This window comes from Ancylobacter crimeensis, from assembly GCF_023016805.1.
GTDB lineage: Bacteria > Pseudomonadota > Alphaproteobacteria > Rhizobiales > Xanthobacteraceae > Ancylobacter > Ancylobacter crimeensis.
The window spans coordinates 113463-168860 of sequence record NZ_JALKCH010000010.1 but is presented as its reverse complement, the minus strand read 5'-3'; the positions used below and the strand labels follow the sequence as shown (position 1 = coordinate 168860).

General features: G+C 67.7%; 53 protein-coding genes and 1 other RNA gene (1 of these 54 cut by a window edge). 19 read left to right on the top strand and 35 right to left on the bottom strand.

Annotated features, from left to right (window positions below):
- Positions 1 to 16: 16 nt before the first annotated feature.
- Positions 17 to 1315: an FAD-binding oxidoreductase gene (locus tag MWN34_RS15695; protein WP_247030244.1), complete on the top strand. Its 1299-nt coding sequence runs from the start codon at positions 17 to 19 to the stop codon at positions 1313 to 1315.
- A gap of 88 nt (positions 1316 to 1403) precedes the next feature.
- On the opposite strand, the gene MWN34_RS15690 is transcribed toward MWN34_RS15695, so the two are convergent.
- The gene (locus MWN34_RS15690) at positions 1404 to 2117 is read right to left on the bottom strand and encodes a flagellar biosynthesis protein FlhF (protein WP_247030243.1); all 714 of its coding nucleotides are present in this window, start codon (positions 2115 to 2117) and stop codon (positions 1404 to 1406) included.
- Between the two features lie 136 nt (positions 2118 to 2253).
- Here MWN34_RS15690 and MWN34_RS15685 point away from each other — a divergent pair, with 136 nt between their 5' ends.
- The 6 genes from MWN34_RS15685 (at position 2254) to MWN34_RS15660 (ending at position 10506) form a co-directional block, all read left to right on the top strand.
- Positions 2254 to 3273 carry a GlxA family transcriptional regulator gene (locus MWN34_RS15685; protein WP_247030242.1) on the top strand — a complete coding sequence of 340 codons (1020 nt, stop codon included), beginning with the start codon at positions 2254 to 2256 and terminating at the stop codon, positions 3271 to 3273.
- Between the two features lie 264 nt (positions 3274 to 3537).
- Positions 3538 to 4326, top strand: coding sequence for a YoaK family protein (locus MWN34_RS15680; protein WP_247030241.1), 789 nt, complete (start codon positions 3538 to 3540; stop codon positions 4324 to 4326).
- 161 nt (positions 4327 to 4487) lie between these two features.
- A complete protein-coding gene (locus tag MWN34_RS15675) occupies positions 4488 to 6527 on the top strand; it encodes an oxidoreductase (RefSeq protein WP_247030240.1) in 2040 nt (679 codons plus the stop codon).
- Between the two features lie 78 nt (positions 6528 to 6605).
- Complete coding sequence (locus MWN34_RS15670; RefSeq protein ID WP_281503042.1) at positions 6606 to 8540, top strand: (Fe-S)-binding protein; 1935 nt, start codon at positions 6606 to 6608, stop codon at positions 8538 to 8540.
- Complete coding sequence (locus MWN34_RS15665) at positions 8537 to 9748, top strand: electron transfer flavoprotein subunit alpha/FixB family protein (protein ID WP_425532128.1); 1212 nt, start codon at positions 8537 to 8539, stop codon at positions 9746 to 9748. The genes MWN34_RS15670 and MWN34_RS15665 overlap by 4 nt, the downstream gene beginning before the upstream one ends.
- Positions 9745 to 10506 carry an electron transfer flavoprotein subunit beta gene (locus MWN34_RS15660; protein WP_247030239.1) on the top strand — a complete coding sequence of 254 codons (762 nt, stop codon included), beginning with the start codon at positions 9745 to 9747 and terminating at the stop codon, positions 10504 to 10506. The genes MWN34_RS15665 and MWN34_RS15660 overlap by 4 nt, the downstream gene beginning before the upstream one ends.
- 45 nt (positions 10507 to 10551) lie before the next feature.
- Here the strand turns inward: MWN34_RS15660 and betA are convergent, their stop codons facing one another.
- On the bottom strand, positions 10552 to 12219 hold the full coding sequence (gene betA / locus MWN34_RS15655; RefSeq protein WP_247030238.1) for a choline dehydrogenase: 1668 nt from the start codon (positions 12217 to 12219) through the stop codon (positions 10552 to 10554).
- A 16-nt stretch (positions 12220 to 12235) separates the two neighbouring features.
- Positions 12236 to 14371 (bottom strand): betaine-aldehyde dehydrogenase, encoded by a 2136-nt coding sequence (gene betB, locus MWN34_RS15650; RefSeq protein WP_247030237.1) that lies wholly within the window; start codon positions 14369 to 14371, stop codon positions 12236 to 12238.
- A gap of 424 nt (positions 14372 to 14795) precedes the next feature.
- Between betB and MWN34_RS15645 the strand changes: the two genes are divergently transcribed.
- The 3 genes from MWN34_RS15645 (at position 14796) to choV (ending at position 17912) form a co-directional block, all read left to right on the top strand.
- Positions 14796 to 15767, top strand: coding sequence for a choline ABC transporter substrate-binding protein (locus MWN34_RS15645; RefSeq protein WP_247030236.1), 972 nt, complete (start codon positions 14796 to 14798; stop codon positions 15765 to 15767).
- Positions 15768 to 15855: 88 nt separating this feature from the next.
- Positions 15856 to 16707, top strand: a complete 852-nt coding sequence (gene choW, locus MWN34_RS15640; protein WP_247030235.1) for a choline ABC transporter permease subunit — start codon at positions 15856 to 15858, stop codon at positions 16705 to 16707.
- 11 nt (positions 16708 to 16718) lie between these two features.
- Positions 16719 to 17912, top strand: coding sequence for a choline ABC transporter ATP-binding protein (gene choV, locus MWN34_RS15635; RefSeq protein WP_247030234.1), 1194 nt, complete (start codon positions 16719 to 16721; stop codon positions 17910 to 17912).
- 76 nt (positions 17913 to 17988) lie between these two features.
- On the opposite strand, the gene glmM is transcribed toward choV, so the two are convergent.
- Positions 17989 to 19332 carry a phosphoglucosamine mutase gene (glmM, locus tag MWN34_RS15630; RefSeq protein WP_247030233.1) on the bottom strand — a complete coding sequence of 448 codons (1344 nt, stop codon included), beginning with the start codon at positions 19330 to 19332 and terminating at the stop codon, positions 17989 to 17991.
- Positions 19333 to 19472: 140 nt separating this feature from the next.
- Here glmM and MWN34_RS15625 point away from each other — a divergent pair, with 140 nt between their 5' ends.
- Positions 19473 to 20624: an ROK family protein gene (locus tag MWN34_RS15625; protein ID WP_247030232.1), complete on the top strand. Its 1152-nt coding sequence runs from the start codon at positions 19473 to 19475 to the stop codon at positions 20622 to 20624.
- Positions 20625 to 20726: 102 nt separating this feature from the next.
- Here MWN34_RS15625 and ftsH read toward each other — a convergent pair whose 3' ends face one another.
- The 15 genes from ftsH to MWN34_RS15550 form a co-directional block, all read right to left on the bottom strand.
- Complete coding sequence (ftsH, locus tag MWN34_RS15620; RefSeq protein ID WP_247030284.1) at positions 20727 to 22643, bottom strand: ATP-dependent zinc metalloprotease FtsH; 1917 nt, start codon at positions 22641 to 22643, stop codon at positions 20727 to 20729.
- A gap of 144 nt (positions 22644 to 22787) precedes the next feature.
- Positions 22788 to 23798 carry a tRNA lysidine(34) synthetase TilS gene (tilS, locus tag MWN34_RS15615; protein WP_247030231.1) on the bottom strand — a complete coding sequence of 337 codons (1011 nt, stop codon included), beginning with the start codon at positions 23796 to 23798 and terminating at the stop codon, positions 22788 to 22790.
- Between the two features lie 46 nt (positions 23799 to 23844).
- A complete protein-coding gene (gene ybgF / locus MWN34_RS15610; protein ID WP_247030230.1) occupies positions 23845 to 24813 on the bottom strand; it encodes a tol-pal system protein YbgF in 969 nt (322 codons plus the stop codon).
- A gap of 185 nt (positions 24814 to 24998) precedes the next feature.
- On the bottom strand, positions 24999 to 25508 hold the full coding sequence (gene pal / locus MWN34_RS15605) for a peptidoglycan-associated lipoprotein Pal (protein ID WP_247030229.1): 510 nt from the start codon (positions 25506 to 25508) through the stop codon (positions 24999 to 25001).
- A 171-nt stretch (positions 25509 to 25679) separates the two neighbouring features.
- Positions 25680 to 27059, bottom strand: coding sequence for a Tol-Pal system beta propeller repeat protein TolB (gene tolB, locus MWN34_RS15600; protein ID WP_247030228.1), 1380 nt, complete (start codon positions 27057 to 27059; stop codon positions 25680 to 25682).
- A gap of 37 nt (positions 27060 to 27096) precedes the next feature.
- On the bottom strand, positions 27097 to 28116 hold the full coding sequence (locus MWN34_RS15595) for a TonB C-terminal domain-containing protein (RefSeq protein WP_247030227.1): 1020 nt from the start codon (positions 28114 to 28116) through the stop codon (positions 27097 to 27099).
- Positions 28117 to 28122: 6 nt separating this feature from the next.
- Entirely contained in the window at positions 28123 to 28575 is a 453-nt protein-coding gene (tolR, locus tag MWN34_RS15590) for a protein TolR (RefSeq protein WP_247030226.1), read from the bottom strand.
- A gap of 3 nt (positions 28576 to 28578) precedes the next feature.
- Positions 28579 to 29292: a protein TolQ gene (gene tolQ / locus MWN34_RS15585; RefSeq protein ID WP_247030225.1), complete on the bottom strand. Its 714-nt coding sequence runs from the start codon at positions 29290 to 29292 to the stop codon at positions 28579 to 28581.
- A 371-nt stretch (positions 29293 to 29663) separates the two neighbouring features.
- Positions 29664 to 30176 (bottom strand): tol-pal system-associated acyl-CoA thioesterase, encoded by a 513-nt coding sequence (gene ybgC, locus MWN34_RS15580; protein WP_425532127.1) that lies wholly within the window; start codon positions 30174 to 30176, stop codon positions 29664 to 29666.
- Positions 30177 to 30262: 86 nt separating this feature from the next.
- On the bottom strand, positions 30263 to 30685 hold the full coding sequence (locus MWN34_RS15575) for a DUF2852 domain-containing protein (RefSeq protein WP_247030224.1): 423 nt from the start codon (positions 30683 to 30685) through the stop codon (positions 30263 to 30265).
- Positions 30686 to 30823: 138 nt separating this feature from the next.
- Complete coding sequence (locus MWN34_RS15570) at positions 30824 to 31456, bottom strand: TetR/AcrR family transcriptional regulator (protein ID WP_247030223.1); 633 nt, start codon at positions 31454 to 31456, stop codon at positions 30824 to 30826.
- 42 nt (positions 31457 to 31498) lie between these two features.
- On the bottom strand, positions 31499 to 32536 hold the full coding sequence (ruvB, locus tag MWN34_RS15565; protein WP_247030282.1) for a Holliday junction branch migration DNA helicase RuvB: 1038 nt from the start codon (positions 32534 to 32536) through the stop codon (positions 31499 to 31501).
- A gap of 82 nt (positions 32537 to 32618) precedes the next feature.
- Positions 32619 to 33233, bottom strand: coding sequence for a Holliday junction branch migration protein RuvA (ruvA, locus tag MWN34_RS15560; protein ID WP_247030222.1), 615 nt, complete (start codon positions 33231 to 33233; stop codon positions 32619 to 32621).
- 9 nt (positions 33234 to 33242) lie between these two features.
- Positions 33243 to 33785: a crossover junction endodeoxyribonuclease RuvC gene (ruvC, locus tag MWN34_RS15555; RefSeq protein ID WP_247030221.1), complete on the bottom strand. Its 543-nt coding sequence runs from the start codon at positions 33783 to 33785 to the stop codon at positions 33243 to 33245.
- Positions 33786 to 33870: 85 nt separating this feature from the next.
- On the bottom strand, positions 33871 to 34884 hold the full coding sequence (locus tag MWN34_RS15550; protein ID WP_247030220.1) for a DMT family transporter: 1014 nt from the start codon (positions 34882 to 34884) through the stop codon (positions 33871 to 33873).
- A gap of 597 nt (positions 34885 to 35481) precedes the next feature.
- On the opposite strand from MWN34_RS15550, the gene MWN34_RS15545 reads away from it, so the two are divergent.
- A complete protein-coding gene (locus MWN34_RS15545) occupies positions 35482 to 36243 on the top strand; it encodes a sulfite exporter TauE/SafE family protein (RefSeq protein WP_247030219.1) in 762 nt (253 codons plus the stop codon).
- On the opposite strand, the gene MWN34_RS15540 is transcribed toward MWN34_RS15545, so the two are convergent.
- From MWN34_RS15540 to MWN34_RS15530, 3 genes are all read right to left on the bottom strand, one after another.
- Positions 36240 to 36632 carry a GFA family protein gene (locus tag MWN34_RS15540; protein ID WP_247030218.1) on the bottom strand — a complete coding sequence of 131 codons (393 nt, stop codon included), beginning with the start codon at positions 36630 to 36632 and terminating at the stop codon, positions 36240 to 36242. The genes MWN34_RS15545 and MWN34_RS15540 overlap by 4 nt on opposite strands.
- 113 nt (positions 36633 to 36745) lie before the next feature.
- A complete protein-coding gene (locus tag MWN34_RS15535) occupies positions 36746 to 37723 on the bottom strand; it encodes a glycosyltransferase family 8 protein (RefSeq protein ID WP_247030217.1) in 978 nt (325 codons plus the stop codon).
- A 256-nt stretch (positions 37724 to 37979) separates the two neighbouring features.
- A complete protein-coding gene (locus MWN34_RS15530) occupies positions 37980 to 38726 on the bottom strand; it encodes a YebC/PmpR family DNA-binding transcriptional regulator (protein WP_247030216.1) in 747 nt (248 codons plus the stop codon).
- Positions 38727 to 38967: 241 nt separating this feature from the next.
- Here MWN34_RS15530 and MWN34_RS15525 point away from each other — a divergent pair, with 241 nt between their 5' ends.
- Complete coding sequence (locus tag MWN34_RS15525) at positions 38968 to 39282, top strand: hypothetical protein (RefSeq protein ID WP_247030215.1); 315 nt, start codon at positions 38968 to 38970, stop codon at positions 39280 to 39282.
- An 89-nt stretch (positions 39283 to 39371) separates the two neighbouring features.
- Here MWN34_RS15525 and MWN34_RS15520 read toward each other — a convergent pair whose 3' ends face one another.
- The gene (locus tag MWN34_RS15520; protein ID WP_247030214.1) at positions 39372 to 39800 is read right to left on the bottom strand and encodes a hypothetical protein; all 429 of its coding nucleotides are present in this window, start codon (positions 39798 to 39800) and stop codon (positions 39372 to 39374) included.
- Between the two features lie 511 nt (positions 39801 to 40311).
- On the opposite strand from MWN34_RS15520, the gene ssrA reads away from it, so the two are divergent.
- Positions 40312 to 40675: a transfer-messenger RNA gene (gene ssrA / locus MWN34_RS15515) on the top strand.
- Between the two features lie 402 nt (positions 40676 to 41077).
- Here the strand turns inward: ssrA and MWN34_RS15510 are convergent.
- Positions 41078 to 42355 carry a DUF2254 domain-containing protein gene (locus tag MWN34_RS15510; protein WP_247030213.1) on the bottom strand — a complete coding sequence of 426 codons (1278 nt, stop codon included), beginning with the start codon at positions 42353 to 42355 and terminating at the stop codon, positions 41078 to 41080.
- A gap of 212 nt (positions 42356 to 42567) precedes the next feature.
- On the opposite strand from MWN34_RS15510, the gene MWN34_RS15505 reads away from it, so the two are divergent.
- The 3 genes from MWN34_RS15505 (at position 42568) to MWN34_RS15495 (ending at position 45305) form a co-directional block, all read left to right on the top strand.
- Positions 42568 to 43353, top strand: coding sequence for an SspB family protein (locus tag MWN34_RS15505; protein ID WP_425532126.1), 786 nt, complete (start codon positions 42568 to 42570; stop codon positions 43351 to 43353).
- 150 nt (positions 43354 to 43503) lie between these two features.
- Positions 43504 to 44784: a flavin monoamine oxidase family protein gene (locus MWN34_RS19715; protein ID WP_247030212.1), complete on the top strand. Its 1281-nt coding sequence runs from the start codon at positions 43504 to 43506 to the stop codon at positions 44782 to 44784.
- Entirely contained in the window at positions 44781 to 45305 is a 525-nt protein-coding gene (locus MWN34_RS15495) for a dihydrofolate reductase (RefSeq protein ID WP_247030211.1), read from the top strand. Before MWN34_RS19715 ends, MWN34_RS15495 begins: the two co-directional genes overlap by 4 nt.
- 12 nt (positions 45306 to 45317) lie before the next feature.
- Here the strand turns inward: MWN34_RS15495 and MWN34_RS15490 are convergent, their stop codons facing one another.
- The 7 genes from MWN34_RS15490 to MWN34_RS15460 all read right to left on the bottom strand — a co-directional run bounded on the left by MWN34_RS15490 (position 45318) and on the right by MWN34_RS15460 (position 50128).
- Positions 45318 to 45851 carry a tetratricopeptide repeat protein gene (locus tag MWN34_RS15490; RefSeq protein ID WP_247030210.1) on the bottom strand — a complete coding sequence of 178 codons (534 nt, stop codon included), beginning with the start codon at positions 45849 to 45851 and terminating at the stop codon, positions 45318 to 45320.
- Between the two features lie 339 nt (positions 45852 to 46190).
- Positions 46191 to 46316 carry a type B 50S ribosomal protein L36 gene (gene ykgO / locus MWN34_RS15485; RefSeq protein WP_013167868.1) on the bottom strand — a complete coding sequence of 42 codons (126 nt, stop codon included), beginning with the start codon at positions 46314 to 46316 and terminating at the stop codon, positions 46191 to 46193.
- Positions 46317 to 46429: 113 nt separating this feature from the next.
- Positions 46430 to 46873 carry a DUF4260 domain-containing protein gene (locus MWN34_RS15480; RefSeq protein ID WP_425532125.1) on the bottom strand — a complete coding sequence of 148 codons (444 nt, stop codon included), beginning with the start codon at positions 46871 to 46873 and terminating at the stop codon, positions 46430 to 46432.
- Entirely contained in the window at positions 46866 to 47387 is a 522-nt protein-coding gene (rnhA, locus tag MWN34_RS15475) for a ribonuclease HI (RefSeq protein WP_247030209.1), read from the bottom strand. The genes MWN34_RS15480 and rnhA overlap by 8 nt, the downstream gene beginning before the upstream one ends.
- Positions 47384 to 48349, bottom strand: a complete 966-nt coding sequence (locus MWN34_RS15470; protein WP_247030208.1) for a homoserine kinase — start codon at positions 48347 to 48349, stop codon at positions 47384 to 47386. Before MWN34_RS15470 ends, rnhA begins: the two co-directional genes overlap by 4 nt.
- Before the next feature lie 39 nt (positions 48350 to 48388).
- Positions 48389 to 49378 (bottom strand): 4-hydroxy-3-methylbut-2-enyl diphosphate reductase, encoded by a 990-nt coding sequence (ispH, locus tag MWN34_RS15465; protein ID WP_247030207.1) that lies wholly within the window; start codon positions 49376 to 49378, stop codon positions 48389 to 48391.
- Between the two features lie 123 nt (positions 49379 to 49501).
- Positions 49502 to 50128 carry a YceI family protein gene (locus tag MWN34_RS15460; RefSeq protein ID WP_247030206.1) on the bottom strand — a complete coding sequence of 209 codons (627 nt, stop codon included), beginning with the start codon at positions 50126 to 50128 and terminating at the stop codon, positions 49502 to 49504.
- 268 nt (positions 50129 to 50396) lie between these two features.
- Between MWN34_RS15460 and MWN34_RS15455 the strand changes: the two genes are divergently transcribed.
- Entirely contained in the window at positions 50397 to 51107 is a 711-nt protein-coding gene (locus MWN34_RS15455) for a DUF1013 domain-containing protein (RefSeq protein WP_247030205.1), read from the top strand.
- A 91-nt stretch (positions 51108 to 51198) separates the two neighbouring features.
- Here MWN34_RS15455 and MWN34_RS15450 read toward each other — a convergent pair whose 3' ends face one another.
- Both MWN34_RS15450 and MWN34_RS15445 read right to left on the bottom strand, forming a co-directional pair.
- Positions 51199 to 53133, bottom strand: coding sequence for a propionyl-CoA synthetase (locus tag MWN34_RS15450; protein ID WP_247030204.1), 1935 nt, complete (start codon positions 53131 to 53133; stop codon positions 51199 to 51201).
- 623 nt (positions 53134 to 53756) lie between these two features.
- On the bottom strand, positions 53757 to 53933 hold the full coding sequence (locus tag MWN34_RS15445; protein ID WP_247030203.1) for a YdcH family protein: 177 nt from the start codon (positions 53931 to 53933) through the stop codon (positions 53757 to 53759).
- A gap of 230 nt (positions 53934 to 54163) precedes the next feature.
- Between MWN34_RS15445 and MWN34_RS15440 the strand changes: the two genes are divergently transcribed.
- Entirely contained in the window at positions 54164 to 54370 is a 207-nt protein-coding gene (locus tag MWN34_RS15440) for a YdcH family protein (RefSeq protein ID WP_247030280.1), read from the top strand.
- A gap of 87 nt (positions 54371 to 54457) precedes the next feature.
- Here the strand turns inward: MWN34_RS15440 and MWN34_RS15435 are convergent, their stop codons facing one another.
- Positions 54458 to 54943 carry a peroxiredoxin gene (locus MWN34_RS15435; protein WP_247030202.1) on the bottom strand — a complete coding sequence of 162 codons (486 nt, stop codon included), beginning with the start codon at positions 54941 to 54943 and terminating at the stop codon, positions 54458 to 54460.
- Between the two features lie 139 nt (positions 54944 to 55082).
- Positions 55083 to 55398 carry the final stretch of a protein-disulfide reductase DsbD domain-containing protein gene (locus MWN34_RS15430; protein WP_247030201.1) on the bottom strand. 560 nt of this gene lie beyond the right edge of the window, so the window shows 316 of its 876 coding nt (coding positions 561-876); its start codon lies off the right edge, out of view; its stop codon occupies positions 55083 to 55085.

Genomic DNA, 55398 nt, shown 5'->3' with positions numbered 1-55398 from the left:
CGAGTGAGCGTTGCCCATGACGATCGCCCGCGAGACCGCCGACCGCCTGCTGGCACCGGCTCTTCCCGCCTGGAATCCCGATGCCGACGACGTGCTGGTGGTGCGGGCGATCCGCCAGGAAACCCACGACGTGAAGACCTTCGTGCTCGCCTCCCGCGAGCCGCGGCGCTTCCACTACCGGCCGGGCCAGTTCATCACGCTCGACGTCGAGATCGGCGGCGAGACGGTGAACCGCTGCTACACGCTCTCCTCCGCCCCGACCCGGCCCGACACCATCGCCATCACCGTGAAGCGCGTGCCCGGGGGCCCGGTGTCGAACGCGCTGCACGACACGCTGAAGGTGGGGTCCGAAATCCGCGCCGTCGGCCCGATGGGCGATTTCAGCTGCTTCGGCGAGGGCGAACCGCGTCCCGCGCCGGCAAAATACCTGTTCCTGTCCGGCGGCAGCGGCATCACGCCCCTGATGTCGATGGCCCGCACCTTCCACGACCTCGGCGAGCCGCGCGACATCGTCTTCGTGCACGCCGCCCGCTCGCCGGCCGACATCGTGTTCCGCACGGAACTGGAGCTGATGGCCCGCAACCAGCCGGAAAACTTCCGCCTGGTGCCGGTCTGCGAGGCCGGCAGCCCGGGCGAGCCGTGGAACGGCTTCGCCGGCCGCCTGTCGCTGCCCATGCTGAAGCTGATCGCGCCGGATCTGGCGAGCCGCGAGGTCTTCGTCTGCGGCCCCTCCCCCTTCATGGCGGCGGTGCGCGGGCTGCTGAAGGAAGCCGGCTTCGACATGACCCGGCACCATGAGGAAAGCTTCAGCTTCGAGGAAATGGCCGCCGCCGATCCCGAGGTCGCGACCGAGGTTGTTGCCGCCACCCTCGGCGAGGCAGTGAAGGCCGCCGCCGCGGAAGCCGCGGCGGAAGTCATCGCCGAGATCGTGGCGGAAGCCGCGGCACAGGCTCCGAGCGCAAATCCCCTAAGCGCAAATCCCCCGAGCGCGAATGCCTCGACTGCGACCGCGCCGAGCGTGGCGCCCCCGGCACCGGCAGCCGAGGCCGTACCCGTGTATCAGGTCACCTTCACCAAGTCCGGCAAGACCATCGAAGTGCCGGGCGATCGCTCCGTGCTCGACGTTGCCCGGCGGGCCGGTATCCGGTTGCCGTCATCCTGTTCCAAGGGGCTGTGCGGCACCTGCAAGTCGAAGATCATCTCCGGCACCGTCGAGATGAAGCATCAGGGGGGCATCCGCCAGCGCGAGATTGACGCCGGCATGGCTCTGCTGTGTTGCTCGAAGCCGACCAGCGACCTCGTGGTCGACCGCTGAGCGCCGATCGAGACGAAGAAGGCCGGTCACCTCATGGTGACCGACCTTTCTGGACTCATCGTCCACCTCATCGGACTCGAAATTGGACTCACTGGCCGACGGGAATCACCGTCTGCACTGCATCCTTCATCCGACCCCAGGCCTGCCGCGTGCCATCGACGGTGCCGTCGACCACCTGCTCGACCGAAGGCAGCGGCGGCAGGCCGAGGAAACCCTCCTCGCGCGGCGGAGCCGGCACGACGGGGGCCGGCGGCAGCGGCTCGGCATCGGCGAGCTGGACCGGCGGGGGAACCGGTGCGCGACGGAGCGCGACCGGCGCCCCGAGCGGGGGCGGCGGCACGGCACCGAGTTCCGACGGACGGGGCGGATTGGCGAGCTGCGGATCGCGGCTCTCGCCGAAACGGGCCACCGGGCTTTCGACGGCGACGCGGCGGGGCTTGCTCACGGTGGTGGCAGCCGCACTCTGCGCGACCTCCGCCGGACGCTCAGGCGGCAGCGGAGCGGCGATAGAAGCCATTGTATTTTCAGGCGTTTCCTTCACCTCGGCGATCGGCGCCGGAGCGGGGGCGGCGGCCTCGGTCGGGTTTACGACGGCAAGGCGGTCACCCTTCTGGGCGAAGACATACTGCGCTTCCGGCTCCGGCTGAAGCAGACGGGCGACATCCTTGCCCGGCGGCGGCGATACGGGCCGGGTCAGCGCATAGGTGCCGGCCACGAGCGCCGCGCAGAAGGCAAGCTGCAGCCCGGCTTCCGCGAGCCGGCGCGGCGTCGTAGGAATGCGGAGTGCCAACGCGAAGGTCATGGGGTCGATCTCCTCAGATGTCCCCATTGACCGTTGTGGACGTGGCGATTCTGCGGCGGCTTTCCTGCCCGGCTATGACGGAGTGCGGGCATTTGCATCGCCAATCCGCCATGCGGGAGCAACAGTCGGAAACCAGATGGCCAAGGACACCGACCTCTCAGCGCTGACCCGGATCGGCTTCCTCACCCTGCCGAACCACTCCCTGATCGCATGCGCGAATGCGCTGGAAGCGCTGCGCATGGCGAATTATGTAACGGAAACAGCTCTTTATTCCTGGTGCGTCACCACGCTGGACGGCCTGCCCGCCATTGCCAGCAACGGCCTGACCCTGCATCCCACCGTGCCGCTGGCCCAGGCCGGGCCGCTAGACCTGCTTCTGGTGTGCGGCGGCATCGACGTGCGCCATGCGTCCGGCGGCGCGCTCGAGGACGGGCTGCGCCGCCTTGCCCGCCGCGGCGTCGCGCTGGGTGCGCTGTGCACCGGCAGCTTCGTGCTGGCCGAGGCGGGGCTTCTGGATTTCCATCGCTGCGCCATACACTGGGAGAACCTGTCCGCGATCCGTGAAGAGTTTCCCGACATTGATTTCGTCGAGGACGCCTATGTCATCGACGGCGACCGGCTGACCTGCACCGGCGGCATTGCACCGCTCGACATGATGCTGGCGCTGATCGAGGCCCGCTGCGGGCGCGGCGTCGTCAGCCGGGTTTCGGAGCAGTTCAGCCTGGAGCGCGCGCCCTCCGAGGCGCGCAACCGGGCCGGCAGCGAGCGCAGCGCCCGCCCGGCCCGGCCCCGCCCCGCCTTGCCGGATCCAACGCTGGCCCGCGCGGTGCGGCTGATGGAAAACGCGATCGACGACCCGCCGGGCATCGCCGCCATCGCCGCCCGGCTCGACGTGTCGGCCCGCCAGTTGGAGCGCCTCTTCCGCCGCCATCTCGGGGCAACCCCGGCCGCCTACCAGATGGTGATCAGGCTCGAGCGGGCGCGCGAATTGCTCCGCTTGTCCAAGCTCAGCATCACCGCCGTGGGTCTTGCCTGTGGCTTCCAGTCGGCGGCGCATTTCTCGACCGCCTATGCCCGCCATTTCGGCCGCTCGCCGCGCCAGGAACGCAGCATGTCGCCGACCACGGCAGGCGGTCTCGCCCCGACGGGGGAATAAAAGCGCGCACATGTCTGCCATGCGCCTTGCAATGGTGCTTGCCGCGCCGCGCAACACGCGCGACACTTGTGATAACGCATTGCGTTTTCAGGATATATCCGGCACCGGCGAACACTCTCCGCCGCCCGGAAGGCGGAAGGCATGTCGGACGTCACCGCGCAAAAGTCGCAATCCGAAGCCATGGCTTCGGACGATGTTTCCCACGGTGCCGGCACCGGGCCTCGCCATGACCCGTCCGCTCCGCTCCCGGCACGCGGTTCCGCCATGAACGCGCATTCCCACGTCGACACCCGCAGCCTTGCGGATCGCTATTCCGACCTCTCCGCCCATATGCTGGGCGCCGAGCGCACCCCGCTCGCCGATGCCCGGCTCGGCCTGTGCATGACCTTCGTGGCCGGCGCCACCAATGCCGGTGGCCTGCTCGCGGTCGGGCAATACACCTCGCACATGTCCGGCATCGTCTCGGGCATGGCGGACAATCTGGTGGTGGGCGCCGGCGGACTGGTGATTGCCGGCTTCGGCGCCCTGCTGCCCTTTCTCGCCGGCGCGGCAACTTCCGCCATGATGGTGAATTGGGCGCGGCTGCACCGCGCCGGCCAGGAATACGCTCTGCCGCTGGCGCTGGAAGCCTTGCTTCTGCTGGCTTTCGGTGTGCTTGGCGGTCATGCGAAGGCCTCGGTGCTGGTCTTCGTGCCCGCGGTGGCAGTGCTCTGCTTCATCATGGGGTTGCAGAACGCGACCGTCACCAAGCTGTCGGGCGCCAAGATCCGCACCACCCACATGACCGGCATCGTGACCGACCTCGGCATCGAGCTCGGCAAACTGTTCTACATGAACCATGTGCGCCGGAAGAACGGCACGCAGCTTGTGTTCGCAGACCGCGAGAAGCTGAAGCTGCTGTCCTGCTTCGTCGTCTGCTTCTTCTTCGGCGGCGTGGTCGGCGCGCTCGGCTTCCATTATGTCGGTTTCGTCTTCTGCGTGCCGCTGGCGCTCATCGTTCTCGCCCTCGCTGGGCCTGCGCTGCGGCGCATGGCGTGGCACCCGAAGCCGTGAATCCCCAAGGCTTTGCGCCTTATTCGGCCGTGCGTCACCGTGCGGTCGCAAAGCTACTGGCGCGATGGCGCGTTTGTTCTGTCTCTAAACTCCGCGCGCACCCTATCGTGCCGCTTGAACATTCCCGGCATGGTTGCCCTCAGGAGCGCTAAGGCCCCGCCATGATCGCCAATGCCGACGCATTGCTGAAGCCCCTCACCATCAAGGGTCTCACCATCCGCAACCGCGTGATGTCGACCTCCCACGCTCCCGGCTACGGCAAGGACGGCAAGCCGCAGGAGCGCTACCAGCTCTATCACGCGGAAAAGGCCAAGGGCGGCATCGGCCTCACCATGTTCGGCGGCTCGTCGTCCGTGGCGCTGGACAGCCCGGCCGCGCCCTGGGCGCAGATCTCGGTCGCCGACGACAGCGTGATCCCGCATTTCCAGCGTTTCGCCGAACGGGTGCATGCCCACGGCGCCAAGCTGATGATTCAGCTCACCCATATGGGTCGGCGCACCAAGTGGGACACCGAGCACTGGTTCCCCACCATCTCCGCCTCGCCGCGCCGAGAGCCGGCCTCGCGCACCATTCCACGCGAGATGGACAGGAACGACATCCGCCGCGTGGTGAAGAGCTTCGCGGATGCGGTGCGCCGCTGCAAGGAAGGCGGGCTCGACGGCTGCGAGATTTCCGCCGCGCACGGCCATCTGGTGGACCAATTCTGGAGCCCGTCGGTCAACCAGCGCACCGACGAATATGGCGGAAGCCTCGAGAACCGGATGCGCTTCGGCATCGAGGTGCTGCAGGCGATGCGCGAGGCGGTCGGCGACGACTATGTCATCGGCATGCGGATGTCCGGCGATGAGATGATCGCCGACGGCCTCAGCCACGAGGATTGCGTCGAGATCGCCGCGACCTATGCCAAGGCCGGGCTGGTCGACTTCCTCAACGTGCTCGGCGGGCAGGCCCGCGACCACATCGCCCATGCCATCTCGCTGCCGAACATGTCCTTCCCGGTGGCGCCCTTCCTGTTCCTGCCCAGCGCGATCAAGCGCGAGGTCGAGGTGCCGATCTTCCACGCCCAGCGCGTCACCGACCTCGCCACCGGCGCCCGCGCGGTCGCCGAGGGTCATGTCGACATGATCGCCATGACCCGCGCCCACATCGCCGATCCGCATCTCGTGAAGAAGCTGATCGAAGGCCGCGAGGACGACATCCGCCAATGCGTCGGCGCAGGCTACTGCATCGACCGCATCTATGTCGGCGGCGACGCGCTGTGCATCCAGAACGCGGCCACCGGGCGCGAGGCCTTCATGCCCCACGTCATCGCCCCGGCGCAGGTGAAGCGCAAGGTGGTGGTGGTCGGTGCCGGTCCCGGCGGGCTGGAGGCGGCCCGCGTCTGCGCCGAGCGCGGCCATTCCGTGGTGCTGTTCGAGAAGAGCGACAAGGTCGGCGGCCAGATCAACGTCGCGGCAAAGGCGACCTGGCGCGAGGCCCTTTCCGGCATTCCGCGCTGGCTCTACGCGCAGGTGCAGAAGAAGGGCGTCGACATCCGCCTCAACACCGCCCCGACGCCGGACATGGTACTGGCCGAGGCGCCCGACGTCGTCATCATGGCGACCGGCGGCCAGCCGATCCAGGGTTACGCCAAGGGTTCCGAGCACGTCGTGACCACCACCGACGTGCTGACCGGCGCGGTCGAACCGACCGGCACGGTGCTGGTCTATGACGAGATCGGTGGTCACAACGCCTCCTCCACCGCCGAAGTGCTGGCCAAGAAGGGTTGCCTGGTCGAGGTCGCCACCCATGACCGGATGATCGCGGAAGAGGTCGGCACCACCAACCAGCCGATCCATCTGCGCGAACTCTACAAGCTCGGCGTGGTGATGAGCCCGAATATGGAGCTCATCGAGGTCTACCCGGAAGGCAACCGCCTGATCGCGGCGCTCCGCAACACCATGACCGAAGCCGAGGAAGAGCGCGTGGTCGATCGCGTGGTGGTCGATTACGGCGTGCTGCCGGTGACCGGCCTGTTCGAGGACCTGCGCACCGGATCGGTGAATGACGGCGCGACGGATCTCGACGCCATGGTGGCCGGGCAGACCCAGCCCGCCGTCGGCAAGGGCGGCTATGCGCTGTTCCGCATCGGCGACGCCTGGACCGGCCGCAACATCCACGCCGCGATCTACGATGCCCTGCGGCTGTGCAAGGACATCTGATCCGGCCGCGACGTGAGCCTGCCCTTTCCCCTCCCGGGAAAGGGCTCCTGAACCGGATGCCGAAGCCCTGAGCCCGCCATGAGCGCCCCCGCCGTGTCACTCGTTGCGATGCTGTACGTCCTCGCCGTCATCGCGGCGGTGATGATGGGCCGGCGCGTCTCGCTCTGGCGGGCCGGCCGCCCCATGCAGGTCGACTGGCTGAAGGGCATCCAAGCGCTGCCGAAGCGCTATCTGGTCGATGTGCACCATGTGGTCGGGCGCGATCCCTTCACCGCACGGATGCACGCCTTGACCGCCGGCGGCCTGCTCGCCGGCTCGGGCCTGCTGCTGCTGGCGCCCCTGGCCGGAGGATTTCGCCTCTATTGGGCACTGATCGCCCTGTTGTTCGCCGCCATGCTTGCGGGCGGCGCCATGGTGCGCAAACGCCGCACGCCGAAGCCAGCGCGGCTGTCCGGCGGACGGTTCAACATGCTGCCGCTGCTTCTGATCGGCTATGCCGCCGGCTGCTTCCTCGTTGCACTGGATGCAGCCTCCGGCGGCTGGCTCTGGCTGCTCGCCTGGCCCGGACTTTGGCTGGCGGCGGCCGGCGGCATGGGCTTGGTACTGCAACTCGACCGGGGGCCGATGCGCCATGCCTTCGCCGGGGCCCTGCACCTCGTCGCCCATCCCCGTCCCGGTCGTTTTGAGGGAAGGCGTGAGACCGCACTGGCACCGCTTGATCTCGAAGCGCCACGCCTTGGCGTCGAGACGCCCGCCGACTTCACCTGGAACCGGCTGCTCGGCTTTGATGCCTGCATCCAGTGCGGACGTTGCGAGGTCGCCTGCCCGGCCTTCGCCGCCGGCCAGCCGCTGAACCCGAAGAAGCTGATCCAGGACCTCGCCGCGACCATCGTGCCCGGCGGCACCAATGCCGCCTATGCCGGCAGCCCCTATCCCCACGCCCGCGCGGTCGCCGGTGTGGGCGGTCCGCAGCAGGCGATCATCGGCCGCGAGGCGATGATCCACCCGGACACGCTCTGGTCCTGCACGACCTGTCGCGCCTGCGTCGAGGAATGCCCGATGATGATCGAGCATGTGGACGCCATCATCTCCCTGCGCCGTCACGAGACACTGGAATGCGGCGCGGTGCCGGAGAAGGCAGCCCCGGCGCTGGCCGAGCTGCGCTATGCAGACGACGCGCAGGGCCGCCCGCTGGTGGCCCGCACCGATTTCGCCGCTGGCGTCCCCCTGCCGCTGATCTCCGCGCGTGGAGAGGCGGACATCCTGCTCTGGCTGGGCGAGGGCGCCTATGACATGCGCCATGGCCGCAGCCTGCGCGCGCTGCTCAAGCTCCTGCATCTGGCGAAGGTTGATTTCGCGGTGCTGGGGCCGGAGGAAAAGGACTGCGGCGACCTTGCCCGCCGGCTCGGCGACGAAGCGACGTTCCAGCGGCTGGCCGGCGACAACATCGCGACGCTGGCGCGCTACCGCTTCCGCCGCATCCTCACCGCCGATCCCCATGCGCTGCACACGCTGCGCAATGAATATCCGGCCTTTGGCGGACATTACGACGTGGTGCACCACGCCGCCTTGCTCGACGAACTGGTCGCCGCGGGACATCTGGCGCCCGGTGCGCTGGCGCTGGCGGACGTCACCTATCACGACCCCTGCTATCTCGGTCGCTACAATGGCGAAGTGGAAGCCCCGCGCCGGCTGCTCGATCGGTTGGGCCTCAACCGCGTGGAGATGGAACGGCACGGCAAGCGCTCCATGTGCTGCGGCGGTGGCGGCGGCGCGCCCTTGAGCGACATCGAGGGCGAGACCCGCATTCCCGACATCCGTATGGGGCAGGCCGCGGCCACGGGTGCCGGCATCGTCGCCGTGGCCTGCCCGCAATGCACCGCGATGCTGGAAGGCGTCACCGGTGAACGGCCGGAGGTGCGCGACATTTCCGAACTCGTGCTGATGGCGGTCGAGGCAGCGGCGAGCCCTGCCGACAACCGCGCCGCCCGTCAGCCGGAGCCGGTGGCATGAGCACCATGCGCCTGCGCCGGGATCCGCGCACCGAACGCGCCGCGCACCGCATCGACGGCACCGCCCGTCCGCGCTTCGACCTTGCTGCCGCCGCCGAGACGACCGGAGGTCGGCTGCGCCGCAATCCGCGCGCGGAAGTCGAGCGTATGCTGGTGGCCGGCACTTCTCGCCGCCGGCTCGACCGCTCGCAGCGTAGTGTCTCGACGCCCCTTCATATCGCGGCACCAGCCGAGACAGCGGCTGCGCCGCGGCTGATCGTCATCGAGGAGCCGGCTTTCCTCGTCGCCGTGGTACCCGATGCGCCCGGCGGCCGCCTGACCCCGCATGACCGCCAGATGATCGGCGCCGCGCGGCTGCTGGCGGAAAAGGGAGGCGCCGTGCTCGCACTGCTCGCCGAGCCCTGCGAGGAGATCGGCCCGGCCGGCGCCGACCGCGTGCTGTTGGTCGAAGCCAGCACGGGCTACGACCCCGAAGGCCGCTCCGCCAGTATCGCGATGGCGGTTGACGGGCTCGGCGTCCGCCATGCCCTGTTCCCTGAGAGCGTGGACGGCGGCGACATCGCCCGGCGCGTGGCGGCGGATCTCGGTGAAGCGCTGTTCGCCGGGGCGGAGAGCATCGCCGCTAATGCCGTGACCCGAGCCAGCCGGGGTCGGAGGGTCGAGCAGCGCCGCGCCCCGCCGCGCCTCATCTCGCTCGCCGCCGATGCAGCGCTGCCCTATGCCGGCGCTCCCCGCGAGGCGCGCGCGCTGCAGGACGACCCGATGCCGACTGTCCCCACGCGCCGCGCGATCCTGGCCGCGGAAATCATCCCCGCCGATCCCGCCCGCGTGCCGCTCGGCGAAGCCGGCTTCGTGGTGTCGGCGGGCAATGGCGTCACCGATTTCGATGGCTTCCGCGCTGTCGCTGCCGCTCTTGGCGCGACTCCGGGCGCAAGCCGCGTGGTCTGCGATGCCGGCCTCATGCCGCGCGCCGCGCAGGTGGGTGCGTCCGGCACAGTACTGGAAGCAACCTGCTATTTCGCGCTCGGCATTGCCGGCGCTCCCCAACATCTGCAGGGTATCGCCCGCTGCGAGCATGTGGTGGCGGTCAACACCGACCTGCACGCCGCGATGATCGAGCGGGCCGGTCTTGCCATCGTCGCCGACGCGCAGAAGGTGATGCCCGCGCTGCTCGCGGCGCTGGAATGTGAGACGGAGACGACCGCATGAAGGTCACCGTGCTGCTCTCGGCCGGTCTTCATCCGGTGTCCGGCCGTCCCTGCCCCGCCGCGGTCGAATTGCAGGCCATCCGCCTCGCCCACACGCTCGGGACGCCGGAGCTGACCGGCCTTCATGCCGGCCCGGCAGCGGATGCGGTGCGTGATGCGCTCGGACAGGGGCTGCCCCGGCTGCTCTGGCTGGAAACGGCAGTCGAGGATGATCCGCTCGCGGGCCTCGTCGCAGCGCTCGCCACAGATCGTCCCGACCTGATCCTCGCCGGTCGTCAGGCACAGGGTGCGGACGACAGCGGCCTGTTGCCCTATGCCCTCGCCAAGGCGCTCGGTCTGCCGATCATCGCCGATGCCGTCGCCATCGAGCCGGCGGGGGAAGGCGCGGTGCATGTGGTGCAGGCTTTGCCGCGCGGGGCGCGGCGCCGGGTCACGGTGCGTCTGCCGGCCGTGGTGACCGTGCATCCGGCAGCTCCCACCGCGCTGCCCTTCGCCTTTGCCGCCGCCCGGCGGGGAACCGTCGAACGTCGCGCCGGGCAGGCTGCGCTGCGGTCGGGCGCGGCGATCGACGAGCGGCCCTATCGCAAGCGTCCCAAGCTCATCGCCAAGGCCGCCGCCGGCGCCTCGGCGGCGGACCGCCTCAAGGCGGCGACGGAATCCGCCGCCGGGGGCGGACGCCTGCTGGTCGATCCGGCGCCCGATGAAGCCGCTCGGGAGATCATCGCGCATTTGCGCGAACTCGGCGTCCTGCGCCGCTGACACTCTCAGGCAAGAAAAAGGCGGCCTGCGCCGCCCTCTGCTGCCTCAGCGCTGCGCGACGCGCCAGTCCTCGGCCTGATAATAGGCCGCATTGGAGGCTGCCAGCATCGGCACGCCGCGAATATGATCGGACGCCTTCTCCGCCAGCATGATGGTCGGCGCGTTGAGATTGCCCGTCGTGACCCGCGGCATGATCGAGGAATCCACCACGCGCAGGCCCTCCACCCCGATCACCCGCGTCGAGGGATCGACGACCGCCATCGGATCGGACAGTGCTCCCATCTTGCAGGTGCAGGAGGGGTGATAGGCACTCTCCGCTTTGTGGGCGACGAAATCGTCGATCTGCTCGTCGCTCACCACATTCGGGCCCGGCTGGATCTCTCGGCCGCGATAGGGCTCGAGCGCCCTCTGGGCGAAGATCTCGCGGGTAAGCCGCACGCAGGCCCGCATCTCGATGCGGTCCTCCTCGTGGCTCATATAATTGAAGAAGACCCGCGGTTTGTCGCGATAATCGGCCGTGCGCAGCCGCACCCAGCCCCGGCTCCTGGAGCGCATTGGCCCGACATGGGCCTGGAAGCCGTGTTCGGAGGCCAGCCCCTGCCCGTCATAGGTCACGGCGAGCGGCAGGAAATGATACTGGATATCGGGATAGGGCACCCCGGGCCTGGAGCGGATGAAGCCGCAGGTCTCGAAATGGTTGGTCGCCCCGAGCCCGTCCTTGCGCATCATCCAGCGCAGGCCGATCCTGCCGCGGGCGAGCAGGCCCATCGAGGAATAGAGCGTGATCGGCTGGGTGCAGGCCTGCTGGAAATAGAATTCCAGATGATCCTGCAGGTTCTCGCCGACGCCGGGTCGGTCAGCCACCACTTCGATGCCGAAGGATCGCAGCTCTTCAGCCGGGCCGATGCCGGACAGCTTCAGGAGTTGCGGCGAGGCGATGGGGCCGGAAGAAACGATCACCTCGTGCCGGGCACGGGCTATATGCTGCGTTCCGCCCCGCTCATAGGCGACGCCCACCGCGCGGCGTCTCTCCATGATCACGCGCTCGGCGCGGGCGTGGGTCTCAACGGTGAGATTGGAGCGCTTGAGGGCCGGCTTGAGATAGGCGTTCGCCGCAGACCAGCGCACCCCGTCCTTCACCGTCATGTCCATCCGCCCAAACCCCTCCTGGGAATAGCCGTTGACATCGTCGGTCACCGGATAGCGCGCCTCGCGCGCCGCCTCGACGAAGGCCTGATAGAGCGGGTTTTCAAGCGGCCCATAGGTCGTCTTCAACGGACCGTCGGCGCCGCGATAGGCGTCCCCGCCATCGCGCCGCCCCTCGGCACGGCGGAAATAGGGCAGCACGTCGCGATACGCCCAACCCTGCGCGCCGAGGTCCTGCCAGCCATCGAAATCCAGCGGATTGCCGCGGATATAGACGAGGCCGTTGATCGAGGACGAGCCGCCGAGCACCTTGCCGCGTGGACAATGCATCCGGCGATCGGCGAGGCCGGGCTCCGGCTCGCTCTCATACATCCAGTTGTACTTCTCCATGTTCATGGGAATGGAGAGCGCGCTCGGCATCTGGATGAAGATGGACTTGTCGGAGCCGCCATATTCCAGCAGCAGGACGGTGCTCCTGCCATCCTCGGTCAGACGGTTCGCCAGCACGCAACCGGCCGAGCCGGCGCCGACGATGATGTAGTCGTAGCTGCGGGCATTCTCGGTCATCAGCGCGGCTCCCATCTCAATACGGCGCCTCGACCGGACCGAGATTCACATAGACGCTCTTGAGCTGGGTGTAGTGCTCGATCGCGGCCTTGCCGTTCTCCCGGCCGAGACCGGACTGCTTGTAGCCGCCGAAGGGCAGCTCGATCGGCGTGATGTTGTAGTGATTGATCCAGCAGGTGCCGGCCTGGAGCTGCGCGATGACCCGATGGGCGCGGGCGAGATCTTTCGTGAAAACGCCGGCAGCGAGGCCGAAGACCGTGTCATTGGCCCGCGCGATCACCTCCTCCTCGTCGGTGAAGGACAGCACGGTCATGACCGGCCCGAAGATCTCCTCGCGCACGATGCTCATGGCGTCAGAGCAGCCGTCGAACACGGTGGGGGCGACGAAGGCACCCTTTTCGAGCCCGTCGGCGGTCACGCGCTCGCCGCCGATCAGCACCTTCGCCCCCTCGTCCCGGCCCTTGCCGATATAGGAGAGCACCTTCTCCATATGCGCCCGCGAGATGAGGGTCCCGACCTGGGTCTCCGGATCGAGCGGATCACCCACCTTCATCTTCGCCACACGGACCTTGAGCTTTTCGAGGAAGGCCGCGCGCACGCTTTCATGGACGAAGACGCGCGTTCCGTTCGAGCAGACTTCGCCGGCCGAATAGAAATTGCCGAGCAGCGCACCGGAGACGGCGTCGTCGAGAGCGGCGTCCTCGAACACGATCAGCGGGGATTTCCCACCCAGTTCGAGGGTGACGTATTTCAGCGTGCCGGCGGCATCCGCCATCACCTTCTTGCCGGTGCCGACCTCGCCGGTGAGCGAGACCTTGGCGATGGCAGGATGGCGGGTGAGCAGGCGTCCGGTATCGGCAAAGCCCTGCACCACATTGAACACGCCGTCCGGCAAGCCGGCTTCCCTGAAGATCTCGGCGAGCGTCAGGGCGGTGAGCGGAGTGAGTTCGGCGGGCTTGAAGATCATGGCGTTGCCGCAGGCGAGCGCCGGGGCGCTCTTCCAGCAGGCGATCTGGAGCGGGTAGTTCCACGCCCCGATCCCGGCCACGATGCCGAGCGGCTCGCGGCGGGTATAGCCGAAGGCGGTGCTGCCGAGATCGACATGCTCGCCGGACAGGGTGGCTGCGATGCCGCCGTAATATTCGAGGCAGTCCGCGCCAGAGAGAACGTCGACCGCGATGGTTTCCTGGATCGGCTTGCCGGTGTCGAGCGTCTCCAGCCGTGCCAGTTCGTCGTTGCGGGCGCGCAGCAATTCGGCCGTCTTCTTCAGCACGCGGCCGCGCTCGGTGCCGGTCATTGCGGCCCAGACCTTCTGCCCTTTGCGGGCGGCGACGACCGCCGCCTCGACCTCGGCCTCGCCGGCGATCTCGATGCGCGCCAGCACCTCGCCGGTGGCGGGATTGACGGTCTCGAATGTCTCTGCGCTCACCGAAGGACAGAAGCGCCCGCCGATATGGTTGTGGTGAAGAGGCACGGTGTTCGACATGACAGCAGGTCCGGTCGTTGCGGGTGCGGCCGAGCGGGCAAGCTGCCCGTCGACGAAAGCCGTGGCGATGGCACGGGCGGTGACGGAATCCGTTTCCCCCGTCGCCGAAAGGGTGGACCGCAGCCAGAGGCCGTCGATCACGGCGGCCACGGCGATGGCGAGGTGCCGCGCCGGCTCCTGACCGACCAGCGGCGTGAGGCTGTGGGTAAGGTTGGAGAGCATGCGCGACTGGTAGATCTTCTGGACCCGGCGCAACTGCTCCGAATGCAGGACCTGCCCCCAGAAGGCGAGCCAGACGCTGCCGGACCGCTGGTCGAACTCCTCCGGCGCCAGATTGGCGTCGATCACCGCCTGCACACGCTCGCGTGGGGTGCGGGCGGCCGCGAGGCGGGAGGCGGCTCCGGCGCCGACCCGCCGGGCGAGATGGCGCAGCGTCGCTTCGAGAAGACCGTCCTTGTCACCGAAATAATGGGCAACGAGACCGGGCGAGACGCCGGCGCGGCGGGCGATCTGGGCGAGAGTGGAAGCGTTGAAGCCGACCTCGGCCAACGAATCGATCGTCGCATCGATCAGTTGACGCCGGCGCACGTCCTCTGGCTCGCGACGACGGATCTCATCCTCGCGCTGGGCACCGGCCTTCGACTCCACGCCGGCCATTGCCTCCATGCCAGCTCTTGCCTCCGCCCGAACAGGCATACGGACCTCGTCGTCGCTGCGTTAATTGAACAGCCAAATAATACACAAAGCGAACGCCGCGAAAAGCCCCGACAATAGAGCCGGACATGGTGGACGCATATATTCTGGTGCGATGTCGACCATATCCAAACTGGCGTATAAATGCGCATAAATATTGGGTTTCTGATTGAAAATTACGCGTGACAAACAGCATCGAGCGTTGTTGAATAACCGTTCAAAAGAAGCCCCAAAGTGGGCACGTGCGGCCTCGACGCTGACCCTGTAGGATGTCCTCGTCGGCAACCGGCCACACGCGAAATGTCGGTGCCAACCTGAACCGGACACCGACCGGCGCGATTTTGCGCGCCGGGTGCCGGCCATCGACCACGTCGCTCAATAACGGGAACAGCGAACGATGCGCAGCCTGAAATTCCTCGCGACCGCCGCCCTCGGCCTCGCGGTCTTTGCGGCCCCCTTCCTCCGGGACGCAGCGGTCTCGGGTGCCGAGGCGGCCGAACCCGCAGCGTGCAAGGCCGTCCGGTTCGCCGATGTCGGCTGGACCGATATCACCGCCACCACCGCCATCTCCTCCGCGATCCTTGAAGCGCTCGGCTACACCCCGAAGACGCAGGTACTTTCGGTCCCGGTGACCTACAAGTCGATGCAGACCAAGGACATCGACGTGTTCCTCGGCAACTGGATGCCGACCATGGAAGCCGACCGAAAGCCCTATGTGGAGGACAAGTCGGTCGAGGTCATCGGCCCCAATCTGGAAGGGGCAAAATACACCCTTGCCGTTCCTAAATACCTCTTCGATGAGGGCCTGAAGTCGTTTGCCGACATCGCGAAGTTCAAGGACAAGCTTGACGGCAAGATCTACGGGATCGAACCCGGCAATGACGGCAACCGCCTGATCCTGGACATGATCAAGGACGACAAGTTCGGGCTCAAGGGCTTCGAGCTCGTCGAATCGAGCGAGCAGGGCATGCTCGCCCAAGTGGACCGCGCCACCCGCCGCAAGGAGCCGATCGTGTTCCTCGGCTGGGCACCGCACCCGATGAACACCAAGTACAAGATCGACTACCTGTCGGGTGGCGACGACGTGTTCGGCCCGAACTATGGCGGCGCTACGGTCTATACCAACGCTCGCGCCGGCTATGTCACGGAATGCTCGAATGTCGGTCAGTTCATCAAGAACCTGAAGTTCGACATCGACGACGAGAACGTGACCATGGGCTACATCCTGTTCGACGGGATGGAGGCGCCCAAGGCCGCCGAGAAGTGGCTGAAGGACAACGCCAAGACCTGGGAACCCTGGCTGGCGGGCGTCACCACCTTCGACGGCAAGCCTGCGGTCGAGGCCGTGAAGAAGAGCCTGAAGCTCTGATATCGCCGCTCCGCGTCGCCTTCAGCGGCGCGGAGCCCTTCACCGACAGGCGCTTGTTCATCCTGCCGCCGGCGACGGGGAACGCCCGATGTATGACTGGATCACCGAGCACAAGATCCCACTCGGCTTGTGGCTCAAGAACTTCGTCGATCTCCTGACCGAACACGGGCAGAGCGTCTTCGATTTCATCTCCCTCGTGCTGGGCGGCCTCATTAACGGGCTGACCACCGGGCTGCTCTATATCCCTCCGCTACTGTTGATCGCCCTGTTCGGGCTCGGCGCGTGGCTGGTGCATCGGTCGATCGGCCTTGTCGTCTTTATCGTCGGCGCATTGCTGCTGGTCACCAATCTCGGCTACTGGCAGGCGACGATTGAGACACTTTCCCTTGTCATCTGCGCCACCATCGTCTGCGTGGTGATCGGCGTGCCGATCGGGATCGCGGCGGCGCACCGTCCCTGGCTCTACACCGCCATCCGGCCGGTCCTCGACCTGATGCAGACGATCCCGACCTTCGTCTACTTGATCCCGACGCTGGTGCTGTTCGGCCTCGGTGCGGTGCCGGGTCTGATCTCCACGGTGATCTTCTCCATCCCGGCGCCGATCCGCCTGACCCATCTCGGCATCTCCTCGGTTCCGCCAAACCTCTATGAAGCGGGCAAGGCGTTCGGTGCCACCAAGCGGCAGCTCCTATTCAAGATCGAGCTGCCCTACGCCCTGCCGACCATCATGGCCGGCATCACCCAGTGCATCATGCTCAGCCTCTCCATGGTGGTGATCGCCGCCCTGGTGGGCGCCGACGGGCTCGGCAAACCGGTGGTGCGCGCCCTCAATTCCGTGAACATCGCGATGGGCTTCGAAGCGGGCCTCGCCATCGTCGTGCTCGCCATCGTGCTTGACCGTGTCTGCAAGCGGCCGGAACGGCCGTCGCGCAAGAGCTGAGGGGGCCAGGCATGGCAGCCGTCGAGTTCCGCAATATCGATATCGTCTTCGGCCCGGAGCAGAAGCGGGCCCTTGCTTTGATCGACGCCGGCAAGACCCGCGAGGAGATTCTCTCGCAGACCGGCTCGGTTCTCGGCGCCGCCGGGGTGAGCCTCAAGGTTGAGCGCGGCCAGATCTGCGTCTTGATGGGTCTTTCCGGCTCCGGGAAATCCACAATCCTGCGCGCCATCAACCGGCTGAACGAGGTGGCGCGCGGTGAAGTTATCGTCGAGCATCGCGGCAAGCCGGTGGATGTCGCGCATTGCGACGAGAACACGCTGCGCGACATCCGCATGCACACCGTTTCCATGGTGTTCCAGCAGTTTGGTCTGCTGCCGTGGCGCACCGTGCGGGACAATGTCGGCTTCGGCCTCGAGCTGCGCGGCACGCCGGCCGAAGAGAAGAGCCGTATCGTCGACGAAAAGCTCGCCATGGTGGGGCTCACCAACTGGGCGGAAAAATATACCCACGAGCTGTCCGGCGGCATGCAGCAGCGCGTCGGCCTCGCCCGGGCCTTCGCGACCGATGCGGACATCCTGCTGATGGACGAGCCCTTCTCCGCGCTCGATCCGCTGATCCGCGACAAGCTGCAGGATGAGTTGCTGGACCTGCAGAAGCGCATCCACAAGACCATCGTCTTCGTGAGCCATGACCTCGACGAGGCGCTCAAGCTCGGCAACACCATCGCCATCATGGAAGGCGGCCGGATCGTGCAGGCCGGTACGGCGGAAGACATCCTGCTGCGTCCAGCCAATGCCTATGTCGCCGAATTCGTGAAACACATGAACCCGCTCAACGTGCTGCGCGGCACGGCGGTGATGCGCCCGGCGGGGAACTTGAAGCGCGAGGGCGATGCCGTGCTGCTCGACAAGCACGGGCGGGTGCGGGTCAAGGTGGACGGCGAAGACCGCCCGATCTCCCTCGATCTCGACGGCCGCTCCGGCCTGATCGCGACCGCCGATGGCGAGGCCGGTAGGATCGACGACAAGGACGCGGAGGCCGCCGACTGCATCGTCGCCCCGGTCGATCTGCGCCTGAAGGCGGCGATCGAGTTGAAGCGACACACCGACCTGCCGATTCTCCTGGTCGACAATCTCGGCCGCCTTGCCGGCCTGTGCGACGACGACGAGATCTATCGCGGCCTGCTGCGCCGGCTCGACGGCTGACGAGCGCCCGGGCCAGATACGAAAAAGGCGCCCGGCCGGAAGGTTCGGGCGCCCTTTTCTTGTGCGGCGTCACGCGTCAGGCCGCAGCCCGACCCACCGCCTCGACGACATCGTCGACCACCGCTTCGACCAGATCGCGATCGTCGCCCTCCCCCATCACGCGGATGACCGGCTCCGTTCCGGAAGGGCGGATGAGCAGCCGGCCATGGCTGTTCAGCTTGAGCTCGGCCGCGGCGATGGCCTTCTGCACGCTTTCGACCTCGAGCGGACGGCCGCTCTTGTAACGTACGTTCTTGAGGATCTGCGGCAGCGGATCGAAGCGGTGACAGACCTCGGAGACGGGACGACCCATCTTCTGCACCACGGCCAGAACCTGGAGAGCCGCCACGAGGCCGTCGCCGGTCGTCGAATAGTCGGACAGGATGATGTGGCCGGACTGCTCCCCGCCGACATTGTAGCCATGGGTGCGCATGTGCTCGAGCACATAGCGATCACCGACCGGGGTGCGCTCCAGCGAGAGGCCGAGCGAGGCGAAGTGCCGCTCGAGACCGAGATTGGACATGACGGTCGCCACCACGCCGTCGCGCGAGAGCCGGCCGTCATCCCTGAAGCTCTCGGCGACGACGGCCATGAGCTGATCGCCATCGACCAGATGGCCTTTCTCGTCGACGATCAGCACCCGGTCCGCATCGCCGTCGAGCGCGATACCAATATCCGCGCGCACCTCGCGCACCTTGGCGGCGAGGGCTTCCGGCGCGGTCGAGCCGACCTCGCGATTGATGTTGAAGCCATCCGGCTTGTCGCCGATCGCCACCACCTCGCAGCCGAGTTCCCACAGCGCTTCGGGCGCCACGCGATAGGCCGCGCCATGGGCGCAATCCACCACAACGCGGATGCCGTCGAAGGACTGGTTGCGCGGCAGCGTCCGCTTGGCGAATTCGATGTAGCGGGCATGCACGCTTTCGATGCGCTTGGCGCGGCCGATGGCGGCGGGCTTTGCCAGCTTCGATTCGAGATCGCCTTCCAGCAGCGCCTCGATCTCGCTTTCGATCGCATCGGACAGCTTGTAGCCGTCCGGGCCGAACAGCTTGATGCCGTTGTCGTCGAACGGATTGTGCGAGGCGGAGATCATCACCCCGATATCGGCGCGCATGGAGTGGGTCAGCATCGCCACGGCCGGCGTCGGCATCGGGCCGAGCAGCAATACGTCCATGCCCACCGAGGTGAAGCCGGCGACCAAGGCATTCTCGATCATGTAGCCGGACAGGCGCGTATCCTTTCCGATGACGACGCGATGACGGTGCTCGCCGCGCTGGAAAACCACACCCGCGGCCATGCCGACGCGAAGTGCCAGCTCAGGCGTGATCACGCCGTTTGCCCGCCCGCGAATGCCGTCCGTGCCGAAGAATTTGCGCGCCATGCTCGTCAACCTGTCGTTCGCCCGTTCGTCTTCTAGCGGGTTTCGCCGTTCCATTGTGTCACATCTGATGTGCCGGGATTAACGTTCGGTGACCGTCATCGCAAAGCACGGGCCTGCGCCGCGCAATACGTCGCCATGTCTTGGCGAAGACCCGCCGGAAACAAAGCGAAAGCGACATCGTTGTTCTCGAACGAACAGGGGATGGTCGTCAGATGTCAAAATCCAGAACAGCTCAGCAGGCCAGCGTGGCGCCTCTCGCAGGTCACGGTTCCACACGTCTGCCGGCTGTGGAGGTGGATGGTTACAACAGCCAATTGCGGGATGAAGAAGGCTTTGTCGGGGACAAGGCGCGGCGTGCCGCGTTTTTCGAAGGCCTCGACACCTGGAGGGAACTGGCCGCGCGGAAAGGAAAGGATCTGTTCGACGACACGCCCACCAGCGAACTCTCGAAACGCTCTCTCGACAAAACCTTCCTTGAAGGGAACGTCCGTGGCCAGGCGGTGATGCTGAGCGCGATCGAGGATTATGCGCAGCAGCTCGCCACTGTCGCCCGACGCCTGCTCCGCACCAAGGAATGGCGGGACACCCAGCGCATCGCCGTCGGCGGCGGCCTGCGCGCCAGCCGGTTTGCAGAGATCGCCATCGCCCGCACGGAGCTGCTGTTGCGCCAGGCCGGCACCGAGATCGAGCTGGCGCCGATACGCCACGACCCGGACGAGGCCGGTCTGATCGGCGCGGTGCATCTGGCTCCAAGCTGGATGTTCGGCGGGCATGACAGCATCGTGGCGGTCGATATCGGCGGCAGCAATATTCGCGCCGGCATCGTCGAGCTCAATGCCAAGAAGAAGCCGGACCTTTCCGCCGTAGCGGTAAACGCCTCTGAGCTCTGGCGTCATGCCGATGAGGAGGTCGATCGCGCCGCCGCAATCGAGCGCCTGGTAGACATGTTGAACGGTCTCATCGCCGGTGCGGAGAAGAGCGGGATGCAGCTGGCGCCGTTCATCGGCATTGGCTGCCCGGGGGCGATCGCGCCGGACGGCTCCATCGAGGAAGGCGCCCAGAATCTCCCGGGCAACTGGAGCAGCAGTCGCTTCAACCTGCCGGAAGCGCTGCGCGAAGCGATTCCGGCCATTCGTGGGGACGAGACCGTGGTGGTCATGCACAACGATGCCGTCGTGCAGGGACTGAGCCAGCGCCCCTTCATGGCGGATGTCGAGGGATGGGGAGTGCTCACCATCGGTACGGGGCTGGGTAACGCCCATTTCACGAATCGCGGCAAACTGGAGAGCTAGGCCCCCGGAGCCGAGCCCTGCAAAGCAACAGACGGAAGGTCTGGCCCGCAAACCAAAAGGCCCGCTCGGGAGCGGGCCTTTCCTTGTCAGGTCCTGCCGAGATCAGGCCTGCGGCTGGGGCTCCATGCCGGTATCCGGCCGCGGCCGATTCTTGCCGGCGGTCGGCACCACAGAGCCGCGCACATTGGCCGGCTCTATGGTGGTGTCCCGCACCGGGGGATGGCCGTCGAGCAGGTTGACGATTTCGTCACCGGACAACGTCTCGTATTCCAGAAGACCGCGTGCCAGCGCTTCGAGCTGGTGGCGCTGCTCGGTCAGTATGCGCGTCGCTTCCTCGTAACCCTCGTCGACCAGACGGCGAACCTCCTTGTCGATGGTCTGCGCCGTCGCCTCGGAGACGTTCTGCTGGCGCTGCATCGACATGCCGAGGAACACCTCGTCCTGGTTCTCGCCATAGGCCACCCGGCCGAGTTCATCCGAGAAACCCCAGCGGGTCACCATCATTCGGGCGAGACGGGTCGCCTGCTCGATGTCGGAGGCCGCACCAGAGGTCACCTTGTCGTGGCCGAACACCAGTTCCTCGGCAACGCGGCCACCCATCATGATGGCAAGGCGCGAGGTCATCTGCTCGTAGGACATACTGAGCTTGTCCCGTTCGGGCAGCTGCATGACCATGCCGAGTGCGCGGCCGCGCGGAATAATCGTCGCCTTGTGGACGGGATCGGTGGCCGGCACGTTGAGCGCCACGATGGCATGGCCGCCTTCGTGATAGGCGGTCAGCATCTTCTCGTCCTCGGTCATGACGAGCGAGCGGCGTTCCGCGCCCATCATCACCTTGTCCTTGGCATCCTCGAACTCGACCATCGTGACCATGCGCTTGTTACGCCGCGCGGCCATCAGGGCGGCCTCGTTGCAGAGATTCGCAAGGTCGGCGCCGGAGAAGCCGGGCGTGCCGCGGGCGATCACCTTGAGGTTCACGTCCGGCGCGACCGGAATCTTGCGGGCGTGAACCTTCAGAATCTGTTCGCGGCCGACGACATCCGGGTTGGGGACGATGACCTGGCGGTCGAAACGGCCGGGGCGCAGCAGGGCCGGATCCAGCACGTCGGGGCGGTTGGTCGCGGCGATGAGGATGATGCCCTCATTGGCCTCGAAGCCGTCCATCTCAACGAGAAGCTGGTTCAGGGTCTGCTCGCGCTCGTCATTGCCGCCGCCGAGGCCGGCGCCGCGATGACGGCCGACCGCGTCGATTTCGTCGATGAAGATGATGCAGGGCGCATTCTTCTTCGCCTGCTCGAACATGTCGCGCACGCGGCTGGCGCCGACGCCGACGAACATTTCGACGAAGTCCGAACCGGAAATGGTGAAGAACGGCACATTCGCCTCACCCGCAATCGCGCGGGCGAGCAGCGTCTTGCCGGTGCCGGGGGGGCCGACCAGCAGCACGCCGCGCGGGATGCGGCCACCGAGCCGCTGGAACTTCTGCGGGTCGCGCAGGAATTCCACGATCTCGGTGAGATCGCTCTTGGCCTCGTCGATGCCGGCCACGTCCTCAAAGGTCACACGCCCATGCGCTTCGGTGAGGAGCTTCGCCCGGCTCTTGCCGAAGCCCATAGCCTTGCCGCCCGCCCCCTGCATCTGCCGGGACAGGAAAATCCACACGCCGATGAGGGCGATGAAGGGCAGCCACGAGATCAGCAGGCTCACGAACCACGGGACATTGTCCTGCAGCGGCTTGGCCGTGATCGAGACGCCTTTGCCATAAAGGCGTTGCACCAGCGAAGGGTCGTTCGGAGCGTAGGTCTGGAAGGTGCGCCCGTCGCTGAAGGTGCCGGAAATCTCCGGACCCTGGATCAGCACGTCGCGCACGCGCCCCTGGTCGACCTCGTTCAGCAGCTGCGAAAAGCTGATGTCATTCGCCGCCTGACGCTGGCCCGGGTTCTGGAAGAGCGAGAACAGGGCCAAAAGCAGGAGGACGATGATCACCCACAGGGCGAAATTGCGGATATTGGCGTTCATCATTGTCCTTTCGGCGCCGGGATTCCCCGACGCGGGGGCCGCCGGTGCCGTGCCGATCCCCTCTCGTTCGGTAATTTAGGTCCAGCGCGGCGCCTTGCCAAGATGCGGGCCGGTGCGCGGCACATTCGTGGCACGGAAATCCCGTCACGTGGTCGGGAGCGGGAAGCGGCGGGCCGGTGCGGGCGCCACCATGAGGCTGTCTCTTTCCAGCCTCACCAGCGCTCCTGCGAGCGTGCGGCCGGCGGGCCCGCTCTGTCCCACACGGCTGGTGATCCACCGCATAAGAGCCTCCAGCTTGCCGAGTTCCGCCGGTCCTTCGTCGCCCACATGTTCGACCAGCCGGGCAAGAACGCGCAGGGCAATTTCTTCCGGCAGGTCGAGAAAGACATCGCGATCGACCCGCAGGGGAGCCCCTTCCGGCCAGGGTTGCGGGCAGATCTGCTCCAGCGCGTCCTCGGTCACCCGCTGCAGGGCGAGATCCGCGCGCCGCATGCGGGCGGCAAAGCGGGCGAGACCATCGGCGCTGAGGCCCTCCGCCGCGAGGGAGGGCAGCAATTCGGCGCGCAACCGGGCGCGGGCATAGCGCGGGTCGAAATTGGAAGGATCGCGGATAGCCTCTACGCCCGCCGCCTCGCAGGTCGCGACCAGCGCAGTCTTGGGCAGCGAGAGGAACGGCCGCAGCAAGGTGAAGGCGCCGATCTGCCGCTCCGGCGCCATGCCCGCCAGCCCGGCTATGCCGGAGCCGCGGATCAGGCGGAACAGCACGGTTTCGGCCTGGTCGTCGCTGGTATGGGCGGTCACCAGCGCGGTGGCACCGATACTGCCGGCATGGGAGGCGAGCAGGGCATAACGGGCGTTGCGCGCCGCCTCCTGAATGCCGGCGGTCGGATGCTCGCCGTCCCAGGTGAGAATGTCGTGCGGAATGCCGAGGCGTTCCGAGAGGTGAGCGACCATCTCCGCCTCCTCCCGCGCAGCGCGGCGCAGACCATGGTCGACGGTGGCGGCAAAAAGGTCCGGCCCGTCATCCAGTTCTTCACGCCACAGCCGTGCGAGCAGCAGCAGCGCTGTTGAGTCCGGTCCGCCGGAAACGGCCAGAAGCACCCTGTGGTGCTGGTTCAGCGACTGAAAAAGGCGGTGAAGGTCGATCTCTGCCATTGAGCGCCGGGACGGTGTGGCCGAAACATGCTGTCGGGACGGGCCGTCAGCAGCGGGCACGCTTCTGCTCCCGATCCACATTCTGCCGGACGCTGGCGGAAGCCTTGGGGTATTTGTTGCCGATCGCGTTGTAGGTCGCGCAAGCCGCGTCCTTCTCGCCGATGGCCTGCAACGACTGGCCCAGCCGCAGCATGGCGTCGGGCGCCTTCACGGCATTGGGATAATCGCTCGAAACCTTGAGGAAGCTCTGCGCCGCTTCCTTATACATCTGGCGCTGATAATCGGCTTCGCCCATCCAGTAATAGGCATCCGGCACCGCGCGGTCATTGGGATATTGCCGCACGAAGGTCTGGAAGGCCGAAGCGGCCTGCCCGTAATCCTGGCGCAGCACATAGCCATAGGCGAGGTCGTACAGTTCCTTGGGGCTGTTGCCCTGCGCGGGTGCAGCCGCCGGCTGCCCGCCGCCTGCGGGAGGTAAGGTGCCGGCATCGGCAGTGGCGCCTCCATCCATCGGCGCGGACTGCGGCGCGGCACCGAGCTGGCGGGGCGCACCCGGCGCGGCCGGCTGCGCATTCGGGTCGAAGGCATCCGAACGTCGGCCGGCAGCGGCAGGCGGAGGAGCGGCGGCAGGTGCCGCAGCGGGGCCCGGCGGACGGGCCGCCTGTGCGGGCGCCGCGCCCGGAGAAGCCGCCGGAGCGCCGCCGGTGCCGCCCATGCGGTAGTCGAATTCCTGCTGGAACCGCTTCAGTTGCTGGTCAAGCTGCTGGTTGTGGTACTGCAGCTCCTCAACCTGCCCGGTCAACTGGCGAAGCTGGTTCTCCAACCGCTCCACCCGGGTGGTCACGCCATCGTCGGGCGGAGGAGCCTGCTGCGGCTGCCCCTGGCCAACCGAACCCGGCGGCTTGAAGAGGTTGCCGAAAAAGTCGCCATTCTGCTGCGCGAAGGCCGGCGAGCCGGCGACGAAGAGGCTTCCCGCAAGGGAGGCGGCGAGCAGGAATGCGCGAGGGCGCGTCATGCGTAAGGTCATGATGTGCGGTGCTTGGGGCAGCGATCGGGACAGGCGAGTCATCGCCCGGATGAGCGATAACATAGGAAAGCGATCGGGACCAAAGTGTGGCTCGTCAGCCGCAGTCCACGCCTGTGCACATCGGAACTCCATGGCCGAACCACGCTTCGTGGCCGGCCATGGGTCACAAGGAATCACGAACCGGGATTGTTCAGCACCGTGACGGCGCGACGGTTCTGCGACCAGCAGGAGATGTCGTCGCACACCGCGACCGGCCGCTCCTTGCCGTAGGAAATGGTGCGCATGCGGCTTGCGTCGATGCCGCGGCTCACGAGATAGTCCTTCACGTTCTGAGCACGGCGGGCACCGAGCGCGATGTTGTACTCGCGGGTGCCGCGTTCGTCCGCGTGACCTTCGATGGTAAAGGTGTAGCGGTTGTACTGGCCCAGCCACTGGGCCTGCTTGTCGAGCGTGGCGCGGGCCTCGGGGGACAGGTCGGTCTGATCGGTGGTGAAGAAAACGCGGTCACCCACGGAAACCACGAACTCCTGCTGGCTGCCGGGAGGAGCCGAGCCGAGCTGACCCATGCCGCCTGCGCCCGCGCGCCCGTCCATAGGGTTCTTCGCACAGGCGGCCGCGAGCAGCGCGAGCCCGACGACGACAGCGGTGCGCGAACCGCCAACCATGCGCAGCAGACTGGTCATAACCGGAGACTCCTGAATTCCCTTGGACCGGTCGACCCCGGTCATAATCCCGTGTGTAAGTCATGCCGCGGCATGGTTGACGAAACCTTGCCGCGTTCGTTCGACTGTCGTCCTAAAACGGAAACCGTTTCTTATGGTTTCCAATTCGCTAACGCGATCGCGCGGATCCGCTCAGGAGCGCAGCGGCGACCAGGCCGGATCGGAGGCGTAGCTCGGCGTCGGCACGCGCTGTTCGTTGTAGCCGGTCACATCCACCGTATAGAGCTGCGACCCACCGCCCACGTCGCGGAAGAACATGATCACGCGGCCGTTCGGGGCGAAGGTCGGCCCTTCATTGTGGAAACCTTCGGTCAGGATGCGCTCGCCCGAGCCGTCGGTGCGCATGAGCCCGATGCCGAACTTGCCGCCCTCCTGCTTGGTGAAGGCGATGACGTCGCCGCGCGGCGACCACACCGGCGTCGAATAGGTGCCGTTGCCGAAGGAGATGCGGTGCGGATTGGAGCCGTCCGCCCCCATCACATAGATCTGCGAGGTGCCGCCACGATCGCTCTGGAAGGTGATCTGGCTGCCGTCCGGCGAGTAGCAGGGCGCGGTGTCGATGGCCGCCGTGTCAGTAAGCCGGGTCGTCGCCTTGGAACGCAGGTCCATCACGAAGATATTGGCATCGCCGCCCTGCTGCAGGCTCAGGATCACCTTCTGCCCGTCGGGGGCAAAGCGCGGCGAGAAGCTCATATTGGGGAAATTGCCAACCACTTCGCGCTGCCCGGTCTCGATGTTGAGCAGATAGACCCGCGGATCGCCGCGGCCATAGGACATGTAGGTGATTTCCTGGCTGGTCGGCGAGAAGCGCGGCGTCAGCACCAGATCGTCGCCACGGGTCAGGTAGGTTACGTTGGCGCCGTCCTGATCCATGATGGCGAGGCGCTTCACCCGCTTCTGCTTGGGCCCGGACTCGTCGACGAACACGATGCGGGTGTCGAAATAGCCCTTCTCGCCGGTCAGGCGCTCATAGATCGCGTCGGCGATGATGTGAGCCACCCGACGCCAGTTCTCCGGCTGGGTGAAATATTGCTGCCCGATCAGTTGCTGACCGGCGAACACGTCCCACAGACGGAACTCGGCTTTCACCCGCCCGTCGGGCTGGCGGGTCATGCGGCCAGTGACGAGCGCCTGCGAATTGATGACGCGCCAGTCTTGGAAGCGGGGTGAGGCGTCGGGATTGGTGATCTTCTCGACAAAGGCCGCCGGGTCGATGGGGGCAAACAGGCCGGAACGGCGCAGATCCGCGGAGATGATCTGGGTGACGCCCTTGCCCGCCTCGGCATCCTGCGCGCTGCCGCCGCCGACGAAATCGGTGATCGCGATTGGCAGCGGCTGCACGGTGCCCTGCGTCACGTCGAGGCGCAGCACCGCATTGGCGGGCCCCACGCCCGCAAGCCCCGTGCCTGCCAGCGCGCCCGCCCCGGCCAGAAGCGTGCGCCGGCTCAGCCGGGTACCAAGGGAAGAGGCCGCGGAGACGAACGGCGCGGTCGGGCGGATCAACTCAGTCATTTCCAAATCTCGGCATTCGCAATGGCGCCACGCTCGCTCAACCACGGAACATGTCGCGCGGATCGAACGTGATCTCGATGTCTTTCCAGGAATCGTATTTTGACGGCGACAGCATGTCGAAGGGCTGGCCGCGGAAGATGGCGCGGATCGCGCTTTCGCGCGCGCTCATGAAGAAGCTGCTGCCGCCCGACGTCATCACCTGGGGAGGCGCGGCCAGCGTGCCGTCCTGGTTGAGACGGATGCGCACGGTCACGATCAGTTCCTCGGGATTCGATGCACCGGCCGGGGGATTCCACAGCGACATCAGGCGGGCGCGCAGCGCGTCGATCTCGGTCTGCGAGAGACGGGCCGCACTGCCGGTCGTCGCGCCGAGTGCGGCGGTGTTATTGATCGTCGCCCCGATCGAAGCCTGCCGCGAGGGGGTGCGCTTGTCCAGCAAGGCCGCGATCTGGTTGCTGTCGAACTTGCGGTCCTGCTGCTGGTCGCGCGGCGGCGCCTGCACCACCGGCTTGGGCGGTGGCGGCTTCTTCGGCGGCGTGGGCGCAGGCTTCTCCGGCACCTGGGCAACCTTCTGCTCAGGCTTGGGATCTTCCTTCTTCGGCTCGGGCGGCTTGGTCTTCAGCGCGTCCTCGTCCGGCGGCTTAGGCGGCGTCGGGGCCGGCTTGGCCTCCGGGGGCTTGGGCTCCGGCTTGGGCGGCGCGGGCGGCGCCTCCACGACCTTCGGCTCCGGCGGCTTGGGTTCGGGTGGCTTCGGCGCGGGCGGAGGCGGAGGAGGCTCGTTCGCCGCCTTCACCTCCGGCTTGTCGCTGATCGGATCGTCCAGATTCTCTGCAGGCTTCGGCTCGGGGGCGACCTTCTCGACCACCTGCTTGGGCGTCTCCGCCTTCGCCGCATCCTTCTTGCCGGCCATCATCTGCGACAGCTCGTCATTGGAGACGATGTCGACGGGCATCGACTCCTGCATCGCGTCGAACGGTTTCGCCGACGAGAAGGAGAACAGCATGAAGGCGAGGATGCCCCCATGCAGCACGGTCGATGAGACGAGGCCCGCGCGCATATCCGCTCAGCTCCCCTGCTCGATGTCGGAAACGAGGGCTACGCGCTTGAAGCCGGCGCCGGACAGCCGGCCCATCACCTTCACCACCGTGCCATAGTTCACGGTCTTGTCAGCGCGGACGAAAATGCGCTCGTCATAGCCCGCCTTGGCGATGGCCTGCAGCTTGGGCACCAGCTCATTGGGGTCGATTTCGCTGTCGCCGAGGAAAGTCTTGCCCTCGGCGTTGATGGAGATGACCAGCGGCTCCTTGTCCTGGTCGACCGATTTCGCCTCGCTCTGCGGCAGATCGATCGGCACGCCGACCGTCAGCATCGGCGCCGCCACCATGAAGATGATGAGCAGCACGAGCATCACGTCGACCATGGGGGTGACGTTGATCTCGGCCATGACGGCCCCGCCGCCGCGCCGGCGCGAGCGGCGCGACTGCCAGCCCCCTCCTCCGGCTCCACCCATGCCCATGTGTCAGCCCCGTTCGTCGATCTGCCGCGACAGGATGGCGGAGAACTCGTCCGCAAAACCTTCCAGCCGCAACGCCTGGCGATTCACCTGGGACACGAACCTGTTATAGAAAATCGTCGCGGGGATGGCGGCGATAAGGCCGATTGCCGTCGCGAAAAGGGCCTCCGCGATGCCCGGCGCAACCACCGCGAGGCTGGTGTTCTTCGACGCCGCGATCGACTGGAACGAGGTCATGATGCCCCACACCGTGCCGAACAGGCCGATGAACGGGCCGGCGGAACCGACCGTCGCCAGAACCAGAAGGCGGCTTTCCAGCCGCTCGACCTCGCGGGCGATGGTCACGTCCATCACCTTGTCGAGCCGCTGGGTAAGGCCCGCGAAGGAGCGCGCGCCCCCTTCATAGGAGCGCTTCCATTCCCGCATCGCCGCCACGAAGATCGCCGCCATGGCGTGGTTCGGGTGCGAGGACAGCGAACGGTAGAGCTCCTCGAGGCTCTGCCCGGACCAGAACACCTGCTCGAAACGATCCATCTGTCGCTTCATGCGGCTGAATAGGATCGTCTTGTCGATGACGATCGCCCACACCCACACCGACGCGATGATAAGGCCCGCCATCACGCACTTGACGATGAAATGCGCCTGCAGGAACAGGCCGATAAGCGAAAGATCGGCACTCGGAGCGGCCATCGCCGTCTGGGCCACGTCGGCAGGATTCATCTGATCAAAACCTCGCACCAATACCGGCGCATCGCCCGGCTCGCGCCGACCCGAAAAACGTTACCAAGGCAATTCGACCAAGGAGTCCGCGGACCGGAGTCGGGTTCGCGGACCAAGGCCGGGTTCGTCGACCAAGGCTCGCCAAGCCCGGCGGGGCGACGGATCACCTGGGGACGCGACGCCACCGTCGAGGCCCGTACCCCAACGCAAGCCGTTGTTCGGCGTGGAATCCGACGAAACTTGGGCGTGGCGCGACCCGCGTTAACCCCACTTAAGCCAGATCAGGGTTAACACCGGGTTACGTTGCCGCATTGCAACACCTTTGGCGGCGGTGTTTCGCAGGGCAATTCGGTTTATGCGCGGCGAGGTCGTCAGTCCGGACGAGCGCCCTGTCGCGCAGCCTCTTCCTGCGTCGCCTTCATCGCGGCGCGCAAGGCATCCGGGATGCGGCGGGCGCGGCCCTGCGAGATGAAGGCGACCTTCACCTTTGCCTCGACCAGCAGTTCCTTATCCCTCATCACCTTCTGGTGCAGGGTGATGGAGGCGCCGGCGACCTCGGAAGGGCTGGTATGCACCTCAAGCACGTCGTCGAAACGGGCGGGGCGCAGATAGTCGATGCTCAGGGAGCGGACCACGAAGGCGAAGCCGGGCGCTTCCTCCAGCGCCTGCCCGAACAGCTCGCTCTGGTTCACGCCGATCAGGCGCAAATGGTCCGAGCGCCCGCGCTCCATGAATTTCAGATAGTTGGCGTGGTAAACGATGCCGGTGAAGTCGGTATCCTCGTAATAGACCCGAAGCGGCAGCACATGGCCGCCCGGCACGATGCGCCCGGCGAGCGACAGGTAGGGATCGGCGGCGGATAAGGTCGGGCGCATATCGGTCATGGCGCCCTCATAAACGACGCCGCGCCCCTTGTGAACAAAGGGCGCGGCGCAAATGAGCGGTAACGCTGGGGCATTGCCCCGGGCGATCAGTTGTCAGTGCCGTTCACAGGCTCGGGACGCTCCTGCGCCGGACGGTTGCGGCGCTCGGTCATGAACTGGTCGAACTCGGCCTTGTCCTTGGCCTGGCGCAGCCGGTCGAGGAAGGTGGCGAACTCGCGTTCCTCATCCTCGAGGCGGCGCAGCGTCTCCTCGCGATAGTCGTCGAAGGCGGCATTGCCGCTGGGGCGGAACCCACGGCGGAAATTCCCGCCGAAGGCGCTGCGGAAGGCGTCACGCCCCCGTTCCTGCCAGTCACTGAAATCGCGGCGGCTGCGGCAACCCATGCGTCCACTCCCTATCGAAAAAGCCAGGACCGCAAGGCCGAGGGGCCACCAGGCCATGAAGCCCAGCACCGTCAGCGCGATCCAGGCCGGCCTGCCATACGTGTCGAGCTTCTGAGCGAAGTCCATGGCTATCGTGTCCTGGTGAGGTCCAACGTGAATGTTAATCACATTTACATAGCTAGATGCGCGACGCCGATCTGTCAATGGCCACGCATGCCCGGCGGGAATCGCGGCATGATCACAGTCCGTTGAAGAAGGGCGACTTCAGCCGGTCGGCGCGCCCAAGCCCTTGAGATAGACGAGGAAAGCTGCCTCCAGCAGTTCCTCGGGAGGCATCGGCGTCTTGCGCCGCGCATTGTCGGCACGGCCGAAGAGCGACGCGACGCCGTGCGCCATCGCCCAGGTGTGCAGCGCCACCATCAGGGCCGGAGGGCGCGCCTCGCCCGGCATGGCGGCGACCACCGCCTCCGCGGCCTCGCGCAACGCGCCGAAGGCACGCTGGCTCGCCTGCTGGAGCGGCGCATTGCCCTCCATCCCGATGCCGCTCTCGAACATGGCGACATAGTCGGCAGGGTGGGTGCGGGCAAAGTCGAGATAGGCCCGGCCCATTCGCTCGAAGGCCTTGGCCGGGCTGGGCTTTCCATCATCCCAACCCGTCAGAAGAGCCGCGCCGAGACGGTCGAAGCCGGCGGCGGCAACGGTGGCGAGCAGGTCGTCGCGATCGCGGAAATGCCGATAGGGCGCGGCGGGGCTGACCCCGGCACGGCGCGCCGCCTCTGCGAAGGTGACGCCCGTGGGACCGCGCTCGGCAATCAGCTCCAGCGCCGCCTTCATCAGGGCTTCGCGCAGATTGCCGTGATGATAGGAGCGGGATTCGCCGCCTCTGGACCAGCTCATGTCTCGAGCCCTTACATCACTGCCGGCCGCGCGTCGACAACATCAGTCATCCCCTTGATCGAAAAGGGGCATTTGCGCGGTCGTGGTCGGCACCGCAAGTCCCAGGTGCTTGAAGGCATGCGCCGTCAACACGCGCCCCCTGGGAGTGCGCTGCACGAAACCCTGCTGCACCAGATAGGGCTCGATGATCTCCTCGATGGCGTCGCGCGGCTCCGACAGCGCCGCCGCGATGGTTTCGACGCCGACCGGGCCACCACCGTAATTCATTGCGATCATTGACAGATATCGCCGGTCCATCTGGTCGAGACCGGCCTGGTCGACCTCAAGATGGCGCAGCGCATGGTCCGCGGCCACCTGGTCGATGGCGCTGCGCCCTGCCACCAGCGCGAAATCCCGCACCCGACGCAGAAGGCGCCCGGCGATGCGCGGGGTGCCGCGGGCGCGGCGGGCGATCTCGCGGGCGCCGTCGGGTGTGATCGCGATGCCAAGAACCCGCGCACCGCGTGTAACGACCAAGGTCAGTTCGTCGACCGTATAGAAATTCAGCCGGATCGGAATGCCAAAACGGTCACGTAAAGGTGTCGTCAGCAATCCGGAGCGTGTCGTCGCGCCGACAAGCGTGAATTTCGAGAGAGAAATCTTTACCGAACGCGCCGCAGGCCCCTCTCCGATGATCAGATCCAGCTCGTAATCTTCCATCGCCGGGTAGAGAATTTCCTCCACCGCTGGATTGAGGCGGTGAATCTCGTCGATGAACAATACATCGCGCTCCTCCAGCCCGGTCAGAAGGGCCGCGAGGTCGCCGGCCTTGGCGATGACGGGACCGGAGGTGGAACGGAAACCGACCCCCAACTCCCGCGCAACGATTTGAGCCAGCGTGGTTTTTCCCAATCCGGGCGGCCCCACGAACAGCACGTGGTCGAGCGCCTCGCCGCGCGATTTCGCCGCTTTGATGAAGACGTCAAGATTGGCCCGCGCCTGCTCCTGGCCGACGAATTCGGCCAGCATCTGCGGGCGCAGCGAGGTCTCCGCCGTGTCCTCGTCCCGCCGCTCGGAAGTGATGAGCCGATCATTGCTCATGCCCCAATCCCCGCGGTCCGATGAGTGCAGTGTGGTGGGTAATGAGTCCAGCCACCCTTCAGGCACTTCGCGCAGGCCGGCCTCACCGTGCCAGCTCCTTCAGCCCGGCGCGGATCAGGCGGGCGGTGTCGGCATCCTCCCCCAATTCGCGCATCGCGGCAGCCACCGCGACGCTGGCCTGCAACTGGGCATAGCCGAGATTGACGAGGGCCGAGACGGCATCCGCCACCGGCGCCAGAGCGGACTTCGCCTCGATGGCGCCCGCGAGCCCCGCCACCGCCGGATCGACCGTCGCGAAGGCGGGTGCCTTGTCCTTCAGCTCGGTCACGATGCGCGCCGCCACACGGGGGCCCACCCCGTTCGCCCGCGCCACCATCGCCTTGTCGCCGACCGCCACCGCATTGGCGAGCTCCGCCGGCGACAGCACCGAGAGCACCGACAACGCCACCTTGGAACCGACCCCCTGCACGTGCTGGAGCAGGCCGAACCACTCCTTTTCCGTCGCGCTGGTGAAACCGTAGAGCCGGATCATGTCCTCGCGCACATAGGTTTCGATGAACAGCGTCGCCGCCTCGCCGGCGTTCAGCGTGCGCAACGTGCGCCCGGAGCAGTGCACCAGATAGCCGACGCCCTGCACGTCGAGGATGGCGTGGTCCTCGCCCGTGCTGTCGACGATGCCCTTCAGTTTGCCGATCATCGCATGTCCTCAGGCCCGGCCGGTCGCCACCGTGCCGCTGCGCGCGAGGGCGGCGGCGCGCAGCGCGGCGGGACCCCTATGCTGCGCATGGGTCACCGCGACCGCAAGCGCATCGGCGGCATCGTCGCTCTCCACCTTCGAGGTCGGCAGCAGCACCTTGATCATCATGCGGATCTGCGCCTTCTCGGCGCGGCCGGAGCCGACGACGGTCTTCTTCACCAGCAGCGCCGCATATTCCGCAACCGGGATCCCGGCCAGCGCCGGGGTAAGCATCACCACGCCGCGCGCCTGGCCGAGCTTCAGCGTCGAGGCGGGGTTCACGTTCACGAAGGTCTCCTCCACCGCCGCCTCGTCCGGGGCATAGCGGGAGATGACCTGGGCCAGCCCTTCATGCAGCAAAGCGAGGCGGGTGGCGAGGGGGGCATCTTCCGGCGGCAGCACGGCGCCGCAGGCGATGAAGCCCAGCCGCGAGCCAATGGCCTCGATCAGCCCCCACCCGGTGCGGCGGAGGCCCGGATCGAGGCCCAGAATGCGAATCGGTGCGGTCGCCATGCTTCGGCGTAGCCGAACAAAGGACGAACGGCTAGAGCCGTCCGCACTCACCGCTCCTTGGCCGGCGGTTATGGTGAACGTGCGGTTAAGAGCGCGCGACCTTGAGTCGACGCGTGCCGAGCGCCCCGCTCGCCAGCGCGACACCGATGCCGGAGGCCACCACGCCGATGATCGCCGGCACATCGGGATGCTCGCCCAGCACCGGAATGGCGATCACCGTCGCCAGCGCCGGCACAAGCCCGGTGAAGGCGGCGGCACGCGAGGAGCCGAGCTTTTCCAGCGCGGTCCCGAACCCCATCAGCGCGACGACGCCGGACAGCAGGCCCTGCATGAGAAGCTGGAACAGCACCTCCCCGCCATAACCCGCCTGCACCGCGTCGATCACGCCCGGCAGGCCGTAGGGCGTGAGGATAAGCGTCGACCACAGCCCCACCAGCCCCACCAGCTCGGTGACTTTCAGCCCGGTGCGGGGAAAGGCGAGCGTATAGCCGGCCCACATGGTGGCGCCGAGCAGGAGCAGCAGATGGCCGCGCCACGCGCCGTCGGCCGGCTCCATCAGGCCGCGCCCGCTCAGGGTGAGCACGCCGAGCGCGATGCAGGCGAAGCCGAGCGCGCGCATCGGGCCCAGCCGCTCGCGGAACCACACCACCGACACCAGCGCCACGATGAGCGGCATGGTGCCGGGCAGCAGCGGGCCGACATCGGCCGCCGGCACGAACCGCATCGCATTGCCGACCACGAGGAAGAAGAGGCCGCCGGCGCCGAAGAAACAGAACAGGAAGGGCACGAGGTTGCGCTTCGGCCAGAACCCGACCTTCAGCCAGAACGGCGCCAGCACCACGCCGGACACCACGAAGCGCAGCCAGCCCACCGCCGCCGGCGTCATGTGGCCATGCACCGCGTGGCGGGTGGACACGATCCAGCCGCCCCAGATGGTGACCGCGAGCAGCGCCCCGCCTATGCCGAGCAGGCGGTCGCGAAAGGCGGCACGCGCCGCGGCGAGAACGGCGGCATCCTGCGCGGCCGCCGTCTGCGCAGCGGCGGCACGCTGCGCGGCATCGTGGAGGCCGGCTTCGGTCGAGGAGGAACACAGGCTCATGAAGGCATCCCGGCTCGCGCGTTCGGGAAGTGCAGAACGACGCGCGACGCGCGCGCACTCTGGCGTCTTCGGGCCGGCACGACAAACAAGTCTTGGCGATGGATGAATGCGCGAACGCTGATGGATCGCCGGGGGGAGCACCCGGAGACGGCATCGCACCGGCACCTCGCGCCCGCCGCCCGCGTTCGAGGATGCGGGACGATGCCGGGCAATGGCCGGTCATCGAACCACCGCGGCGAACACGCAGACGTTCCTCAGTCCGCGAAAAGAGCTGGAGGCAGGGATGAATCTTGATATTCCGGGCGTCTGAGGCCAAAATCCGGGCTCTGGAATCGGCTTGCCCGGGCCTCCGGTCCTGCGGCCCGTTCTGCTGTTTGCCGGCGGCATGACAGCGGGCGTGGTTTCCTGCCCTTCCACGCCGGGCCGACGATTTGAGCGCTGCGTCGGCTCCATCAAACCGCCTCCCCTCCGGAGGCACCGACCGCCGCGATGGCTTCCGTTCGCCGCGCTCGATCCCCCTCCGTGCCGGGTCCATCCCCGCGGCTCCCACCTCGGCCCACCCCCTCCGACAGCGTTCCCTCCGACAGCGTTGCCTCCATGTCCCTTGACGTCATGCCGCTCGACTTCGCCCTCATCTGGGCCGCGACCGCCTCCCTCATCGCCGGCATCACCCGCGGCTTTTCCGGTTTCGGCGGCGCGCTGATCTTCGTGCCGCTGGTGAGCGCCGCCTTCGGGCCCGAGGTGGCGGTGCCGGCGCTGCTGATCGTCGATACCGCGATGACCGCGCCCATCGTGACCCGCGCGCTGCCGCGCTGCACCTGGGGCGAGGTCGCGCCGCTCGGCATCGGGGCGGTGCTGACCGTGCCGCTCGGGGTCGCGCTGCTGAAGCAGATGGACCCGACGACGCTGCGCTGGTGCCTGTCCGGGCTGGCGCTCGCGCTCCTGGCGCTGCTGGTGTCCGGCTGGCGGCATAGCGGTCAGGTGCGCTGGTGGGGCAGTCTCGTCGTCGGGGCGGCGGCGGGCGTGTTCGGCGGGGCGGCGCAGATGTCCGGACCGGTGGTGGTGGCCTACTGGCTCGGCAGCCGCCACAACGCGACGCAGGTTCGCCTGAACCTGTTCGGCTTCTTCTTCATCGCCACGCTGGCGAGCGCCCTCGCCTATGCGCTTGGCGGGCTGTTCACCTGGCAGGTCCTGAAGCTCTCGCTTCTGCTCGGCCCGCTCTATGCCGCCGGCCTGTGGCTCGGCTCACATGCCTTCGCGCGCGCCTCGGACCGGCACTACCGCATCGCCGCCTATGTGGTGATCGGCGCGGCGGCGTTCGGCTCCCTGCCGCTCTTCGACGCGCTGCTGAGACATTAATCCTCCGAACGCCCCTCGCCGGGGCGGTCCCGCTCGTAGCGATGCGCCAGCGCGAAAGGCGGCAGCCAGGATTCGCGGCGAATGGTCCAGAGCTCGTAAGTCGGGACCAGTTGGTCGGGGGCGTCCATCGTGCCGAGATAGAGCTCGACCTCATCCCCGCCACGGGAGAAGACCGGGGAGCCGCAGTGCGGGCAGAAGGCGCGCCCGGCCTGCTCCCGCGTCTCGCCGTCGATCGTCACCGCGTCGTCGGGGAAGATGGCGAAGGCGTTGAAGGGCGCGCCGTGATGCTTGCGGCAATCGAGGCAATGGCAGATGCCGACCCGAAAGGGCTGGCCGGTGGCCGAAAAGCGCACCCGTCCGCACAGGCAGCCGCCGGTGAACCGCTCCATCGCCGTCTCCTTCCATCCGCCGATCCTCTCCCGCACATAGCGCGCGGGCGTGGCATGTCGCGCAGCGGCAAGGAAAAACGCGCCGGATGGACGAAAAAAGTCCCGGCGCCCCGTCAGTCGCCCTGCAGGCCGACGGGGCGACCGCGCAACCGGTCGAGCAGGCGCAGGCCGACACGCAGGCTCCGGCGCAGAGTCTCCATGGCGTAGACCCGGATGTTGCGCAGCGTGGGATTGAGGAGCGGCGCCTGCGCCCAGGGCGATTGCGCGCGATAGGCGCGATAGATGGCCCTCGCCGGATGGCGGCAATCGGCATGGTTCGGCTTCGAGCGGCCGACGAAATGGATGATGCCGGCGCTCGTGAAGCCCGAGACATTGTTGCTGCGCCGCGCGGTGTAGGAACTCTCGTAATAGTTCCAGCGCCGCTCCAGCTCGTACCAGTCGCCGGCAAGCGCGATGTTGAGCGTGTCCTGGTCCATCATGCGCAGCCGGTCGCCATGGGCGAGCGCGACATCGAGGCAGCGCCGCGTCAGCTCGGCCGCGCGCCACGCCGGGGCGTCGATCAGCAGCACGCCGGTGTTGAGATAGGGCGTCGCCTCCGGCAGGCCGAGCCGGCGGTTCCACTCGGCATGGGCGTCGCGCCGCTGGTCGCGCACCGCGGCGACCGCATGGCCCTTCAGGTCGAGGCCTGCGAGCGGGGTCAGAGGGGCGTTGATCAGCGTGTCGCAATCGACATAAAGCAGCCGCCCGCCGATATCGGGCAGCAGGTTCGGGATCAGCAGCCGTGCATAGGCGCTGGGCGCGACATGGGCGCGGGCGACGAGCCGGCCGAGCAGGTCGCGCACTCCCGCGTCGAGATCGTGCAGCACGACGCCGGGATGGCAGGCGGCGAGGCGGGCCCGGTCGGCGGGGCCGAGATCATTGCCGAACACATGGACCGCCGCGACATCGGCGCCGCCATGGCGCGCCAGCGAGAGCAGCATGATGCCGGTGAGCTCGACATAGGTCCGGTCGGTGACGGTGACGACCACGAGGCCGGACGCGCCGGCGCTCGAAGCCCCTTCATCCACACACCGCGCGGCCTGCCGCTGCATCTGTCTGTCTCCGTGCAGCGGCAGGCGCACATGTCGTGCGCGCCGTTCCCGGTTGCGACCTCAATGGCCCCCGGCGGTTCGGACCTGCGGACGTGGCGGGCACAGCCGCCGCCTCCGGTGCTCGGCGCGGATCCTGATCGAGGATCGCGGCGAGGCGTTGGCGGGATCGCGCCCGGATCGTGAGACAGGGGCGATGCCGGATCGGGCGTTCGCGGTCAGGTGTCCACCCTCGCGCGTCCACCCTCAGGCGTCCCCCTCACGCGTCCATCTTGGCCATCATGGCCTCGGAGATCTCGAAATTGGCGTAGACGTTCTGCACGTCGTCATTGTCGTTCAGCGTGTCGACCAGGCGGATCAGCTTCTCGGCGACCTCGTCGTCCACCGCGACGGTGTTCTGCGGACGCCAGACGAGGCCGGACTTGCGCGGCTCGCCGAATTTGGCTTCCAGCGCCTGCGACACCTCGTTGAGGCTCTCCATGGAGCACACCACTTCGTGGCCGTCCTCGTCGGAGGTCACGTCGTCGGCGCCGGCCTCGATGGCGGCTTCCAGCATGTCGTCGGCGGAGGCCTTGGCGGCGTCGAACTCGACCACGCCGATGCGGTCGAACATGAAGGACACCGCGCCGGTCTCGGCCAGCGCGCCGCCCGACTTGGTGAAGTAGGAGCGCACCTCGGAGGCGGTGCGGTTGCGGTTGTCGGTCAGCGCCTCGACGATGACGGCGACGCCGCCGGGGCCATAACCCTCGTAGCGGATCTCGTCGTAATTCTCCGAATCCCCGCCCAGCGCCTTCTTGATGGCGCGGTCGATATTGTCCTTCGGCATGTTCTCGGCACGGGCGGCGAGAACCGCGGCGCGCAGGCGCGGGTTCATGTTGGGGTCGGGCATGCCGAGCTTGGCGGAAACCGTGATCTCGCGCGCCAGCTTGGAGAACAGCTTGGAGCGCACCGCATCCTGCTTCCCCTTGCGGTGCATGATGTTCTTGAACTGCGAATGACCGGCCATCGCCGCCTCCACGTCGCGCGGCGGGGCGCCTTGGCGAAGCGATCCCGTCTTCCCGCGAAAATCGTCTGATGAATGCGCAAGGCTTATAGGCGCAAGCCCATGCGCGCGTAAAGGCGGGGCATGCACGCAAAGGCCGCTGGCCCCGCGAAGGCCCGGCGCCATGCAAATACCGGCCGCGGGCTGGAACCGTTCGAAGGTGGCGCGCGTCTTCTTGGAGCATATGTGTGAGGGGAGCACCACCATGCCGGATATCAAGTCCTTGTCGGTCGAGCGCCATCGCGTGCTCGCGCACATCGCGCTTCTTGAAAAGGATGGCGACCAGCCGCTCGATTTCACCCTTGCCGGCAAGCCGGGCAGCCCCACGCTGATCGTGCGCCGGGGCCAGGCGCTGCGCAGCGCCCATTCGGAAGCCGCGCTCGACTATGACGCACTGCGCGCCGCCATGCTCGCCGTTCTGAAGGAAAAACTCGGCTGGCTCGACGAGAAGCTCAAGGGAACGCCCGAGGCCAATCTCACCCTCAAGGAACTGGAATATGGCGACCAGACCGAAGCCTGAAGAACGGGCGTGAGGTTTCGGCGCGGAGCCGGCATGCTGAAGGCGCCGGGCGGGACCCCGGCGCCTTTTTCGTTCGGCACGCTGCCGCGTCAGCAATCGGTCGAGACGGTGCGGTAGCCGGACGGCAGGTCGCGGGTCACGGTGCGGCAGCCGGGTTCATACGGATCGGGCGCGCGCTGCTGCACGATGATGCGGTCCGGCGTCCGTTCGCGCACCACCGCGCCGGGAGGCGGCACCTCGCGCAGGATGACCTGCCGCGGCATCGCCGGTGCTGGCACGAGCACGGCCGGAGGCGCGGCGGGAACCTCGCGCACCACATAGCCCTCATTGGCGTAGGGGCCGCGGTAATAGGGCGCGTCCGAGGCGCGGACATAGACCTCGTCCGCCGCCGCGGGCAACGCCGCCGCGCCAAGAGCCAGCGCCGCGACGAGGGCCGCTGCTCCGCCGCGCAGCAACCCGCCGGGCCGCGCGGCGCGTGCCGAATGCCGGGTACCGCAAGGATGTGCGCGATCAGGCATCGCGCGCGTGTCGGTTGGGCGGGCCGTCGGGTGGCTGGCAGTTGAACGCATGAGCGTGTGCATTGCTGTATCTCCCTGTCAGTCGACGGGATGTGAACAGCACCGGCGGGCGGACGTTCCTCCGCGGATGGGGTCATTGCGTGACCATTTGGAGGCAGGTGCGGAGGGCTGTCCGCGTCCTCACGCGACGACCGCCGCGCGGGGCCCGGCATGCGCGCACGATGGCCGGCGCCCGCCCTGCCCCGACATTCGCGGCGGATGGCGCCGATGACGGCACGCCGCCGCACGTCGCGGATGCGCGCCCATCCGCCGCTGCCGCTGCCGTGGCCGCTGCCTGGCAGATGCTCGCACCCGCCCGCGCAGCCGCGCTCAGCCTCCTGCATGACAGGCGCTGAAAGAAGGACGGGGTGCCGGCGGGCGGAGCGTGCCGTTCTTCCCGCGCGCCAACGAGGCCACGGATGCACCATGCTGCCGCGCCGCACCCGCACAACCTCTGGATGACGCCGACGCCCCCCTTTCCGGAAGCCAGCCGGGCCCCTATATTGTCTTTCGCCGGCGCAAGCCGGCTATGGCGATAAACGGCTATCGGAATAAACCCTTCGGACCCGGGGGCAGTACCCGGCGCCTCCACCCGAGCCCAGACACCGAGCCGGCGGCTGGGTTCCGGCGGGGGCGAAACAGGATCGACGAGGGCGTAAAGGGTGGACTTTCGCTCGGCATGGTACCGCCGTCATCGGACCAAACATATAGTTGCCAACGACAACTATGCTCCGGTTGCTCTGGCCGCGTGAGCGGTCCGATCACTGGGAAATAAGCCCTTGCGGGTAGCACTGTAAGGCGGGGTTCGGAGGCACCTGGCAACAGAAGCCTCCACTTCATTTCCTACGTTCTGCACTTTTATCGCCCGCCTGCGGCCCCGGTTTCGCTGTGCGGAAACCCGCGACGGGCGGGCCGCGACCGGCCACGCAACCGAGCCCCGCCCAGGCATCGGCTGCACCGAAAAGCGGGCCGACGGCGTCAGCAATGCCCGCACCCGGCCGGCGGGACGTACATCCCGGCCCTCCCGGTCGGGGAAGCAGCCGGGCGGTTGCAAGTCGCCCGACAGGCCCCCGGTCGAGGGCTGGCGACGCATTCTCTCCCGGCCCATCGCGCCCCCGGTCATCGTCCCCGCTCCACGCCCGCCGGCCGCTGCCGGCTCCTCGCTCCTGCGCGTTGCCGAACGGCACGGCGGGCTCCGGGCTCGCCGCCGAGGCTCCGGCTCTCGCTCTCAAGGCCGGCTACCGCTGCGCGACATCCTCATGAAACCCCGCCGCCGCGCGCACCCGCTGCTTGTCCTCGTCCAGCGTCATCGCCTGCCCGACCCGCTGGAGCGCGAGATCCGCCTGATGGCGGGCCGCGGCTTGAAAAGCAGCGTCACCCATGCTGCCCAGCGCACGCAGCGCCTTCTGCAGGCGCAACTGCACCTCCATCAGCGCGGCCCCGTCGCGGGCGATGGGGCGGAAGGCGTCGTCGAACAGATCCTCCGCGGACAGTTCCGGCACCATCACCTGGGGATGACGCGGCTCCACGGTGGCGGCCGCGATGTGTCCGTCCGCCCACCGGCCGAGCAGCCGCGCCTGGCGGCCGATCACGTCGATCGCGGTGCCGGGATCGTTCACCGCCGGGGACAGCGCCCGCATCGCGATCTCGCTGAGCACCGCGATGCCGAAGCGCGGATCCTGGTCGAAGCTGCGCTCATGGTCGATGGTGAAGGCCCCGCGCGCCGCATCCGGCAGCGCGTCCTCATCCTCCTCCGCGCTCTCGGCCGGCCTGAACCGCACCAGCGTCGTGCCGGGATGCACGAAGGAGCCCGGCAGCACGGCAAGCTGCGCCTCGCCTCCCCGCTCCTCGGCAAGCGCGGCGAGTGCGGCTATGTCGACATGCTGGACATAGCCGGTCTGGCGCGCCTCCACCACCTCGGGCAGAACCGGCGCGTCGGCGGCGAGCAGGCGACCGCCGAGATGCGGCAGCTCCAGCCGGGTCTCGATCGCGGCGCGGGCCGCCTGCTCCACCCGCTCGGTGGTTTCGGCAACCGAGCCGAAGTAGGTCAGGTGGTCGATCCAGCGCATCAGGGTGCCGACCACCAGCACGATGACGCCCACCGTGACGATGAACAGCACCACCCGGCCCTGCGGCCCATAGGCGCCGGTCTTCAGCACGACCAGCCCGACGATGCCGAACAGGAACGCCCCTATGAAGGTGGAGAGCACGTTCTGGGTCACCCGGTCCTGCACCAGCAGGCGGGTGGCGCGGGGCGTCACATTGCTCGCCGCCGAGCCATAGGCCGATGTCACCACGCTGAGCGAGAAGGTGGTGACGGCCAGCATGCTGGACGCGATCACGGTCAGGATGCTGTCGACGGCGTCGGCGCCGATGTCGTAGCGGATATGCCAGGGCAGAACACGCTCCGCGATCGCCGCCAGGATGGCCGCCGCCACGCCGAGTGCGCCGATCAGGCTCGCCCGCACCCAAAGCCTGCGACCAAACTGGCGCAGGATCCATTGCCATTTCGACATCGACCATCCACGACGCAAGAGAACCGGACGCAAGAGAACCGGGTATACGAGAACCGGATGACTATGCGTCGGGCGTGCCTTCGGTTCCAATCCTCATGCCGTTCCCGGTGGGACAGCGCGAGGACCCCGTTTCCCGCCCCCACCGGCGCCCGCCCACACTTTCCTGCGCATCAGCGCTGGCGATCCACGCGGAAATCGGGTTCATTGCGCTCATGAGTGTCGATCTGATCCGCTATGACCTGCTGGTCCAGGATGCGCTGCGCGGCGTCGTGCGGCGTGTGCTGGGCGATGTCTCCCGCGAGGGGCTCCCCGGCGAGCACCACCTCTACATCTCCTTCGATACCTGCGCGCCCGGCGTGCGGCTTTCCACGCGGTTGAAGGAGAAATACCCCGAGGAAATGACGATCGTCCTCCAGCATCAGTTCTGGGACCTCGTCGTGACCGAGCAGTTCTTCGAGGTCGGGCTGTCGTTCAACCGGGTGCCGGAACGGCTCCATGTGCCCTTCGCGGCGCTCAAGGGCTTCTTCGACCCCTCGGTGAAGTTCGGCCTGCAGTTCGAGCCCGAGGGCGCGGATGAGGAGGAAGCCGAGGACGGGCCCGCCGCCGCTCCCGCGCCGGTGCAGCTGAAGCCGGTTCCCGCCGCCACCCCGCTGCGCACCGAAGCCAAGGGCAGCGAAGCCAAGAGCAGCGAAGCCAAGGGCAGCGAAGCCAAGGGCAGCGAAGCCAAGGGCACCGACAAGCCGGCCGAGGCAAAGGCTACCGAGCACAAGCCGGAATCCAGGCGTGCCGAGCCCCGCCCCGCCGCGAAGACGGCGGACTCGCCGCGCAAGGGTGCCGAAGCGGCGGAAAACGCGCCCGAGAAGCCCGCGGCTTCCGAGAAATCCGCCGATGTGGGCAAGGACGAGCCGGGCAAGGACGCCGCGCCCGACAACGCCGAGGCTCCCGCCGAAGGCGGTGGCGCGCAGGTCGTGCGGCTCGACGCCTTCCGCAAGAAATAGCTCCACCTCGGTCCGGCTCTCAGGCGCCGACCGGCCATGATGTGACTCGAACTCGTCCCGGTCCGCAGAAGCGGACCGGGCCGTCCGCCTCGCGGCTCCCGATGCGCCGGCCGGGTGCCTGCGCCTTCCTGCCCGGCGCGGGTGCCTGCCGTGTCCCAGAGCCTCGATGTCGTCGTGATCGGTGCCGGTGCCGCCGGCCTTGCCGCGGGCGCCCGCCTCCATGCCGCCGGGCTCGATGTCGCGGTGCTCGAAGCCGCTGAGCGGATCGGCGGGCGCGCCTTCACCGACACCACGAGCTTTTCCGGCATACCCTGGGACCAGGGCTGCCACTGGCTGCATTCGGCCTCCATCAACACGCTGCGCGCAGCCGCCGACGCGCTCGGCCGCTCCTATGCCGTGCGCGGCAGCCGGCAGGCGCGGGCCACCCATCTCGGCACGCGCTGGGCGGACGAGGCGGAGCGGCTCGCGGTGTGGAACGCGATCGAGGTCGGCTATCACGATGTAAAGGCGGCCGGCGAGGCGGGGCGCGACGTCGCCGCCAGCGCGGTGATGGACACCGCCTCCCCCTGGTACCGCATGACCCGGCACTGGCTGGCGCTGATGTCCGCCGCCGAGCCGGAGCGGCTCTCGACGCTCGATTACGTCGCCTATGAGGATACCGGCGAGAATTACCCGGTCGAGGCCGGCTATGGCGCGCTCATCGCCGCACTGGCCCGCCATACCGCGCCAGATCTTCCGATCACGCTTGGCTGCCCGGTGCGGAAACTCGACTGGGCCGGGCCCGGCGTGGTGCTGGAGACCGCAAAAGGTCGCGTCGAGGGCAAGACTGCCATCGTCGCGGTGCCGACCACGGTGATCGCGAAAGGCGCGCTCGCCTTCGCCCCCGCCCTGCCCGCGGAACTCGCGGAGGCCTTCGCAGCCCTGCCGCTCGGCTGCGCGGAGAAGGTGGCCTTCCAGTTCGACCGCGACGTGTTCGGCCTGCCGGCGGTGAGCTATGCCGACACCATCGACCTGGCCGATCCGAGCCGCGCGCCCATCAACTTCACGCTGAATCCCTTCGGTCATCCCATGGCGATCGGCCAGCTGGCCGGCGACAATGCGGCGCGGCTGGTGAAGGAGGGGCCGGCGGCGATGGTGGATTTCGGCCTCGCCGCGCTGAAGGACGCCTTCGGCGCCGACATCGCCCGCCATGTGGTGCAGACCGCGACCACGGCCTGGATCGCCGATCCGCTGATCGGGGGTGCCTATAGCTGCGCCCTGCCCGGCCTGGCGCATATGCGCGCGCGGCTGGGGCAGACGCTGGACGACAAGGTGTTGTTCGCCGGCGAGGCGGCCTCGCCCCATTTCTACTCCACCGCCCACGGCGCCCATCTCACCGGCCTCGCGGCGGCGGATGCGGTGCTGGCCCGGCTCGGCAGGAGCGCGGCATGAGCGGGCGCACGCGGTTGCGCCTCGTCATCGTGGTGGCGGTGGCGGAGAACGGGGTCATCGGACGCGGGGATGCGCTGCCCTGGCACGTCTCGGGCGATCTGAAGCGCTTCCGCGCCATCACCTGGGGCAAGCCGATCGTGATGGGGCGGCGAACCTTCGAATCGATCGGCCGCCCGCTGCCCGGGCGCACCAGCATCGTGGTGAGCCGCGATGCCGGCCTCAACTTGCCGGACGGCGTGCTGAAAGCCGCCACGCTCGATGAGGCGATGAGGCTGGCCGGTGCGGAAGCCGAACGGCTGGGCGTGGACGAGGCGGCGCTGGTCGGCGGGGCGATGCTCTATGCCGCCGCCCTGCCCCGCGCCGACGCGCTGCGCCTGACCCGCATCCACGCAAGCCCGGAGGGCGACGTCACCTTCCCGCCCTTCGACGCCGCGGACTGGCGCGAGGTGCATCGGGAGGGGCCGCTGCAAGGCGAGAAGGACGACCACGCCTTCAGCTTCATCGATTACGAGCGGGCGTGAAGACGGGCCGCCTCAGATCGGCCGGCCCTCGACGGTGATGGCGAGGTCCTTCACCATCTCCTTCATGGCCTCAAGCTGCGGATAAACCGCGAGGGCCATGCGCGCCGCTTCCAGCGCATGTTTTTCGTCACCGAGATCCTTGCAGATCATCGCAATGCCGGCCCAGGCGCCGAAATGGCGCGGCTCGCGCGCCACCACCTGCCGCAGATCGGCAAGGGAATCGGCGTAGTCCTCCTTCATGTAGAAGACCATGGCGCGGCGGTTCCACGCCTCCAGATGGTCGGGCGCGACCGCAAGCACGCCGTCGAGCAACCGGATCGCGAGGTCGTAATCCTTGGCCTGCGAGGCGATGGCGGCACGGCTCATCAGCACGTCGGCAGTGTCGCTGTCGGAGGGCAGCAGCGCGATTTCGAGGCGCTGGGCGATGTCCTTGGCCGCATCCGGGGTCGGAGCCGCCTTCAACGCCGCGAACAGCGCGTCGATCCGCCTGGCACGGTCCGGCAATGCGGGCGCGAGGGCGGACGGCGCGGCCGGCTTGCCGTTCACCGTGGGGGCGACGGGCGCGGGCGACGCCGAACCGTCGGGGAGGCCGGAATCAGGAGATGGAACACCGGGCCTGTCGTCCTGCTGCACCTCGGAAAAGGCCGGCAGCGGCCGCGACGCGGCATCATCGGCGCGAGCGAAAGCCGGCGCGGCGGAGCCGAGAGCCAAGGCACAGAGGAGTGATGTTAAGACGGGAGCGCGCATCATGCCAGTCTAGGGGTGATGCGGGTCCGGTCAATGCGGGCCGCGAAAACGTGAACGCGACCGGCAGGGCTCGATGGAGCGCACAGGCTCCCGGAGCGGAACGAGGTGCCGCAAGGGATGCCCCCTGCGGCAGAACGATCAGCCCTGACGCGCCTTGAAGCGCTTCTGGGTCTTGTTGATGATGTAGACGCGGCCCTTGCGGCGCACCAGACGGTTGTCCCGGTGACGGCCGAGCAGCGACTTCAGCGAATTACGGATCTTCATGACACTCAACCTTCGGATCGGCGCCTGCGCATGAGACGGCGCCTCCACGGCCGCGCCCCTATCCGCCAGCTTCAAAATCGAGGTCGGCTGATAACGGACGGCACGCCCTCTTGTCAATCCGGGCGAGCCGCCCGATCCCCATTCTGCGCCGCCGAGGCTGCCCTTTTACCGGCGGAGGACAGGCCGAGATGGGTGAGACCGAAGCGGTCAGGGTATTTCAGCCCGAAACCGAGCGCCCGATCGCCCGCGATATGCGCCGCCCAGATCAGCGCGAGCGCCTGCGCCGGGAGGACGGCCCACAGCAGGCCGGCGGCGCCCAGCACGAGCGGGGCCAGATAGGTGTGGGTGGCGTTGTAGCCGATGGCCCCCGCCCGCGCCCCGGCGAGATAGCCCGCCATGCCGAGATCGGGCGCCAGGATCAGCAGCGCGAACAGCCACCAGCTCGCTCCCAGCCCATGATAGGCGGCAAGGCACGCCAGAAGGATGCCCAGTGCTTCCAGCCGCAGCAGCAGGCGCGGCGCACCGCTCACCATGCCGGGTGCGAAAGGCTCAGCCACGCCCGCCCCCGCGCTTGTAGGGCGCCATGCCGGCACGGGCGAGTTCGTCGGCGCGCTCGTTCATCGCGTCGCCCGCATGACCCTTCACCCAGTGCCAGCGAATCTCGTGGCGGGCGAGCGCGGCGTCCAGCCGCTCCCACAGATCGACATTCTTCACCGGCTTCTTGTCGGCGGTGCGCCAGCCATTGCGCTTCCAGCCATGGATCCACTTGGTGATGCCGTTGCGCAGATATTCGCTGTCGGTGTTGAGATCCACCGTGCAGGGCCGCTTCAGGGCTTCCAGCGCCGAGATGGCGGCCATCAGCTCCATGCGGTTGTTGGTGGTGGGCGATTCCCCGCCGGAGAGCTCCTTCTCCGCTCCCGCATAGCGCAGGATCGCGCCCCAGCCGCCGGGGCCGGGATTGCCGGAACAGGCGCCGTCGGTCCACACCGCCACGATCCCTTTCCCCGCATCCCCGCCCGCTGTCGCGGAATCGTCGGCGAAGACACGCTGGGTTCCCGGGGCGCTCTTCATGCCCCGATCCCGTAGTCGCGCGCACTGGTCACCGTGCGGTGGAAGCGCAGCTTGCGGACATATTCCTTCGGGTCGTGCGGGCGCACCAGCGCGCCGGGCGGCACGTTCAGCCAGTCCACCAGCCGGGTCAGCAGGAAGCGCAGCGCCGAACCGCGGGCGAGCAGCGGCAGCGCCGCGATCTCCGCCTCGGAGAAGGGCCGCACCGCCTGATAGGCCGCCAGCAGCGCCCGCCCCTTGGTGATGTTGAACGCCCCGTCGGGCTCGAAGCACCAGGCGTTGAGGCAGATCGAGACGTCATAGGCCAGCAGGTCGTTGCAGGCGAAATAGAAGTCGATCAGCCCCGAGAGCTTCTCGTCGGTGAAGAACACATTGTCCGGGAACAGATCGGCATGGATCACCCCGTCCGGCAGGCCTTCCGGCCAGTTGGCCTCCAGCGCGTCAAGCTCATCGGCGATCAGCCCCGCCAGTCCCGGCACCACGGTGTCCGCCCGGCCCTGCGCCGCAGCGAAGAGCGGGCGCCAGCCGGCGACCGAGAGCGCATTGGCCCGCTTCAGCGCGAAGCCTGCGCCGGCCTCGTGCAGCCGCGCCAGCGCTTCGCCCACTGCGGCGCAATTGGCGGCGGTCGGCCGGCGTACCGAGGTGCCAATCAGGAAGGTGGCGATGGCGGCGGGGCGCCCGGCGAGCTCGCCCAACGCGACGCCCTCGCGCGTCTTCACCGGCTGGGGACAGGCGATGCCGCGGCTCGCCAGATGCTCCATCAGCCCGATGAAGAACGGCAGGTCGTCGCGCTTCACCCGCTTCTCATAGAGCGTGAGGATGAAACTGCCGGCCTCGGTCTGCAGCAGGTAGTTCGAATTCTCCACCCCTTCCGCGATGCCCTTGAAGGCGCGCAGCCGGCCGATCACGTAATGGGCGAGGAAGGCTTCCAGCTCCTCGGGGGAGACATCGGTATAGACGGCCATGCGCGCTCGGGGTCTTTCGTCGGATGGAAGGTGGCGGGGCTATTCCGCCGCGTCGGGCCGGAGCTGGCGCGGCAGCGGGAAGAACACGTCCTCCTGCACGGTATGGACGGTTTCCACCGTGATGGCATAGCGCTCGGCGAAGGCGTCGATGATCTCCTCCACCAGAATCTCCGGGGCGGAGGCGCCCGCCGTGACCGCGAGAGAGGCAATGTTGCCGAACCGGTCCCAGTCGATCTCGCTCGCCCGCTGCACCAGAACGGCGATGGCGCAGCCTTCGCGCTCGGCGGCCTCGCGCAGGCGCTGGGAGTTGGAGGAGTTCGGCGCGCCGACCACGATCATCGCATCCACGGAGCCCGCCACCTTCTTCACCGCCTCCTGGCGGTTGGTGGTGGCGTAGCAGATGTCCTCCTTGTGGGGCGCGACCATCGCCGGGAAGCGTTCCTTGAGGATGGCGACGATCTCGGCGGTGTCGTCCAGCGAGAGCGTGGTCTGGGTGGTGTAGGCGAGATTGTCCCGGTCGCGCGGGGTGAAATGGCGGGCCTGCTCGGCGGTTTCCACCAGCGAGACGGCCCCTTCGGGCAACTGGCCCATGGTGCCGATCACCTCCGGGTGGCCGGCATGGCCGATGAGTACCACCTCGCGCCCGCGCTTGTGGTGCACGGTGGCTTCGCGATGCACCTTGGTGACCAGCGGGCAGGTGGCGTCGATGGCGAAGAAGCGGCGGCTCGCCGCGTCCTCCGGCACCGATTTGGCGACGCCGTGGGCGGAGAAGATGACGGGGGCGGAGGTGCCAGACGGGATCTCGTGAAGCTCCTCCACGAAGATCGCGCCCTTCGCCTTCAGCCCCTCGACGACATATTTGTTATGGACGATCTCGTGGCGCACATAGACTGGCGGACCGTAGAGCGCGAGCGCCTTCTCCACCGCGTCGATGGCCCGCACCACGCCCGCGCAGAAGCCGCGCGGGGCGCAGAGCAGAACGCGCAGGGGCGGCAGGACATCTGAAGGCGGCTTTTCCGCAGCACTCATCGCTCGATCCATCGCAGCCCCGGCACCCCAGGTGCGCCGAGGGAAGCGCATTTTGGGGACGCGCTTTCCTCATGGGTGCCGGGGCCGGCGCTGTCAAGCGCGAGGCCGGCCCCGCGCCGGACCTCACTTCTTCGCGAAGGCCCCGGTGATGCGCAGTTCCACCTCGTCGGACACCACCGGCACGTTGCGGCCCATGCCGAAATCGCTGCGCTTGAGCGAGCCGGTTGCGGTGAAGCCGATATTCTCGGCCTTGCTCATCGGATTGATGCCGGCACCGAAGAAGGCGACGGCAAGCGTCACGGGCCTGGTCACGCCGTGCAGGGTGAGGTCGCCGGTCACCTTCGCCGTGGTGCCCGAGGCCTCGACCTTGGTGGAGCGGAAGGTGGCGTCCGGGAATTTGGCGGCGTCGAAGAAATCGGCGCTGGCGAGATGGCCGCCGAAATCCGCGGAGGTCACGACGAGGCCGGACATCGGGATGGTGATGTCGAGCTTCGCCTCGTTCGGCTTGGCGGGATCGAGGGTGAGGCTGCCGCCGATCTTGCCGAACATCCCGGTCAGCGGAGAGATGCCGAAATGGTTCACGGTCCAGCTCACCTGGGTGTGGTGGTCGTCCACGCCATAGGTGCCGCCGCTGATCTTCGCCGGATCCGCCGTGCCCGGCTGCTGGGCATAGGCAATGCCGGCCGGCGCCGCGACGGCGAGGAGAAGGGCGCTGGCGAGGGCGGCAACGGGAGCGGCAAAGGTCTTCATGGTCAATCCTGATTCTGATGCGAAGGCCGCGACCCTAGCAGCCGCTTTCGCAGCGGTAACATCACAGCTCGTTTAGGATTTGCACCCGAGGCCGTCGCCGCCTATATTCAGCCGATCCCGGTCATCGCGAGACGGTCCGAGGCTCCGCCCCCGAAGGGTCGGGCAGAGCATGAGAGCTGTTGCGCGCGAACCGACGCCCCGAATGACCGCCCCGAAACCACCGTTTCCCGGCGGCGCCGCAACGAAATTCGCAAGTGGAGAGCGTGCCATGGCCAACGCACCCCTGATGCCGAAGGCTACCGCCGTCTGGCTGGTGGAAAACACCGCGCTGAGCTTCGACCAGATCGCCGAGTTCTGCAAACTGCATCCGCTCGAGGTCAAGGGCATCGCCGACGGCGAAGTCGCGCAGGGCATCAAGGGGCTCGACCCGGTCTCCACCGGCCAGCTCAACCGCGAGGAGATCGACCGCGCGGAGAAGAACCCGGCGCACCGGCTGAAGCTGCAGGAATCCCGCGTCCGCCTGCCCGAGCCCAAGCGCCGCCGCGGCCCGCGCTACACCCCGGTCTCCAAGCGCCAGGACCGGCCCAACGCCATTCTCTGGCTGCTGCGCAACCACCCGGAGCTGAAGGACGCGCAGATCATGCGCCTCGTCGGCACCACCAAGACCACCATCGAGTCGATCAAGGAGCGCACCCACTGGAATGCGCAGCATCTGACCCCGATGGACCCGGTCACGCTCGGCTTGTGCTCGCAGATCGACCTCGACATCGAGGTGCAGCGCTCCTCCAAGGATCGCCCGGCGGCCGTCGCCGAGCAGGGCGCGACCCTGCTGCCGACCGACGTCACCACCTCCGGCCAGGACTATGAGGAGCCCTTCACCCCGCCGCCGCGCCGGCAGAAGGAAGAAGCGCTCGACCTCGAAACCGTGTTCGCCAAGCTGGGCGGCTCCCGCCGCAGCGAGAACGACGGCGAGGAGTGAGCCGCGGGCGCCTCGCCCTCCTCCTGCCCGAGACGAAAAAGGCCGGACCTCGTGTCCGGCCTTTCTGCTTTTCCGGGGTGCGTTCCCCGCCTCAGGCCACCTTCTCGCCGTCCACGGTGCGGCGCGCCTTCAGTGTCGCCTCGATCTCCTCCAGCACCGCCGGATCCTCGATCGTGGCCGGGCGGGTCCAGTCGTCATGGTCGGCGATCTTCTTCATGGTGCCGCGCAGGATCTTGCCGGAGCGCGTCTTGGGCAGCCGGCCGACCACGAGGGCGAGGCGGAAGGCGGCGACCGGGCCGATCTGCTCGCGCACCTGCGCCACCGCGGCGCGCTCCACCTCTTCCGGCGCGGCGGACACGCCCGATTTCAGCACCAGGAAGCCGCAGGGCACCTCGCCCTTGATGGCGTCGTGCACGCCGATGACGGCACATTCCGCCACCTCCGGCACGCCGGCCAGCACCTCCTCGATCTCGCCGGTCGAGATGCGGTGGCCGGCGACATTGATGATGTCGTCGGTGCGCCCCATGATCGAAAGTCGGCCCTTCTCGTCGAAGACGCCGGCATCGGCAGTCTTGTAGTAACCGGGGAATTCCTCGAGATAGGTCTCGCGGAAACGGTCGGGCTGCTGCCACAGCGTCGGCAGGCAGCCGGGCGGCAGCGGCAGCTTGATGGCGACCGAACCGATATGGCCTGCCGGCACGGGGTGGCCCGCCTCGTCCAGCACCTCGACATTATAGCCCGGCATCGGCACGCCGGTGGAGCCGGGTTCCACATCCAGCTTTCCGATGCCGAGCGGATTGCCGGCGATCGCCCAGCCGGTCTCGGTCTGCCACCAGTGATCGACCACCGGAATGCCGAGCTGCCCCTCAACCCAGCGCACCGTATCGGGATCCGCCCGCTCGCCGGCGAGAAAGAGCGCACGCAGGCTGGAGAGGTCGTAGGGCGCGCGCAACAGGCCGGCGGGGTCCTCCTTCTTCACCGCGCGCAACGCGGTGGGCGCGGTGAAGAGCACCCGCACCTTGTATTCGTCGATCACCCGCCAGAAAGCGCCGGCATCCGGCGTACCCACCGGCTTGCCCTCGTAGAGAACCGTGGTGCAGCCCGCGAGCAGCGGGGCGTAGACGATGTAGGAATGGCCGACCACCCAGCCGATGTCCGAGGCCGACCAGAACACCTCGCCCGGCTTCATGGCGTAGAGCGCCTCCATCGACCAGGCCAGTGCCACCAGATAGCCGCCGGTGTCGCGCACCACGCCCTTGGGCCGGCCGGTGGTGCCGGAGGTGTAGAGGATATAGAGCGGCTCGGTGGCGCCGACAGGCGCGCACTCCACCCCGCGGGAGCCGGCATAGGCATGGTCGCGCGCCGCCGCCCAGTCGAGGTCGCGCCCGGGCATGAGTTCGCCGGGCAGTTGCGGGCGTTGCAGGATGAGGCAGCGCTGCGGCTTGTGCTTCGCCAGCTTCAGCGCCTGGTCCAGCAGCGGCTTGTAGGGCACCACGCGGTTCGGCTCGATGCCGCAGGAGGCGGCGAGCACCACTTTCGGCGCGGCGTCGTCGATGCGGGCGGCGAGCTCGGCGGCGGCGAATCCGCCGAACACCACCGAATGAATGGCGCCGATGCGCGCGCAGGCCAGCATCGCGAACACGGCTTCCGGCACCATCGGCATGTAGATGACGACGCGATCGCCCTTCTCCACCCCCATGTCGCGCAGCGTGCCGGCAAGGGTGCGTACCTCGCCCAGCAGTTCCGAATAGGTGACGCGGCGCTTGGTGCCGGTGACCGGGCTGTCATAGAGGATCGCCGCCTGCTGGCCGCGGCCGGCATCGACATGGCGGTCCACCGCATTGTGGCACGCATTCAGGATGCCGCCGACGAACCAGCGGCCATAGGCGCCCAGCGTTCCCTCGAACACCATGCGCGGCTCCGCAATCCATTCGATCGCTCGCGCCGCCTGCGACCAGAAGCCGGCCGGATCGGCGAGGGAGCGGGCATGGACCGCGCGATAGGCAGCCTCCGCTGCATTGGTCATAGGGCGTTCCTCCGAACGTTTCTTTATGGTTCGTCGCCTGGCTCGGTTTCGCCCCTTTGCGGGGTCTCTTTCGGAGGCAGGCTCCGACAGTCCGTCCGGCACGCAGGAATGATGGGACCGATCCCCGTCACTCATCTTGATTCCGCACAAGGCGCCATCGAAGATTCGTCGTTCGGACGCCCGATGGCAAGCGGCAGCTCCCGATCGCGGACGGCAGCTCCCCTCGGCGCCAAACAAGACGCCGCCGGCTCCAGAAAAGAACCGGCGGCGCTCGCGATGGGCAGGCCCGGCGCCGTGGCACCATGGGCCGGTACGTCGGAAAGCGGCACGGCAGCGCGACTTCGTCATCAAGCCGCAGCCAAGCCGAGAATGAAACGCCTGCCGGAAAACGCCAGCAATAGACATGGATTCTTCCGGCACAGGCAACGCGGCCGGACGGTTCCGGCACACTCACGCCGGATGGCGCACCGAACGGGACATCAGCCCCGACACATCCCGTGCACCACAGCCGCAGCCAGAGCATTTTCCGCGAACGTCGATCGAGGTTTCGCGACCAGAAAATACTCGAAAATCATCCAGAGCGCGTTCTGTCGGTCAGGTGACTGCACCTGACCGGAACGGCTCTAATGTACCGTCTCACCTTTCAATCGGGTGATTTCGTCCTTCAGGTGCAGTTTCTTGCGTTTCAGGTCGTTGATCCGGCTGACATCAGAGCCCGGGTGGGCCATCTCCTCCTTGAGCTGCTTGTCGAGCGCCTGGTGACGCCGTTCCAACTCCGCGACATGCGCCTGCATGGACATGGACAATCTCTCCCTGTCTTTTGGTAGGAACGTCATCAGTCTGTCATGGCCGATGGCGGCTGTCGACGAATCGCGTCGCTGCAACGCAACATGGTCGTGCGGCGCAGCAGATGTTGCGGAGCGGGCCATGGGTGGGGATACTCGACCCCGCCGCGACTCACGCGAAGCAGCGCGGCGGCCGCCGCTTCGATGGCGGCCCGGATCGGTTCGTGGTGCGAGGCGCAGGACAGATGATGGCGGATGAGGAACGCGAGCTTTCGGCTCTCCTCGAGCGCCTGCGGCAGGAGCATCGCGATCTGGACGCGGCCATCCATGCCCTGCAGACCATGCCCGGCTCCGACCAGCTGCAGCTCGCACGCTTCAAGAAGCGCAAGCTGCACCTGAAGGACCGCATCGGCTTTCTCGAAGATCAGATCACGCCGGACATCATCGCCTGACCGGCCTGCCGGAAAATGCAGATGCCCGGCAGCGGGCCGGGCATCTCGTGTGCAGAATGTCCTTCGCAATCGCGAAAGAAACGGGCCTCAGATTTGCGTGAGCAGCACTTCGGCAGCGGTCTTGTCGGCCTTGCTGGGCACGTCCTCGACGTTCAGCACCTTCACCTCGCCATCGTCGACCAGCATCGAATAGCGCTTGGAACGCAGGCCGAGGCCGCCGCCGGAAGCGTCGAACTCGAGGCCGAGGGCACGGGCGAACTCGCCATTGCCGTCCGAGAGAAACAGGATCTTGCCACCGGCATTGGAGGCGCTCTCCCAAGCCGACATCACGAACGGGTCGTTCACCGCGGTGACCGCGATGAGGTCGATGCCGCGGGCGAAGAACTCGTCGGCGCGGGCGATGAAACCCGGCAGGTGGTTCTTGTGGCAGGTCGGGGTGAAGGCGCCCGGAACGGCGAACAGTACCGCCTTCTTGTCCTTGAAGATCTCGTCGGTGGACTTCGGCACCGGCCCGTCGGCGGTCGAGATGCGGAAGGTGGCGCTCGGCAGCATGTCGCCGACCTTGATCGTCATGGGTCTGTCCCTTTCGTCGATGCGGATGCGGCGGCGCCTATATCGGGCGCCGGGGCCGGCACACTAGAGCATTTTTGCGCGAAGGGTACGCCCAATCGGCGACGCGAAGCCTCACCGGGGTGGCCTCACTGCGAACGCCTCACCGGGACGGCGTCGCTTCCACCTCGACGGCACGCTCGCCATCCACCAGGGTCAGGCGCAGCGGGGTCTTGGCGATGTCGGCCCCCTTGGGCACGCCGTCGATCGGAACGGTGAAAAGCGTCGTCCCGTCGGGGCCCGCGCTGCGGATCGGCAGCGGCAGCGCCCAGTCCTCGTTCGGCCCCTCGACGAAGAGATCGGCGCTCTCGGCATGGGCGGTGCGCGCCTCGATGCGCAGCACCGGCACGCCGTCGTCCTCGGTCATCTGCACGCGACCGATTCCCGTCGGCCCGGCCGCGCCGAGCGCGGCCTGCGCC

What these genes read in the sequence shown, in the direction of transcription:
- rnhA (WP_247030209.1), bottom strand. Translation starts at nt 47,387, where the DNA reads ATGAAGAGCGCCCCGGGAACCCAGCGTGTCTTCGCCGACGATTCCGCG.
- pal (WP_247030229.1), bottom strand. Translation starts at nt 25,508, where the DNA reads ATGACCAGTCTGCTGCGCATGGTTGGCGGTTCGCGCACCGCTGTCGTC.
- tolQ (WP_247030225.1), bottom strand. Translation starts at nt 29,292, where the DNA reads ATGAATCCTGCCGACGTGGCCCAGACGGCGATGGCCGCTCCGAGTGCC.
- ybgC (WP_425532127.1), bottom strand. Translation starts at nt 30,176, where the DNA reads ATGACCGATATGCGCCCGACCTTATCCGCCGCCGATCCCTACCTGTCG.
- ruvA (WP_247030222.1), bottom strand. Translation starts at nt 33,233, where the DNA reads ATGATCGGCAAACTGAAGGGCATCGTCGACAGCACGGGCGAGGACCAC.
- MWN34_RS15645 (WP_247030236.1), top strand. Translation starts at nt 14,796, where the DNA reads ATGCGCAGCCTGAAATTCCTCGCGACCGCCGCCCTCGGCCTCGCGGTC.
- ispH (WP_247030207.1), bottom strand. Translation starts at nt 49,378, where the DNA reads ATGAGTGCTGCGGAAAAGCCGCCTTCAGATGTCCTGCCGCCCCTGCGC.
- MWN34_RS15680 (WP_247030241.1), top strand. Translation starts at nt 3,538, where the DNA reads ATGAACGCGCATTCCCACGTCGACACCCGCAGCCTTGCGGATCGCTAT.
- MWN34_RS15460 (WP_247030206.1), bottom strand. Translation starts at nt 50,128, where the DNA reads ATGAAGACCTTTGCCGCTCCCGTTGCCGCCCTCGCCAGCGCCCTTCTC.
- ruvB (WP_247030282.1), bottom strand. Translation starts at nt 32,536, where the DNA reads ATGAGCAATGATCGGCTCATCACTTCCGAGCGGCGGGACGAGGACACG.
- MWN34_RS15575 (WP_247030224.1), bottom strand. Translation starts at nt 30,685, where the DNA reads ATGGACTTCGCTCAGAAGCTCGACACGTATGGCAGGCCGGCCTGGATC.
- MWN34_RS15685 (WP_247030242.1), top strand. Translation starts at nt 2,254, where the DNA reads ATGGCCAAGGACACCGACCTCTCAGCGCTGACCCGGATCGGCTTCCTC.
- tilS (WP_247030231.1), bottom strand. Translation starts at nt 23,798, where the DNA reads ATGGCAGAGATCGACCTTCACCGCCTTTTTCAGTCGCTGAACCAGCAC.
- MWN34_RS15695 (WP_247030244.1), top strand. Translation starts at nt 17, where the DNA reads ATGACGATCGCCCGCGAGACCGCCGACCGCCTGCTGGCACCGGCTCTT.
- MWN34_RS15665 (WP_425532128.1), top strand. Translation starts at nt 8,537, where the DNA reads ATGAGCACCATGCGCCTGCGCCGGGATCCGCGCACCGAACGCGCCGCG.
- choV (WP_247030234.1), top strand. Translation starts at nt 16,719, where the DNA reads ATGGCAGCCGTCGAGTTCCGCAATATCGATATCGTCTTCGGCCCGGAG.
- MWN34_RS15675 (WP_247030240.1), top strand. Translation starts at nt 4,488, where the DNA reads ATGATCGCCAATGCCGACGCATTGCTGAAGCCCCTCACCATCAAGGGT.
- MWN34_RS15445 (WP_247030203.1), bottom strand. Translation starts at nt 53,933, where the DNA reads ATGTCCATGCAGGCGCATGTCGCGGAGTTGGAACGGCGTCACCAGGCG.
- betB (WP_247030237.1), bottom strand. Translation starts at nt 14,371, where the DNA reads ATGGAGGCAATGGCCGGCGTGGAGTCGAAGGCCGGTGCCCAGCGCGAG.
- MWN34_RS15570 (WP_247030223.1), bottom strand. Translation starts at nt 31,456, where the DNA reads ATGAGCTGGTCCAGAGGCGGCGAATCCCGCTCCTATCATCACGGCAAT.
- MWN34_RS15545 (WP_247030219.1), top strand. Translation starts at nt 35,482, where the DNA reads ATGTCCCTTGACGTCATGCCGCTCGACTTCGCCCTCATCTGGGCCGCG.
- MWN34_RS15660 (WP_247030239.1), top strand. Translation starts at nt 9,745, where the DNA reads ATGAAGGTCACCGTGCTGCTCTCGGCCGGTCTTCATCCGGTGTCCGGC.
- tolB (WP_247030228.1), bottom strand. Translation starts at nt 27,059, where the DNA reads ATGACTGAGTTGATCCGCCCGACCGCGCCGTTCGTCTCCGCGGCCTCT.
- MWN34_RS15595 (WP_247030227.1), bottom strand. Translation starts at nt 28,116, where the DNA reads ATGCGCGCGGGCCTCGTCTCATCGACCGTGCTGCATGGGGGCATCCTC.
- MWN34_RS15520 (WP_247030214.1), bottom strand. Translation starts at nt 39,800, where the DNA reads ATGCCTGATCGCGCACATCCTTGCGGTACCCGGCATTCGGCACGCGCC.
- MWN34_RS15670 (WP_281503042.1), top strand. Translation starts at nt 6,606, where the DNA reads ATGAGCGCCCCCGCCGTGTCACTCGTTGCGATGCTGTACGTCCTCGCC.
- choW (WP_247030235.1), top strand. Translation starts at nt 15,856, where the DNA reads ATGTATGACTGGATCACCGAGCACAAGATCCCACTCGGCTTGTGGCTC.
- MWN34_RS15510 (WP_247030213.1), bottom strand. Translation starts at nt 42,355, where the DNA reads ATGTCGAAATGGCAATGGATCCTGCGCCAGTTTGGTCGCAGGCTTTGG.
- MWN34_RS15540 (WP_247030218.1), bottom strand. Translation starts at nt 36,632, where the DNA reads ATGGAGCGGTTCACCGGCGGCTGCCTGTGCGGACGGGTGCGCTTTTCG.
- MWN34_RS15690 (WP_247030243.1), bottom strand. Translation starts at nt 2,117, where the DNA reads ATGACCTTCGCGTTGGCACTCCGCATTCCTACGACGCCGCGCCGGCTC.
- MWN34_RS15440 (WP_247030280.1), top strand. Translation starts at nt 54,164, where the DNA reads ATGATGGCGGATGAGGAACGCGAGCTTTCGGCTCTCCTCGAGCGCCTG.
- MWN34_RS15435 (WP_247030202.1), bottom strand. Translation starts at nt 54,943, where the DNA reads ATGACGATCAAGGTCGGCGACATGCTGCCGAGCGCCACCTTCCGCATC.
- MWN34_RS15525 (WP_247030215.1), top strand. Translation starts at nt 38,968, where the DNA reads ATGCCGGATATCAAGTCCTTGTCGGTCGAGCGCCATCGCGTGCTCGCG.
- ykgO (WP_013167868.1), bottom strand. Translation starts at nt 46,316, where the DNA reads ATGAAGATCCGTAATTCGCTGAAGTCGCTGCTCGGCCGTCACCGGGAC.
- ybgF (WP_247030230.1), bottom strand. Translation starts at nt 24,813, where the DNA reads ATGACGCGCCCTCGCGCATTCCTGCTCGCCGCCTCCCTTGCGGGAAGC.
- MWN34_RS15505 (WP_425532126.1), top strand. Translation starts at nt 42,568, where the DNA reads ATGAGTGTCGATCTGATCCGCTATGACCTGCTGGTCCAGGATGCGCTG.
- tolR (WP_247030226.1), bottom strand. Translation starts at nt 28,575, where the DNA reads ATGGGCATGGGTGGAGCCGGAGGAGGGGGCTGGCAGTCGCGCCGCTCG.
- MWN34_RS15450 (WP_247030204.1), bottom strand. Translation starts at nt 53,133, where the DNA reads ATGACCAATGCAGCGGAGGCTGCCTATCGCGCGGTCCATGCCCGCTCC.
- MWN34_RS15550 (WP_247030220.1), bottom strand. Translation starts at nt 34,884, where the DNA reads ATGAGCCTGTGTTCCTCCTCGACCGAAGCCGGCCTCCACGATGCCGCG.
- betA (WP_247030238.1), bottom strand. Translation starts at nt 12,219, where the DNA reads ATGACCGAGAATGCCCGCAGCTACGACTACATCATCGTCGGCGCCGGC.
- glmM (WP_247030233.1), bottom strand. Translation starts at nt 19,332, where the DNA reads ATGGCGCGCAAATTCTTCGGCACGGACGGCATTCGCGGGCGGGCAAAC.
- MWN34_RS15530 (WP_247030216.1), bottom strand. Translation starts at nt 38,726, where the DNA reads ATGGCCGGTCATTCGCAGTTCAAGAACATCATGCACCGCAAGGGGAAG.
- ruvC (WP_247030221.1), bottom strand. Translation starts at nt 33,785, where the DNA reads ATGGCGACCGCACCGATTCGCATTCTGGGCCTCGATCCGGGCCTCCGC.
- MWN34_RS15495 (WP_247030211.1), top strand. Translation starts at nt 44,781, where the DNA reads ATGAGCGGGCGCACGCGGTTGCGCCTCGTCATCGTGGTGGCGGTGGCG.
- MWN34_RS15535 (WP_247030217.1), bottom strand. Translation starts at nt 37,723, where the DNA reads ATGCAGCGGCAGGCCGCGCGGTGTGTGGATGAAGGGGCTTCGAGCGCC.
- ftsH (WP_247030284.1), bottom strand. Translation starts at nt 22,643, where the DNA reads ATGAACGCCAATATCCGCAATTTCGCCCTGTGGGTGATCATCGTCCTC.
- MWN34_RS15455 (WP_247030205.1), top strand. Translation starts at nt 50,397, where the DNA reads ATGGCCAACGCACCCCTGATGCCGAAGGCTACCGCCGTCTGGCTGGTG.
- MWN34_RS15470 (WP_247030208.1), bottom strand. Translation starts at nt 48,349, where the DNA reads ATGGCCGTCTATACCGATGTCTCCCCCGAGGAGCTGGAAGCCTTCCTC.